Below are 57,313 nucleotides of genomic sequence, written 5' to 3' on the forward strand. Positions count from 1 at the left end.
GGTCGCCCGGCGCCGGGACCACGGCGGGGTGGCGTTCATCGATCTGCGCGACGCCTCCGGCACGGTCCAGGTCGTGGTCCGCGACCTGGAGTCGGTGCACGGCCTGCGCGCCGAGTACTGCGTGAAGGTCACCGGCGAGGTCCGGGTGCGCCCGGAGGGCAACGAGAACCCGGAGATCCCCACCGGCGCGGTCGAGGTCGTCGTCCAGGACCTGGAGGTCCTCTCCGAGGCGGCCCCGCTGCCCTTCCCGGTCGCCGAGTACGAGCCCGGCTCGGTCAACGAGGAGGTGCGGCTGAAGTACCGCTACCTCGACCTGCGCCGCGAGGGTCCGGCGAAGGCGCTGCGCCTGCGCTCGAAGGTGAACCACATCATCCGCCAGGTGATGGAGGAGAACGGCTTCCTCGACATCGAGACGCCCAACCTGACCCGCTCCACCCCCGAGGGCGCCCGCGACTTCCTGGTGCCGGTGCGCCTGCAGCCCGGCCACTGGTACGCCCTGCCGCAGTCCCCGCAGCTGTTCAAGCAGCTGCTGATGGTCGCCGGCATGGAGCGCTACTACCAGATCGCCCGCTGCTTCCGCGACGAGGACTTCCGCGCGGACCGCCAGCCGGAGTTCACCCAGCTCGACGTCGAGATGTCCTTCGCCGACCAGGAGGACGTCATCGCGCTCGGCGAGAAGGTCGTCTCCCGGATCTGGAAGGAGGTCCACGGCGTCGAGCTGCCCAGCCCGCTGCCGCGGATGACCTACGCCGACGCCATGGCCCGCTACGGCTCGGACAAGCCGGACCTGCGCTTCGGCCAGGAACTGGTCGACCTGACCTCCTACTTCGAGGGCACCTCCTTCCGGGTCTTCCAGGCCGAGCACGTCGGCGCGGTCGTCATGCCCGGCGGCGCCTCGCAGACCCGCCGCGAGCTGGACGCCTGGCAGGACTGGGCCAAGGCCCGCGGCGCGAAGGGCCTGGCCTACGTCCTGGTCGACGCCGAGACCGGCGAGCTGCGCGGCCCGGTCGCCAAGAACCTCTCCGCCGAGCACCTGGCCGGCCTGGCCGAGGCCACCGACGCGGCCAGGGGCGACGCGATCTTCTTCGCGGCCGGCCGGCGCACCGCCTCCCTGGAGCTGCTGGGCGCGGCCCGCCTGGAGATCGGCCGCCGCTGCTCGCTGATCGACGAGAGCGCCTGGAAGTTCCTGTGGGTCGTGGACTTCCCCATGTTCGAGCCGGTCGAGGACGAGAGCGGCGTGCAGACCGGGTGGACGGCCATCCACCACCCGTTCACCGCGCCCACCGCCGAGTGCCTGGACACCTTCGACAAGGACCCGGCCTCCGCCCTGTCCAACGCCTACGACCTGGTGCTCAACGGGTCCGAGATCGGCGGCGGCTCGATCCGTATCCACCGCCGGGACGTCCAGCAGCGGGCGTTCGAGGCGATCGGCCTGTCCGAGGACGAGGCGCAGTCGCAGTTCGGCTTCCTGCTGGAGGCCTTCAACTACGGCCCGCCGCCGCACGGCGGCATCGCCCTCGGCCTGGACCGCCTGGTGGCCCTGCTGGGCGGGCTGGAGTCCATCCGCGACGTCATCGCCTTCCCGAAGACCTCCACCGGCGGCGACCCGCTGACCGGCGCACCGACGCCGATCACCCCGGCGCAGCGCCGGGAGGCCGGCGTCGACGCCCGTCCCAAGGCCGAGGCGAAGGAAGCCGCCCGCAAGGCGGAGGGCGAGAAGGCCTGAGGCCCGACCCGCCCGCGGCAACCCCTCACACGGCCGCCCCGCACGAGACCGCCCCCGCCGCCCGGACACCCGGGCGGCGGGGGCGGCCGCGTTCGCCCCGGGGCCTGTTCAGGGCCGGAACAGCACCTTCACCGTGCCGCCCTCCTTCTTCTGGAACTTCTCGTAGGCCGTGGGCGCCTCGGACAGCGGGACCCGGTGGGTGGCGAAGTCGTCCACGCCCAGCGGGTCCTCGTCCACCAGCAGGGGCATGATCTCCGGCACCCACCGCTTGACGTTCGCCTGGCCCATGCGCAGCTGGACCTGCTTGTCGAACAGGGTCAGCATCGGCATCGGGTCCGCCATGCCGCCGTAGACGCCGCTCAGCGAGATCGTGCCGCCGCGCCGCACCGCGGCCACCGCCAGGTTCATCGCCGCCATCCGGTCCACCCCGGCCGTCGCCATGACCTTCTCCGCCACGGCCTTGGGCAGCAGCCCGGCCATCTGCTGGACGATCTTCACGGCCGTGCTGCCGTGCGCCTCCATGCCGACCGCGTCGACCACCGCGTCCGCCCCGCGTCCGCCGGTCGCCCCGCGCAGCGCCTCCGCCGGGTCGTCCACCGCCGACAGGTCGACCGTCTCGATCCCGCGGGCACGGGCACGGGCCAGCCGCTCCGGCACCAGGTCCACCCCGATCACCTTCTCCACGCCCCGGTGGCGGGCGATCCGGCAGGCCATGTCGCCGATCGGCCCCAGGCCGAGCACCACGAGGCTGCCGCCGGGCGGGACGGCCGCGTACTCCACGGCCTGCCAGGCGGTGGGCAGCACGTCGGAGAGGTAGACGAACCGGTCGTCCGGGGGCCCCTCGGGGACCTTGATCGGGCCGAACCGGGCCTGCGGCACCCGCAGGTACTCGGCCTGCGCGCCGGGCACCCGCCCGTACAGCTTGCTGTAGCCGAAGATCGCCGCGCCCGTGCCGTGGTCGCGCACCTGGGTGATCTCGCACTGGGTGTACAGGCCCTGGCCGCACATGAAGCAGTCGCCGCAGGAGATCTGGAACGGGATCACCACCCGGTCGCCGGGCTTGAGCCCCGTCACCTCCGGGCCCACCTCCTCCACGATCCCCATGGGCTCGTGGCCGAGCACGTCCCCCTCGGTCATGAACGGGGCCAGGACCTCGTACAGGTGGAGGTCGGAGCCGCACAGGCCGGAGGAGGTGATCCGCACCACCGCGTCCGTGGGCTCCTTGACCGCCGGGTCGGGGACCTCCTCCACGCGCACGTCGCGCCTGCCGTGCCACACCACTGCCTTCATGGGACTTGCACCTTTCGGGTACGGGGTCTGCCGACGACGGGTCGGCTACCCGGGGCGTTCCTCCCGAATCGCACGGTTGCGCCGCCGATGTCGCCGCGGCCCGTCCGCCGGACGTCCCGGGACCTTGGTCCCCTCCTGCGCCGGGAGAGTCCCGCGGTGTTCCGTGCGCCTCCCGGTGCGGCACGCGCCCGGTGCACAATGAAAAGCGCCCGGCACTCCTTGCACCGTGCGGTCGTTGGGCAGGGCGGCAATCCTCCGACGACGGAATGGCGACATGACGACTACGACACTCGAGCACGACGGAACCGGCGGGACGGCCGACGGGTCCGCGGACCGGCGGCCCTCCGGCCCCGACGGCACCGTCCGGGCCACGCGGCCGTTCGCCTGGCTGCTCGTGATCGCCGGCGCACTCGGCCTGCTGGCCTCGTGGGTGATCACCGAGGACAAGGTCAAGCTCCTCCAGGACCCGGACTTCAAGCCCGGGTGCAGCCTGAACCCGATCATCTCCTGCGGCAACATCATGCAGAGCGACCAGGCGTCGGTGTTCGGCTTCCCGAACCCGATGATCGGACTGGTCGCCTTCGGCGTGGTGGTGGCGATCGGCGTCGGGGCGCTCGCCGGGGCCGCCTACCGCCCCTGGTACTGGCTGGGCCTGCAGGCCGGCACGGTCTTCGGCGTCGCCTTCGTGACCTGGCTGCAGTACCAGTCGCTGTACGTCATCGGCTCCCTGTGCCTGTGGTGCTCCCTGGCCTGGGCCGCCACCATCCTGCTCTTCTGGTACACCCTGGTGCACAACCTCCGGCACGGCGTGATCCCCGCGCCCGAGGGCCTGCGGGGCGCCGTGCTGGAGTTCCACTGGGCGGTTCCGGTCGTGTGGTACGGGGTGATCGTCATGCTGATCCTCACCCGGTGGTGGAGCTACTGGAGCACGCTCGTCTGAGCTGTAGGCTTCCCCGGGTGGAGCCCGACCTGTTCACCGCCGCCGCAGAGGACCGCCGGGAGAGGGACCCCGGACGCAGCCCGCTGGCCGTCCGCATGCGTCCGCGCACCCTCGACGAGGTGGCCGGGCAGAAGCACCTGCTGGGGCCGGGGTCCCCGCTGCGGCGGCTGGTGGGCGAGGCCTCCGGCGGCCCGGCCGGCCCCTCCTCGGTCTTCCTGTGGGGCCCGCCGGGCACCGGCAAGACCACCCTGGCCCACGTGGTCAGCCGCGCCACCGACAGCCGCTTCGTGGAGCTGTCGGCGATCACCGCGGGCGTCAAGGAGGTCCGCGCGGTCATCGAGGGCGCCCGCCGCGAGTCGGGCGCCTACAACCGCGAGACGGTCCTGTTCCTCGACGAGATCCACCGCTTCTCCAAGGCGCAGCAGGACTCGCTGCTGCCGGCGGTGGAGAACCGCTGGGTCACCCTGATCGCCGCGACCACCGAGAACCCCTACTTCTCGGTGATCTCACCGCTGCTCTCGCGCTCCCTGCTGCTCACCCTCGAGCCGCTCACCGACGAGGACCTGCGGGGCCTGCTGCGGCGGGCGCTCACCGACGAGCGGGGCCTGGGCGGGGCGGTGACGCTGCCCGAGGACGCCGAGGCGCACCTGCTGCGGATGGCCGGGGGCGACGCCCGCCGGGCGCTGACCGCCCTGGAGGCCGGCGCGGGCGCCGCGACGGCCAAGGGCGAGACCGTGATCACCCTGGAGACCCTGGAGACCGCGGTCGACCGCGCCGCGGTGAAGTACGACCGCTCCGGCGACCAGCACTACGACGTGGCCAGCGCGCTGATCAAGTCGATCCGCGGCTCGGACGCCGACGCGGCCCTGCACTACCTGGCGCGGATGGTCGAGGCGGGGGAGGACCCCAGGTTCGTCGCCCGCCGGCTGATGATCTCGGCGAGCGAGGACATAGGCCTGGCCGACCCGACCGCGCTGCAGACGGCGGTCGCCGCCGCCCAGGCGGTGGCGCTGGTGGGCATGCCCGAGGCGCGCATCATCCTGTCCCAGGCGGTCATCGCCCTCGCCCTGGCACCCAAGTCCAACGCCGCCTACCTGGCGATCGACGCGGCCCTGGCCGACGTGCGCGCCGGCCGCGCCGGCCCCGTCCCGCCGCACCTGCGGGACGGCCACTACCCCGGGGCCGGGAAGCTCGGCCACGGCAAGGGCTATGTCTACCCGCACGACCTGCCCGGCGGCGTCGCGGCCCAGCAGTACGCGCCCGACGAGGTGCACGGCCGGCGCTACTACGAGCCCACCCGCCACGGCGCCGAGGCCCGCTACGCGGACGTGCTGGACCGGGTGCGCGAGCGCCTGTCCGGGACGTGACCGGCCCCGATTCACGCCGGGCGTCCCGGGCGCGGTAGGCTGTCCCCGAGTTCGTGTGCGCCCGGCTGCTGACGGCATCCGGGCGGGTTCGGCCCCGCTGGACGCGGCTGACCACGAGCTGATCGGACCTCCGTCGATCGCGACCGCCCGAGGCGGCCGCCGATTCGCTGTTGCCCGTGAAGCGACTGGTGTTCCCGGGGCGGGACGCGCGACCTCCGCAGTGAGAAAACCGCATCCAAACCCGTATGGAGGACCGGAACGTGCCTAACCAGTCGCGTCCCAAGGTCAAGAAGTCGCGTGCCCTCGGCATCGCTCTGACCCCCAAGGCCGTCAAGTACTTCGAGGCCCGCCCCTACCCGCCGGGCGAGCACGGCCGCGGCCGCAAGCAGAACAGCGACTACAAGACCCGTCTGCTCGAGAAGCAGCGCCTGCGCGCCCAGTACGACATCAGCGAGACGCAGATGCGCCGCGCCTACGACCGCGCCCGCAAGGCCGAGGGCAAGACCGGCGAGGCCCTGGTCGTCGAGCTCGAGCGCCGCCTGGACGCCCTGGTCCTGCGTGCCGGCTTCGCCCGCACCATCTACCAGGCCCGCCAGATGGTCGTGCACGGCCACATCGAGGTCAACGGCACCAAGGTCGACAAGCCGTCCTTCCGCGTCCGCCCGGACGACGTCGTGATGGTCCGCGAGCGCAGCCGCAACAAGACCCCGTTCCAGGTCGCCCGTGAGGGCGGCTGGGCCGGCGAGGGCGAGACCCCGCGCTACCTGCAGGTCAACCTGCAGGCGCTGGCGTTCCGCCTCGACCGCGACCCGAACCGCCGCGAGATCCCGGTGATCTGCGACGAGCAGCTCGTCGTCGAGTACTACGCCCGCTGACCCCGGGCGGCGTACCGCCGCATGCAGCAAGGCCACGGCCCCGGTCGCCCCGCGCGACCGGGGCCGTGCGCCGTTCCGCCGCCCGGCGCCCCGGCGCCCGGGAAACGCTGTACGGGCCGGGGCCCGCGGCGCGATAGGGTCGGGTACCTGTCCCGAAGACGCCAGTAGAGGAGCGCGCAACGTGTCCGGTGCAGAGGTGGCAGGCATCATCGTGGCCGTCTTCTGGGCCGTCCTGGTGTCCTTCCTGGCCGTGGTGCTGGCCAGACTCGCCCAGACCCTGAGGGCCACCACCCGCCTGGTGGCCGGGGTGACCGACCGGGCCGTCCCGCTGCTCACCGAGGCCACGGCGACCGTGCGCGCGGCCGGCGCCCAGCTGGACCGGGTCGACGCGATCACCTCCGACGTGCAGGAGGTCGCGGCCAACGCGTCCGCGCTGTCCTCCACCGTCGCCTCCACCTTCGGCGGCCCGCTGGTCAAGGTCGCCGCCTTCGGTTACGGAGTGCGCCGGGCGGTCAGTCTCCAGAGCAGGGAAGGCGGCAGCCGCACCGTCATCGCCGGCAAGTCGCTGCCCCGCTCCCGCCGCACCCCCCGCAGGTACACCCGGACGAAGGACTGATCGATCGATGTTCCGCCGCGCCTTCTGGTTCTCCGCAGGCATCGGCGTCGGCGTGTGGGGCACCAACAAGGCCCACCGCGCACTGCGCAGGCTCCAACCGGAAAGCCTCGCCGCGACCGCGGCCGACAAGGCGCTCGAAGCGGGCGTCCGGCTCCGGCGGTTCGCGGAAGACGTCCGCCTCGGCATGGCCGAGCGCGAGGACGAACTCAACAACGCCCTGGGCCTCGCGCCGGGCAAACCCGAACTCCCGGCGCCCGGCCGGGAACCGATGTACGACCGGAGGAACCACTGATGGAGTCGGCTGAGATCCGCCGCCGCTGGCTGCGCTTCTTCGAGGAGCGCGGGCACACCGTCGTGCCGTCGGCGTCGCTGGTCGCCGACGACCCGACGCTGCTCCTGGTGAACGCGGGCATGGTCCCGTTCAAGCCCTACTTCCTCGGTGAGGTCAAGCCGCCCTTCGCCCGCGCGACCAGCGTGCAGAAGTGCGTGCGCACCCCCGACATCGAAGAGGTCGGCAAGACCACCCGCCACGGCACCTTCTTCCAGATGTGCGGCAACTTCTCCTTCGGCGACTACTTCAAGGAAGGGGCCATCAAGTACGCCTGGGAGCTGCTCACCACACCGGTGGCCGACGGCGGTTACGGACTGGAGCCGGAGAAGCTGTGGATCACCGTCTACGAGGAGGACGACGAGGCCGAGCGCATCTGGCGCGACGTCGTCGGCGTCCCCGCCGAGCGGATCCAGCGCCTGGGCATGGGCCCGAACTTCTGGTCCATGGGCGTCCCCGGCCCATGCGGCCCCTGCTCCGAGATCAACTACGACCGGGGCCCGGAGTTCGGCGCCGAGGGCGGCCCGGCCGTCAACGACGAGCGCTACGTGGAGATCTGGAACCTGGTCTTCATGCAGTCGATCCGCGGCGAGGGCACCGGCAAGGACGACTTCCCCATCCTCGGCGACCTGCCCGCCAAGAACATCGACACCGGCCTCGGCCTCGAGCGCCTGGCGATGATCCTGCAGGGCGTGCACAACATGTACGAGACCGACACCCTGCGCGTGCTCATCGACCGCGCCGGCGAGCTCACCGGCGTGCGCTACGGGGCGGACGCGGACACCGACGTCTCCCTGCGCGTGGTCGCCGACCACATCCGCACCTCGCTGATGCTCATCGGCGACGGCGTCACCCCCGGCAACGAGGGCCGCGGCTACGTGCTGCGCCGCATCATGCGCCGCGCCGTCCGCAACATGCGCCTCCTCGGCGCCACCGGCCCGGTCGTCGGCGAGCTGTTCGACGTCGCGATCGCCACCATGGGGCAGCAGTACCCGGAGCTGATCGAGGACCGCAAGCGGATCGAGTCCGTCGCCCTGGGCGAGGAGGCGGCCTTCCTCAAGACCCTCAAGACCGGCACCGGGATCCTGGACACCGCGGTCGCCGACACCAAGGCCGCCGGCGGCGCGGTCCTCTCCGGCGACAAGGCGTTCCTGCTCCACGACACCTGGGGCTTCCCGATCGACCTCACCCTCGAGATGGCGGCCGAGCAGGGCCTGTCCGTCGACGAGGAGGGCTTCCGCCGCCTGATGAAGGAGCAGCGGGACCGCGCCAAGGCCGACGCCCGCGCCAAGAAGACCGGCCACGCCGACCTGTCGGCCTACCGCGAGGTCGCCGACACAGCCGGCGCCACCGTCTTCACCGGCTACACCGACAACTCCGGCGAGGCCACCGTCGTCGGCCTGCTGGTCGACGGCGTCCCGGCGCCGGCCGCCCACGAGGGCGACGACGTCGAGGTCGTCCTGGACCGCACCCCGTTCTACGCCGAGGGCGGCGGCCAGCTCGCCGACCACGGCCGCATCCGGCTGGAGTCCGGCGCCGTGGTGCGCGTCGACGACGTGCAGCAGCCGGTGCCCGGCGTCAACGTGCACAAGGGGAAGGTCGTCGTCGGCGAGGTCGTCGTCGGCGCCGGGGCCTTCGCCGAGATCGACCTCGAGCGCCGCCGCTCGGTCTCGCGCGCCCACTCCGCCACCCACCTGACCCACCAGGCGCTGCGCGACGCGCTCGGCCCGACCGCCGCCCAGGCCGGTTCGGAGAACGCCCCCGGCCGCTTCCGCTTCGACTTCGGCTCCCCGGCGGCCGTGCCGGGCTCGGTCCTCACCGACGTCGAGCAGAAGATCAACGAGATCCTCGCCCGCGAGCTCGACGTCACCGCCGAGGTCATGACGATGGACCAGGCCCGCAAGCAGGGCGCCATCGCCATGTTCGGCGAGAAGTACGGCGACAGCGTCCGCGTGGTCACCATCGGCGACTACTCCAAGGAGCTGTGCGGCGGCACCCACGTGCACAACACAGCCCAGCTCGGCCTGGTCAAGCTGCTGGGCGAGTCCTCCATCGGCGCCGGCGTGCGCCGCGTGGAGGCGCTGGTGGGCGTCGACGCCTACAAGTTCCTCGCCCGCGAGCACACGGTCGTCTCCCAGCTGACCGAGCTGGTCAAGGGCCGCCCCGAGGAGCTGCCGGAGAAGATCTCCGGGATGCTCGGCAAGCTCAAGGAGGCGGAGAAGGAGATCGAGCGCTTCCGCGCCGAGAAGGTCCTCGCCGCCGCCGCCGGGCTCGCCGCCGGCGCCGAGGACGTCAAGGGCGTGGCCCTGGCGGTCGGGCAGGTGCCGGACGGCACCGGCGCCGACGACCTGCGCAGGCTCGTCCTGGACGTCCGCAACCGCATCGGCGGCGGGCGCCCCTCGGTGGTCGCCCTGTTCACCGTGGCGGGCGACCGACCGCTGACCGTCATCGCCACCAACGACGCCGCCCGGGAGCGCGGCCTGAAGGCCGGCGACCTGGTCCGCGCGGCCGCCAAGGCCCTCGGCGGCGGTGGCGGCGGCAAGCCGGACGTCGCCCAGGGCGGCGGCAGCAACCCGGCCGCGGTCGGCGAGGCCGTCGAGACGGTGCGCCGCCTGGTCGCCGAGACGGCCTGAGGCCCGGGGAGAGCAGCGATCATGCGACGAGGACGGCGGATCGCCGTCGATGTCGGGGACGCCCGCATCGGGGTCGCCACGTGCGACCCCGACGGGCTCCTGGCCACGCCCGTGGAGACCGTTCCTGCGGGGAAGAAGGCGAGGGGGCGGATCGCCGCCGTCGTCGCCGAGTACGAGGCGGTCGAGGTTGTCGTGGGCCTGCCCCGCTCCCTGAACGGGCGCGAGGGGCCGGCCGCGGCCAAGGCCCGCGAGTTCGCGGGCCGGCTGGCCGCGCTGATCGACCCGGTCCCGGTGCGCCTGGTCGACGAGCGGATGACCACGGTCACCGCCACCCAGGGCCTGCGCGCCTCCGGCGTGTCGGCCCGGAAGGGCCGCGCGGTCGTCGACCAGGCGGCGGCCGTGGTCATCCTGGAGAGTGCCCTGGAGACCGAGAAGAGGACCGGCAATCCCCCCGGTGAGCTGGTCGATCCCGCCGTGTGAGGGTTTTGTGGGAGGTGTGTGTCCGACCCTCCCACCCCGCCCGCCCGGCCTGCCCGCGCTGCCGGGTCGCGGTACGGTAACGTCTGCGACCACGGCGGCGCGACAGCACGCCGGTTCGAACGCCCCGATCGGGGCGCGGAGCCCGGAGCGGGCGATTCGAACAAGTAAAGGGGCGAGGTGCCCCGGACGGCCGACCCCCCCGAGCGTTGGTCGTGCCCTTCGCCGAACAGGGGACCGATGACCGACCTTGGCCGGGGATCCGGTTCACAGCCGTGGCACCCCGAAGACCCCCTCTACGGAGACGGGGGCGGCTGGGGCCAGCAGGCGCACTCCGGAACGTACGACCCCTACGCCGGCGGGGCGCAGCAGCAGTACCCGGACCAGTACTCCCAGCAGCAGTACGGCGGGCAGCAGCCGCAGCACTCGCAGGAGCAGTACCAGCAGCACTCGCAGGGCCAGTACCAGCAGGGCCAGTACCCGCAGGACCCCTACGGCGGGCAGCAGTACCAGGACCCGCAGCAGCACCCGGACCCGTACTCCCAACAGCCGCAGCAGCCGCAGCCCCCCCAGCAGCCGCAGCAGTGGGACACCTCCGCCGGGCAGTACGGCCACCAGCAGCCGCAGGACCCCTACGGGCAGCAGCCCGAGCCGTACCACGGCCAGGGCAGCTACGAGGACCCGGCGGCCCGCGGCGCGCAGGGCGGGCACCACGGCGACGCCCCCCACCCGGGCCACGGGCAGGGCGGGCAGTACCAGGACCACCCGCAGCAGGGCTCCCCGCAGTACCGGCAGGACGACGGGCAGGAGCCCGCCCCCGCCCCCGCCTCCCAGGAACCCGGCGGCCTGCCGGCGGAGGACGAGCCGGAGGAGGAGACCCACGCCTTCTTCGCCGACGACCCCGACGAGGACCGCCCGCGCGGCCGCGGCGAGGACCGCAGGGGGAGGAGCAGGAGCAGGAGCAGGGGCAGGGGCAAGGACACCGAGCGCCGCGGCGGCGCCAAGCGCCGCAGCGGCATGGCCTGCCTGGTCGTGGTCGCCGTCCTCGGCGGCGGCATCGGCGTGGTGGGCTACGTCGCCAAGCAGTACTGGGACAGCAACTACGCCGCCGCGCCCGACTACGAGGGCGAGGGCAAGGGCGAGATCCAGATCGAGATCCCGTCCGGCGCCGGCAGCGACAGGATCGCGCAGATCCTCAAGGACGCCGGGGTGGTCAAGAGCACCGGCGCCTACATCAACGTGGCCTACGCCAACTCGAAGAAGGCCGAGGGGATCCAGGCGGGCTTCTTCGTCCTCCGCAAGCAGATGTCCGCGAAGGCGGCGTTCGACATGCTCACCGACCCGGCCAGCCAGAACGTCCTGATCGTCCCCGAGGGCTGGCGCAACGCCCAGGTCTACGAGGCCGTCGACAAGAAGCTCGAGGTCAAGGCGGGCACCACGGCCGAGGTCGCCGAGGAGAAGGTCGACAAACTGGGCCTGCCGGACTGGGCGAGCGACGACCCGGGCCTGAAGGACCCGCTGGAGGGCTTCCTCTTCCCCTCCCGCTACAGCATCGGCGACAAGAGCACCCCGGAGAGCGTGCTCAAGCAGATGGTCGCCGAGGCCAACAAGCAGTACGAGCGCCTCGACCTGGCCGACAGCGCGGAGAAGGTCGGCCTGGACTCGCCGTACGAACTGCTGACGGTCGCCAGCCTGGTCCAGGCGGAGGGCATGACGCACGACGACTTCCGCAAGATGGCCCGGGTCGTCTACAACCGGCTGGAGCCGGGGCAGACACAGACCAACGGCAAGCTGGAGTTCGACTCCACCTACAACTACCTCAAGGGTCAGAGCGAACTGCACCTGCCGCTGAGCGAGATGCGCCGGCTCGACCACCCGTACAACACGTACTTCGTCACCGGGCTCCCGCCGGGGCCGATCGACAACCCCGGTGCCGAGGCCGTCGAGGCGGCCATCTCTCCTGCCGAGGGGGACTGGTACTACTTCATCTCGCTGGACGGCAAGGAGACGATCTTCAGCGAGACCTACGAGGAGCACCAGAGGCTCGCCGACGAGTTCAAGCGGCAGCAGGACGAGAAGAGCGCACAGCAGTGAACACGCACCACTCCCGGGGCCGCCGGCGCGCGGCGGTCCTGGGGTCGCCCGTCGAGCACTCCCTGTCCCCGGTGCTGCACCGGGCCGCCTACGCCGAACTCGGCCTGGACGGCTGGGAGTACGGCCGCCGCGAGACCGACGAGGCCGCGCTGCCGGGCCGGTTGGAGGAGTGCGAGGCGCAGGGCGACTGGGCCGGGCTGTCGTTGACCATGCCGCTCAAGCGGGCGGTCATCCCCCTGCTGGACGAGGTCGGCGAGGTCGCCGCCTCCGTCGAGGCGGTCAACACCGTGGTCTTCACCGAGGACGGCCGCAGGGTCGGCGACAACACCGACGTCCCCGGGATGGTCGCCGCGCTGCGCGAACGCGGCGTGGAACGGGTGGACTCCGCGGCGGTCCTGGGAGCCGGGGCCACCGCCTCCTCCGCGCTGGCCGCGCTGGCCCGCGTCTGCGACGGCGAGGTCACCGCCTACGTGCGCGGCGCGGCGCGGGCCGGGGAGATGCGCGAGTGGGGCCGCCGGCTCGGCGTCGCCGTGCGCACCGCCGACTGGGCGGACGCGGCGCGGGCGTTCGCCGCCCCGCTGGTGATCGCCACCACCCCGGCGGGCAGCACCGACGCCCTGGCCGGCGCCGTCCCCGAGGCCCCCGGCGTGCTCTTCGACGTCCTGTACGACCCGTGGCCCACCGCCCTGGCCGCCGCCTGGGCCGCCCGCGGCGGCCGGGTGGTCGGCGGGCTGGACCTGCTGGTCCACCAGGCGGTCCTGCAGGTCGAGCTGATGACCGGCTGCGAGAAGGCCCCGCTGGCCGCGATGCGCGCCGCCGGCGAGGCCGCCCTGGCCGCCCGGCGCCCCTGAGACGGCGCCCCGTCCCGGGGCGGTCCGCTTCCCGTGCCCGCCGCTCCCCGGAGCGTGCGGCCCGGGGGAGTGACGGGCGGCGTCCGCAGCGTGGACCGTGCCCGTGCGGTCCCGCGGTTCGTGGGAGGATCGAGGGGCGGCCGGTCCTGCCCTGTGGTCCGCGCCGCGGGAGAACTTCGCACGGGCGCCGGACTTGAGGAGCATCGTTGAGCAGGTTGCGCTGGCTGACCGCGGGGGAGTCGCACGGCCCCGCACTCGTGGCGACGCTGGAGGGCCTCCCGGCCGGCGTTCCGATCACCACGGACATGGTGGCGGACGAGCTGGCGCGGCGGCGGCTGGGCTACGGCCGCGGGGCGCGGATGAAGTTCGAGCGCGACGAGGTGACCTTCCTCGGCGGCGTGCGCCACGGCCTGACCCTCGGCTCCCCGGTGGCCGTGATGGTGGGCAACACCGAGTGGCCCAAGTGGGAGCAGGTCATGGCGGCCGACCCGGTCGACCCCGAGGTCCTGGCCGGCCTGGCCCGCAACGCGCCCCTGACCCGTCCCCGCCCGGGCCACGCGGACCTGGCGGGAATGCAGAAGTACGGCTTCGACGAGGCCCGTCCGATCCTGGAGCGCGCCTCGGCCCGGGAGACCGCGGCCCGGGTGGCGCTGGGCGCCGTGGCCCGCTCCTACCTGAAGGAGACCGCCGGGATCGAGATCGTCAGCCACGTCGTGGAGCTGGGCGCGGCGAAGGCCCCGGCCGGGGTGCTGCCGCGGCCGGGCGACGTGGAGCGGCTGGACGCCGACCCGGTGCGGTGCCTGGACGAGGACGCGAGCCGGGCGATGGTCGCCGAGATCGACCAGGCCCACAAGGACGGCGACACCCTCGGCGGCGTCGTGGAGGTGCTCGCCTACGGGGTGCCGGTCGGGCTGGGCAGCCACGTGCACTGGGACCGCCGCCTGGACGCGCGCCTGGCCGCGGCCCTGATGGGCATCCAGGCCATCAAGGGCGTGGAGCTGGGCGACGGCTTCGACCTGGCCCGGGTGCCCGGATCGCAGGCGCACGACGAGATCGAGACCGCCGACGGGGGCATCCGGCGCCGCTCGGGCCGCTCAGGCGGCACCGAGGGCGGGCTGTCCACCGGCGAGCTGCTGCGGGTGCGCGCCGCCATGAAGCCGATCGCGACCGTGCCGAGGGCCCTGGCCACGGTTGACGTGGCCACGGGCGAGGCCGCGCAGGCCCACCACCAGCGCTCGGACGTGTGCGCGGTGCCCGCCGCGGGCATCGTGGCCGAGGCCATGGTGGCCCTGGTGCTCGCCGACGCGGTGGCGGAGAAGTTCGGCGGCGACTCGGTGGCCGAGACCCGCCGCAACGTGACCGGCTACCTCGACAACCTGGCGATCCGGTGACCGGCACCGGCGGCGCCCCGCAGGCCGCCCCGCCCGGCGGCCCGGTGGCCGTCCTGGTCGGGCCCCCGGGGGCGGGCAAGTCCACGGTCGGCCGCATCCTGGCCGCCCGCCTGGGCGCGGACTACCGGGACACCGACGCCGACATCGAGGCGGGCGCCGGGCGGACGGTCCCGGAGATCTTCGTCGACGAGGGTGAGCCGTACTTCCGCGAGCTGGAGCGGCGGGCGGTGCGCGCCGCGCTCGCCGAGCACACCGGCGTGCTGTCGCTGGGCGGCGGCGCGGTGATGGACGACGGCACCCGGGCCCTGCTGGCCGGGCGGCCCGTGGTCTTCCTGGACGTCGCCCTGGCCGACGCGGTGCGCCGGGTCGGCCTGGACGCGCCGCGTCCCCTGCTGGCGGTCAACCCCCGGCAGCGGTGGCGCGAGCTGATGGAGGCCCGCCGCCCCCTGTACACCGAGGTCGCCCGGGCCGTCGTGTCCACCGACGGCCTGGACCCCGAACAGGTCGCTGACGCGGTCCTGGACGCACTGGAACTGAGGAAGGCATGACGGACACCCCCACCCCGCCCACCCGCATCACGATCGCCGGATCGGCGGGCACCGACGCCTACGACGTGCTCGTCGGCCACCGGCTGCTCGGCGAACTGGCCGGGCTCGTCTGGACGAAGGCGAAGCGGGTCGCGGTCCTGCACCCCGAGGCGCTGTCCGCCACCGGCGAGGCCGTGCGCGAGGACCTGGCCGAGCAGGGCTACGAGGCGATCGCCGTCCAACTGCCCAACGCCGAGGAGGCCAAGACCGCCGAGGTCGCCGCCTACTGCTGGAAGGTGCTGGGGCAGACCAACTTCACCCGCTCCGACGTGATCGTCGGCATCGGCGGGGGCGCCACCACCGACGTGGCCGGCTTCGTCGCGGCGACCTGGCTGCGCGGGGTGCGCTGGGTCGCGGTGCCCACCACCCTGCTGGGCATGGTGGACGCCGCGGTCGGCGGCAAGACCGGCATCAACACCGCCGAGGGCAAGAACCTCGTCGGCGCCTTCCACCCCCCGGCCGGCGTGCTGTGCGACCTGGCCGTCCTGGAGTCGCTGCCGGTCAACGACTACGTCAGCGGGCTCGCCGAGGTGATCAAGGCCGGGTTCATCGCCGACCCGGCGATCCTCGACCTGATCGAGGCCGACCCGGCGGCCGCCCGCACCCCGTCCGGGCCGCACACCGCCGAGCTGATCGAGCGCGCGGTCCGGGTCAAGGCGGAGGTCGTCTCCTCCGACCTGAAGGAGTCCGGCCTGCGCGAGGTGCTCAACTACGGGCACACCCTCGGCCACGCCATCGAGAAGAACGAGCGCTACAAGTGGCGGCACGGCGCCGCGGTCTCCGTCGGCATGGTCTTCGCCGCCGAACTGGGCCGCATTGCCGGCCGCCTGGACGACGCCACCGCCGACCGCCACCGCACCGTCCTGGAGTCGGTCGGCCTGCCGCTGACCTACCGCGGCGACCAGTGGCCCAAGCTGCTGGAGACGATGAAGGTCGACAAGAAGTCGCGGGCCGACCGGCTGCGCTTCATCGTCCTGGACGGCCTGGCCAAGCCGGTGGTCATGGAGGCCCCCGACCCGGCGATGCTGCTGGCCGCCTACGCGGAGGTCTCCAAGTGACGCGCCGCGTCCTGGTCCTCAACGGGCCCAACCTGGGGCGCCTGGGCAGCCGGGAGCCGGACGTGTACGGCGCGACCTCCTACGCCGGGCTGGTGGCCGAGTGCACCGCGCTCGGCAAGGAGCTCGGGTTCGACGTCGAGGTGCGCGAGACCAACGACGAGGGCGAGATGGTCCGCTGGCTGCACGAGGCCGCCGACGGGTCGCTCCCGGTCGTCCTCAACCCCGGCGCGTTCACCCACTACTCGTACGCGATGCGGGACGCGGCGGCCCAGCGCACCGCTCCGCTGGTCGAGGTGCACATCTCCAACCCGTACGCGCGCGAGGAGTTCCGGCACACCTCGGTGGTCGCCGCCGTCGCCACGGGCACGGTCGCCGGCTTCGGCATCGGCTCGTACCGGCTGGCGCTGCGCGCGCTCGCGGAGGAACTCGCCTGACGGGCGGGCGGGGCGCGGCCGTCCGGCATCGGGCCGCCGCCCCGCCCCCGCTCCTGCCGCCGACCGGTGCTGACCGGCGGGTTCGGCCGCGTCCGGTTCACACAACTGTCGCTGGGAACGGTACCGTTCGGTGTCGCCCGGCCAGTTCGGCCGGGCGCTCGGCGACATCGCCCGGACAGGACGGAGTGGGGCAGATGCAGCACGCTGCGGGGATGCCGTTGCCACATCCTCCAGGCGCCCCCCGGGGCGGCGCGGGCGGCTGGGGCCCTCCCGCCGCCGGAGGCGGTGCGCCGCCGTCCGGGCCGTCCGGCTTCCCCGGCCCCGCCGTCCCCCCGGTCCCGCCCGCGCCGCCGTCCGCGGCCCCGCCCGCGCCGCCCCGGGCGGCCGCCGGGGTCACGGGGCCTTCCCGCTGCAGCAGCCCGCACCGGTGCCCCCGCCCGCCCCCGCCGGCCCTCCCGGGCCCGGCGGGCCGGCGCACGGCGCCCCCGCCCCGGTGGCGGTGCTGCTGATAGGGGCGGCCGGAGCGGGCAAGACCACCATCGCCCGCCACTGGGCCGACCACCGGCCGGCCCCCACCGCGCACATCAGCCTCGACGACGTCCGCGAGTGGGTGCGGTCCGGCTTCGCCGACCCGCAGTCCGGCTGGAACGAGCACAGCGAGGCCCAGTACCGGCTGGCCCGCCGCACCTGCGGCTTCGCCGCCCGCAACTTCCTGGCCAACGGCATCTCCTGCATCATCGACGACGCGGTCTTCCCCGACCGCCCGGCGGTGGGCCTGGGCGGCTGGAAGCGGCACGTGGGGCCGGGACTGCTGCCCGTGGTGCTGCTGCCGGGCCTGGAGGTCGTCCTGGCCCGCAACGCCGAGCGCACCGGCAACCGCAGGCTCTCCGACGAGGAGGTGGCCCGCATCCACGGCCGGATGGCCGGCTGGTACAGCTCAGGGCTGCCGATCATCGACAACTCGCAGCTGGACGTGGTGGCCGCGGCCGAGGCGCTGGACCGGGTCGTGGCCCGGGCCCTCGCGGGCCCGCCCGCGGCCGGCTGACCGGTCCCCGGCCCGTCCCGGACGACCGGGCGGGTGCGCTCGGGGCGCCGATGTGCCGCCGCGCGCCTAGCCTCGATACATGTCCGATGCCCACGCGGCCCGCCGGGCGCGGCTGCGCGACCGTTTCCTCGCGACCGGAAGCGGGGCGGCCCTCGTCTCCCGGCCCGCGAACATCCGCTACCTGACCGGCTGCACACCGCCCGGCGCGGTGCTGCTGGTGGGCCGCGAGCCCGACCAGGACCACCTGGTGGCGGCCCGCAGGCCCGGCCGGGACCCCGCCGAGGGCCAGCCGCCGGACGGCGTGCGGATCACCGTGCTGCCCTCACCCGAGACCGACGCGGTGGTGACCGCCGCCGCGCTGGCCGCGGGCATGTGCGACGCCCCGGTGGCGGTCGAGGAGCACCACCTGACCGTCGCCCGCCACCGCGCCGCGGCCTCGGCCGCGCCCGGGCTGCGCCTCGCCGACCTCGGCTGCGCCGTCGAGCAGCTGCGGCTGGTCAAGGACGAGGAGGAGATCAACTTCCTGCGGATCGCTGCCGAGATCACCGACCAGGCGCTCGGGGAACTGCTGGAGTCCATCCTGGTCGGCCGCACCGAGCGGCATCTGGCACTGGAGCTGGAGCGGCGGCTGATCGACCACGGCGCGGACGGGCCCGCCTTCCCCACCCGCGTGGGGACCGGCCCGCACTCCGGGCTCGCCGCCCACCCGCCCACCGACCGCAGGGTGGAGGAGGGCGACCTGCTCACCGTCGCCCTGGGCGCGGCCTACCGCGGCTACCGCTGCGAGATCGCCCGCACGTTCGTCATCGGCACCGCCCCGGCGGACTGGCAGATCGAGCTCTACGAGCAGGTCTTCGCCGCCCAGCGGGCCGGACGGGAGGCCCTGGCGCCGGGCGTGCCCTGCCGCGAGGTGCACCGGGCGGCCCGCGAGGTCCTGGAACGAGCGGGGCACCAGGGGGCCCCCGGCCCCCTGCTCGGCCACGGCGTGGGCCTGGAAATCGGCGAGGACCCGCAGTTGTCCTCCGGCGCCATGGGTAAACTGGACGCTTGTGTGCCGGTCACCGTCGAGCCGGGGGTCCACCTCCCGGGCCGGGGCGGGGTCCGGATCGATGACACACTCGTCGTCCGCCCCCCGGCGGAGGGCGGGCCGGAGCTACTCACCATCACGACCAAGGAGCTGCTCGCCCTCTAGCGGGTGTTCCTACAGTCCCTACGCAGCGTCCAGGAGATTCCCCGACCGTGGCGACCACGAACGACCTCAAGAACGGCATGGTGCTCAAGCTCGAAGGTGGCCAGCTCTGGTCCGTCGTCGAGTTCCAGCACGTCAAGCCCGGCAAGGGCGGTGCCTTCGTGCGCACCAAGCTCAAGAACGTGCTCTCCGGCAAGGTGGTCGACAAGACCTTCAACGCAGGCACCAAGGTCGAGACGGCCACCGTGGACAAGCGCGGTATGCAGTTCTCGTACAAGGACGGTTCGGACTTCGTGTTCATGGACACGCAGACCTACGACCAGATGCCCATCAGCCCCGAGGTCGTCGGCGACGCCGCCAACTACCTCCTCGAGGGCCAGGACGCCACCGTGGCGATCTACGAGGGCGCCCCGCTGTTCATCGAGCTCCCCGCCTCCGTCGAGCTGGTGATCGAGTACACCGAGCCGGGCGTGCAGGGCGACCGCTCCACCGGCGGCTCCAAGCCGGCCCGCCTGGAGACCGGCTACGAGATCGGTGTCCCCCTCTTCATCACCACCGGTGAGAAGATCAAGGTCGACACCCGCTCGGGTGAGTACCTCGGCCGGGTGAACAGCTAACCGTGGCAGCCCGCAACAAGGCTCGTAAGCGCGCCTTCCAGATCCTGTTCGAGGCGGACCAGCGCGGCAGCGAGCCGAAGACGGTCCTCGCCGACTGGATCCGGCTCGCCCGGACCGACACCCGCCAGCCGCCGGTCACCGAGTACACGATGCAGCTGGTCGAGGGCTACGCCGACCACGCGGCCCGCATCGACGAGCTGCTCGCCACCTACGCGGTGGGCTGGACGCTGGACCGCATGCCGGTCGTCGACCGCAACGTCCTGCGGCTGTCCGCCTACGAGCTGATCTGGGAGGACGGTGTCCCGGACGCGGTCGTCCTGGACGAGGCCGTCGAGCTGGCCAAGGAGTTCTCCACCGACGACTCCCCGGCCTTCGTCAACGGCCTGCTCGGCCGTCTGAAGGAGCTCAAGCCGACGCTGCGCCGCTAGGCGCGCACCGCACCGACCGGCAGGGCCGCCACGAGGACCGCACGTCGTCCTCGCGGCGGCCCTGGTGCGTTTCCGTCCCGTCGCCTAGATTCGCGCGCAGGCCCGGCGCCGAAGGGGACGGCGGCACGAGGAGCGACCCGGGAGGGACCGTGAGCGACGACGAGATCCTGCGCAGCCTCCACGCCCTGCGCGAGGGCGACCTGCCCGTGCACGGCGGCCGCACCATGGCCTACGTCTACGACGCGGGCCTGGACGGGGTCGACGAGCTCGCCGCGCGCGCCCACGCCGCGTACGCCGGCGTCAACGGCCTGGACATGACCGCCTTCCCCAGCGTCGTGAAACTGGAGAACGAGGTGGTCGGCCGCGCCGCCGCCCTCCTGGGCGGGAACGCGGCCACCGCGGGCACGTTCACCAGCGGCGGCACCGAGAGCTGCCTGCTGGCCGTGCTGACCGCCCGCAACCACGCCCGCCGCACGCGGGGCGTGCACCGCCCCGAGCTGGTCCTGCCCGTGACCGCGCACGCCGCCTTCCACAAGGCCGCCGACCTGTTCGGCCTCGAGGCGGTCACCGTCGGCGTCGACCCGGACACCTTCCGGGTGCGCCCCGAGGACGTGGCCGCCGCGATCACCGACCGCACCGTCCTGGTCGTGTGCTCCGCCCCCTCGTACGCCCACGGCGTGGTCGACCCGGTCGCCGGGGTCGCCGCGGCCGCGGCCGCCCGCGGCGTGCTGTGCCACGTCGACGCCTGCATCGGCGGCTGGTACCTCGGCCACCTGCGCCTCGCCCGGAACGCGCCGCCCGTGCCGGAGTTCGACCTGTCCGTGCCCGGCGTCACCTCCTTGTCGGTCGACCTCCACAAGTACGGCTACACCCCCAAGGGCGCCTCCGTCCTGCTGCTGCGCGACGCCGAACTGCGCCGCCACGGCTGGTTCGCCCACCGCTCCTGGCCCGGCTACCCGGTCGTCAACCCCACCCTCCAGGGCACCCGGTCCGCAGGGCCCATGGCCGCCGCGTGGGCGGTGCTGCGCCGCATCGGCACCGACGGCTACACCGAGCTGTCGGCCCGGGTGCACGCCGCCACCCGGCGGCTGGCCGACGGCGCCGGCGCGGTCGACGGCCTGCGCGTGCTCGCCGACCCGGACGCCTCCCTGGTCGCGGTCGCCTCCGACGACCCGGCCGTGGACCCGTTCGTCGTCGCCGACGAGATGCGCCTGCGCGGCTGGTACCTGCAGCCGCAGCCCGCCTTCGCCGGCTCCCCGGCCAGCCTGCACATGACGGTCACCGCGGCGGTCACCGGCCGCATCGACCGGCTGCTGGCCGAACTGGCGGACGCGGTGCGCCGCGCCCGCGCCGCGGGACCGCCCGCCGTCGACCCCGCCCTGATCGAGGCCGCGGCCGGGCTCGACCCCGACGCACTCGGCCCCGAGGAGGCCGCCCTCGCCCTGCGGCTGGCCGGGGTGGGCGAGGACGGCGGGCTGCCGGAGCGCTCCGCGCCCGTCCTCGCCGTCCTGCAGGCCCTCCCGCCGCGCCTGGCCGAACGCCTCCTCCCCGAGGTCGTCGGCCGCATGTACCGCCCCGGCGTCCCCGGCCGCCCCTGACCGGCCCCGACCGGCCCCTGACCGGCCCCGACCGGCCCCTGACCGGCCCCGACCGGCCCCTGACCGGCCCCTGACCGGCCCCTGACCGGCCCCTGACCGGCCCCGACAGGCCCTGGCAGTCCCGACCCGCCCCGGCCGCCGGAGGAGTCAGGTGTTGGCGCCGCGGGCGGCGACCGGCCAGCGGTCGACCACCTCGCCGCCGCGCACCGCCACCAGCTCGTCGACGAGGTTGACGGTCGAGCAGACGTGGACGGGGACGACGGCGACCCTGCTGCCGGGCCGCGGCGCCCGCGCCCCCGCGGGGATCCGGACGGTGGCGTGGTGCTCCGACAGCGCGGAGACCACCGCCCCGGGGAATCCCGGGAGGTGCCCGTGCCCGTCCACCCAGGGAGAGGTGTCCGCGCCGAGCACCTTGCTGCCCGCGTCCAGCACGAAGCGGTCCGGCCCGGGGACGCTGACGACGGTCGCCGCGACGGCCAGCGCCACGTCCTCGGACCGGCAGGAGCCGAGCGCCAGCTGGGCGGCGTCGTTGAACACGTAGACGCCCGGCCGCAGCTCGTCCACCGTCCCCGGCCGCCACGCCCCGGCCGTGGGGGTCGACCCGCCGCTGACCACGAGGGGGCCGAAGCCGGCCGCGCGCAGCGCCCCGGCGGCCTCGCCCAGCGCCCGCTCCTCGTCCCTGGCGGCCCGCTCACGGGCCTGCGGGGCGTGCCCGTAGCCGTGCCCGGGGAAGGTGAACACCCCCTCCACCGCCAGCCCCGCCTGCGCCGCGGCCCGCGCCACCGCCACGGCGCCGTCGGGGCGCACCCCGGTGCGGTGGTGCCCGCTGTCGATCTCGACCGAGACGCCCACCGGCCGCGTACTGCCGCGGACGGCGGCGCCCAGCTGCGCGGCGCCCTCCGCCGAGTCGACGCCGACCCGCAGCGCGACGCTCCCGGCCAGCCGCCGCAGCCGCCGCCCCTTGTCCCCGTCGACCCACAGCGGGTAGGCGACGAACAGGTCGTCCACGCCCGCGGCGGCGAATACCTCCGCCTCCCCGACCGTGGCCACGGTCAGGCCCCGCGCCCCCGCCCGCAGCTGGAGCTCGGCGATCCGCGGGCACTTGTGGGTCTTGGCGTGCGGGCGCAGGGCGAACCCGCCGTCGCGGGCGGCCCGCGCCGCCCGCTCCACGTTGCGCTCCAGGACGTCGACGTCCACCACGACCGACGGCGTGGCCACCGTATCCGGCATCTGCACGGCTGCTCCTCAACTAACGTCCCGGAAAAGAACCGACCCCGCCATCGTCCCAGCCCCCACCGCCCGCGGGCCCGGAGGCGGGGGGAGCGGGGGTCCGGGAGGGCGGGCCCCGGGCCCGGGACGCCGCCAGGACCGCACACAACCGTCACCGACCGCACAACTCGTCGGGGCGGAGGGTGGATTAGGGTGGGCAGCCGCAGTTCCGGCGCTCCGCGGCCCTGCGCCCGGCGGAGGGCGCGGCGCGGCTGCTGAGACGGTCCGGACGGAACAGGGGTGTGGGCACGTGCTGCTGGCGGGGCGGTACCGGCTGGAAAGGCTGCTGGGCCGCGGGGGCATGGGCGAGGTCTGGCGTGCCGTGGACGTCATCCTCGACCGCCCGGTGGCGGTCAAGCTCCTGCTGGACCCGGGGCACGGCAGCGGTGCGGCCGAGCGGTTCCGCACGGAGGCCCGCACGGCCGCCCGCCTGAACCACCCGCAGGTGGTGAGCGTGTACGACTTCGGCTGCGACGGGGACCGCTTCTACCTGGTCATGGAACTGGTCACCGGGCGCAGCCTGGCCGAGGAGCTCGCCGTGGGCGGGCCGCTGAGCCCGCGCCGCGCCGCCGCCGTCGGGGCCCAGGCGGCGGAGGGCCTGGCCGTCGCGCACGAACGGGGAGTCGTCCACCAGGACGTCAAACCGGAGAACCTGCTGCTGACCACCGACGGCACGGTCAAGATCAGCGACTTCGGCATCGCCCGCCTCACCGACGGCGCCGCCGCCGCGCGCACCGGCGACGAGGCCCTCGTCGGGACGACGCCCTACCTGGCACCCGAACGCGTCCTGGGGGAGCAGGCGGGCCCCGCGAGCGACGTCTACGCCCTCGGGTGCGTCCTGTACACCCTGCTGACGGGCCGCATCCCCTTCCGGGCGGACAACCCGGCGGGGATGCTCTACCAGCACGTCAACACCGAACCGGTCCACCCCCGGACGCTGCGGCCCGCCCTGCCGGAGCCGTTCGGCACCTACGTGCTCGACCTGATGGCCAAGGACCCCGCCCGGCGCCCCACCGCGCGCCGGGCCGCGACGTGGCTCGGCAGCCCGGCCTGGTACGGGGCGGCCGTGCCGGAACCGGCCCCCGGGGGAGCCGCGCCGCTCCCCGCCCTGCCGCGCGGCCCCGGGCGCAGGAGGAAGCGGGACGCGCTGAAGGAGCTCCTGCTGCGCGGCCCCGGGGCCCTGACGGACGCGGCGGCGGCAGCGGCCGGCGCGGCCGCGGACGCCCTCGTCCATGCCCCGCCCGCCGGGCCCGCCGCCGACGGCAGGACGACGGGAGGCGGGCGCGGCGGACGCGCCGCGCCCGGGGGCGGGGGAGCGGGCGGCTGACGCCGCCGGGCCCGTCAGGGCCCGCGCCGGCCGCTACCGCGCCGTCCGGCACCGCGCCGTCCGGCACCGCGTCGGCCGCCACCGCGTCGCCCGGCCCCCGTCCAGCCTCCGGGACCGCCACGGCTGTGTCCGAAAACCGCCGGTACACGGCCGGGGCCGGGCGGACCATGGAGGGGTGACCGACACCTTCCAGGCCCGCTACCAGGCGATCAGCAGCCGCGACGCACGCTTCGACGGCCGTTTCTACACGGCGGTCGCCACCACCGGGATCTACTGCCGGCCCAGCTGCCCGGCGCGCACGCCCAAACCGGAGAACGTCTCGTTCTTCACCTCCGCCGCCGCCGCGCAGGCTGCCGGGTACCGGGCCTGCAAGCGCTGCCGTCCGGAGGCGAGCCCGGGGTCGCCCGACTGGGACGTGCGGGCGGACCTGGTCGGCCGCGCCCTGCGGCTGATCGCCGAGGGCGCCGTCGACGAGGGGGGAGTGGGCGGCCTCGCCCGCCGCCTGGCGGTCAGCGAGCGGCACATCCACCGGCTGATGACGGCCGAGGTGGGGGCCGGCCCCCTCGCCCTGGCGCGGATGCGCCGCGCGCAGACCGCGCGCATGCTCCTGGAGGAGACCGCCCTGCCGGTCACGGACGTGGCGTTCGCCGCGGGCTACGCCAGCGTGCGGCAGTTCAACGACAGCATGCGCGAGGCGTTCGGCTGCACCCCCAGCGGGATGCGCCGCCGGGGCGGCCCGCCCGGCGGTGCCGGCGGGGGCGGGGAGATCGTGCTGCGGCTGACCCACCGCCGCCCGTACGCGGCCGGGCCCGTGCTGGACTTCCTCGCGCTGCGCACCGTGCCCGGCGTGGAGGAGTCGGACGCCGGCACCTACCGGCGCACGCTGCGGCTGCCGCGCGGCACCGCCCTGGTGGAGCTGGTCCCGCGCCCGGAGGACGGGTGGGTCACCGCCCGGATGCGCCTGGACGACCTGCGGGACCTGGCCGTCGCCGTGCAGCGCTGCCGCCGCCTGCTCGACCTCGACGCCGACCCGCAGGGAGTGGACGAGGCGCTGGGTGCCGACCCGCTCCTGGCGCCGCTGGTCGCCGCCCGGCCCGGCCTGCGCGTCCCCGGCCACGTCGACGGCTTCGAGCTCGCCGTCCGCGCCGTCCTGGGCCAGCAGGTCACGGTCAAGGGGGCGCGGACCTTGGCGGGGCGGCTGGTGGAGCGGCTGGGCAAACCCCTGGACGCCCCGGCCGGCACGCTCACCCGTCTCTTCCCCGCGGCGGAGGCGGTGGCCGCCGACGACCTCGAGGGCATCGGCCTCACCGGCGCCCGCGCCAGGGCGCTGCGCGCCCTGGCCGGGGCGGTCGCCGACGGCCGGCTGGTCCTGGACCCGGGCGCGGACCGGGAGGAGGCCGCCCGCGGGCTGCTCGCCCTGCCGGGCGTCGGCCCGTGGACCGCCTCCTACGTGGCGATGCGGGCCCTGGGGGACCCGGACGCGATGCCGCTCGGCGACCTCGTCCTGCGGAAGTCCCTGGGCGCCCTCGGGGCCCCGGACACCGCCGCGGCCCTGGCCGCCGCCGCCGAGCGGTGGCGTCCCTGGCGGGCCTACGCCGCCGGGCACCTGTGGGCCCTCGCGGCGGACGACGGCGCCCCGGCCGGACCGCGGACCGGCCCGGCGGGCGGCTGAGAGCCCGTCCGGGGCCGGGGCGCGGTCCGGCCGGGGCAGCCGCCGCCCCGCACAAAAACCGGCGGGCCGGGACGCGTCGCGTCCCGGCCCGCCGACGTGACGTTTCTGCTGTACGTCTGTGGGGTTCGTTGCTGCTGTTGTCCCCCCGCCGTCGGGCGGGGAGGGTTTCAGCCCTCCTCGTGCTGCACCGCGCGGCGTGCGTCCGCGTCCAGTACGCCCCAGCTGATCAGCTGCTCGGTCAGCACCGAGGGGGACTGGTCGTAGATCACGGCCAGGGTGCGCAGGTCGTCCTGGCGGATCGACAGCACCTTGCCGTTGTAGTCGCCGCGCTGGCTCTGGATGGTTGCTGCGTAACGCTGCAGCGGGCCGGCCTTCTCGTTCGGCACCTGGGACAGGCGCTCCAGGTCGAGGACCAGCTTGGGCGGCGGCTCGGCGGCACCGCCGGGGGTGGTGCCCGGAAGCAGTTCCTGCACCGGGACGCCGTAGAAGTCAGCCAGCTCGGCGAGCCGCTGGACGGTCACCGCGCGGTCCCCGCGCTCGTAGCTGCCGACCACGACCGCCTTCCAGCGCCCCTGGGACTTCTCCTCGACGCCGTGGAGGGAAAGGCCCTGCTGGGTGCGGATGGCGCGGAGTTTGGCCCCGAGCTGCTTGGCGTAGTCGCTGGACATAAGGCTCCCTGGACGGAAACGTGGTAACTCACTGTAAGGTTACGCAGCGTAATCCTGCTCGTCAAGCCGAATGGTCCTGACCGGCCCCGATGTGTGTTCGGACCGGTGGAGTGTCCCTGGTACGGTGAACAGCGTAATTTCCGACGTCCTTTAAGGCCCGTCCAGTGAGGCGGGGAAGGGGGTCCCTTTTCCATGGCCGACACACGACCTGTCCCGGCCCGCCCGGTGCTCGAGGCACCGGACATCGCCCGGGTCCTCACCCGCATCGCCCACGAGATCGTCGAGCGCGCCAAGGGCGCCGACGACGTGGTGCTCCTGGGCATCCCGACCCGCGGGGTCTTCCTCGCCCGCCGCCTCGCCGACAGGCTCGCCGACATCACCGGCCGCACGGTCCCGGTGGGCTCGCTCGACATCACCATGTACCGCGACGACCTGCGGCTCGGCCCGGCCCGCGCACTGGCCCGCACCGACATCCCCGGCGACGGCGTCGACGGCCGCCTCGTCGTCCTCGTCGACGACGTCCTCTTCTCCGGCCGCACCATCCGCGCCGCCCTCGACGCACTCGGCGACATCGGCCGCCCCCGCGCGGTCCAGCTCGCGGTGCTCGTCGACCGCGGCCACCGCGAGCTGCCCATCCGCGCCGACTACGTCGGCAAGAACCTGCCCACGTCGCTGCGGGAGACCGTCAAGGTCCTGGTCGCCGAGAACGACGGCCGCGACGCCGTCCTGCTCGGCACCCGCGACGGCGCGCCCGCCGACGGGCCCGCCGGCGGGTAGCGCGGACGCACCGCCCCACCGCACCACCGCGGCGGCCCGTGTCCGCCGGCCCCGCCACGCCTCCCGGCAGGGAGGCGACAGGCGTGCCCGGAACCGCCGCCGGACCCGAGCCCCCTCCCTTCCGCTCCGGAGTGATCAGTGAAGCGCCACCTCATCTCGGCCGCCGACCTCACCCGCGACGACGCCGTCCTCGTGCTCGACACCGCCGAGGAGATGGCCCGCGTCGCGGACCGGCCGATCAAGAAGCTCCCCACCCTGCGCGGCCGCACCGTGGTCAACCTCTTCTACGAGGACTCCACCCGCACCCGCATCTCCTTCGAGGCCGCCGCCAAGCGGCTGTCCGCCGACGTCATCAACTTCTCCGCCAAGGGCTCGTCGGTCTCCAAGGGCGAGTCCCTCAAGGACACCGCGCTGACCCTGGAGGCGATGGGCGCCGACGCCGTCGTCATCCGCCACCCCTCCTCCGGGGCCCCGCACCGCCTGGCCACCTCCGGGTGGATCAAGGGCTCGGTGGTCAACGCCGGCGACGGCACCCACGAGCACCCCACCCAGGCCCTGCTCGACGCCTTCACCGTGCGCCGCCACCTGGCCGGCGCCGCCGACGGCGGCCCCGTCCCGCACGGCGCCCCGGCGGGCGACGGCACCGGCCGCGACCTGGCCGGGCGCCGCATCACGATCGTCGGCGACGTCCTGCACAGCCGGGTGGCCCGCTCCAACGTCCTGCTGCTGAACACCCTGGGCGCCCACGTCACCCTGGTCGCCCCGCCCACCCTGGTGCCGATCGGGGTGGAGAGCTGGCCCTGCGAGGTCTCCTACGACCTGGACGCGGTGCTGCCCGGGAGCGACGCGGTGATGATGCTGCGCGTGCAGCGCGAGCGGATGAACGCCGCGTTCTTCCCCACCGAGCGCGAGTACGCCCGCCGCTACGGCCTGGACGCGGCCCGGATGGCGGCGCTCCCGGAGCACGCGATCGTCATGCACCCCGGGCCGATGAACCGGGGCATGGAGATCACCGCCGAGGTCGCCGACTCCGAGCGCTGCACCGCGGTCGAGCAGGTCGCCAACGGCGTCAGCATCCGCATGGCCGTGCTGTACCTGCAGCTCGGCGGCGCCCTGCCGGCCGACTCCCCGGCCGCCGCGGCCGGCGCCCCCACCCCCGCCCGTACCGAGGAGAGCGAGTGACCATGAGCAAGACCCTGATCCGCGGGGCGAGGATCCTCGGCGGGCAGCCGCAGGACGTCCTGATCGACGGCACCGCGATCGCCGCGGTCGGCACCGGCCTGCCGGCCGACGGCGCCACCGTCGTCGAGGCCGACGGCCTGATCGCCCTGCCCGGGCTGGTCGACCTGCACACCCACCTGCGAGAGCCCGGCCGCGAGGACGCCGAGACCGTCCTGACCGGCACCCGGGCCGCCGCCCGCGGCGGCTTCACCGCCGTGCACGCCATGGCCAACACCTTCCCCGTCGCCGACACCGCCGGCGTGGTCGAGCAGGTCTGGCGCCTGGGCCGCGAGTCCGGCTACTGCGACGTGCAGCCGGTCGGCGCCGTCACCGTCGGCCTGGAGGGCCGGCAGCTGGCCGAGATCGGCGCCATGGCCGAGTCCGCCGCCGCGGTGCGGGTCTTCTCCGACGACGGCAAGTGCGTCGACGACGCGGTGATCATGCGCCGCGCCCTGGAGTACGTGAAGGCGTTCGACGGCGTCGTCGCCCAGCACGCCCAGGAGCCCCGCCTGACCGAGGGCGCCCAGATGAACGAGGGCACCGTCTCCGGCGAGCTGGGCCTGACCGGCTGGCCCGCCGTCGCGGAGGAGTCGATCATCGCCCGCGACGTGCTGCTGGCGGCCCACGTCGGCTCCCGCGTCCACATCTGCCACCTGTCCACCGCCGGGTCGGTGGAGATCGTGCGCTGGGCCAAGTCCAAGGGCTGGAACGTCACCGCCGAGGTCACCCCGCACCACCTGCTGCTCACCGACGAACTGGTGCGCTCCTACGACCCGGTCTACAAGGTCAACCCGCCGCTGCGCACCGAGGCCGACGTGACGGCCCTGCGCGAGGCCCTGGCCGACGGCACCATCGACATCGTCGCCACCGACCACGCCCCCCACCCGCACGAGGACAAGGACTGCGAGTGGGCCCGGGCCGCCATGGGCATGGTCGGCCTGGAGACCGCCCTGTCCGTCGTCCAGCACACCATGGTCGACACCGGACTGCTGGACTGGGCGGGCGTGGCCGACCGGATGTCGCACCGCCCGGCCGCCATCGGGCGGCTCGCCGGACACGGCCGGCCGGTCTCGGCAGGTGAACCTGCCAACCTGGTCCTGGTCGATCCCGACTACCGTGGGACGGTGGACCCCGCGGGCTTCGCCTCCCGCAGCCGCAACAGCCCCTACGCGGGCCGCGAGCTGCCCGGGCGAGTGGTCGCGACCTTCCTGCGGGGCAAGGCAACGGTCCTGGACGGGAAGCTCACGTGACGATTCCGACACTTCTGGCGACGACCCTGGCGGCCGAACCGCAGTCCCGGCCGGTCACCGACTGGGCCGCGAGGATCGGCTGGGTCGTCGGCCTGCTGCTGCTCGTCGCCCTCGTCTACTGGCTGATGCGCGAGGGCTGGAAGTGGCGCGGGCTGCTCCAGTCCGACCTGCCCGCCCTGCCGGAGATTCCCGAGAAGCAGGGCGAGCCCGTGCTGCGGCTGACCGGCCGCTACCACGGCAGCACCACCGCCGGGCAGTGGCTGGACCGCATCGTCGCCCACGGCCTGGGCGTCCGCAGCCGCGTCGAGCTCACCCTCACCGAGGACGGCCTCGAGGTCGTCCGGCCCGGCGCGACCGACTTCTTCGTCCCCGCCGCCGCCCTGCGCGGCGCCCGGCTCGACAAGGGCATCGCGGGCAAGGTCCTCACCGAGGGCGGCCTGCTGGTGATCACCTGGAGCCACGGGGACCGGCTGGTCGACTCCGGCTTCCGGGCCGACCGCTCGGGCGAGCACGCCGCCTGGGTGAAGGCCCTGGGGCAGGACACGAGCAGCACCGGCAACACCAGCACGTTCGATCAGGAAGGCGCACGATGACGACCTCCGCCAGGGGGGCCAGGACCCCCGCCGTACTCGTCCTGGAGGACGGACGCACCTTCCGCGGCCGCGCCTACGGCGCCGTGGGGGAGACCTTCGGCGAGGCCGTGTTCTCCACCGGCATGACCGGCTACCAGGAGACCCTGACCGACCCCTCCTACCACCGCCAGGTCGTCGTCATGACGGCCCCGCACGTGGGCAACACCGGCGTCAACGACGAGGACGGCGAGTCCCGGCGCATCTGGGTCTCCGGGTACGTCGTCCGCGACCCCGCCCGCATCCCCTCCAACTGGCGCTCGCGCCGCAGCCTGGACGAGGAGCTGGCCGCCCAGGGCGTCGTCGGCATCAGCGGCATCGACACCCGCGCCCTCACCCGCCACCTGCGCGAGCGCGGCGCCATGCGGGTGGGCATCTTCTCCGGCGAGGGCGTCGCCGACGAGGCGTCCCTGGTCGAGCGGGTCCGGCAGGCCCCGCAGATGACCGGCGCCGACCTGTCCGAGGAGGTCTCCGTCACCGAGGCGTACACGGTGCCCGCGCAGGGCGCCAGGCGCTTCACCGTGGCCGCGGTCGACCTGGGCATCAAGTCCATGACCCCGCAGCGGCTGGCCGAGCGCGGCGCCGAGGTCCACGTCCTCCCCGCCACCACCACCCTGGAGGAGATCTACGCCCTCTCCCCGGACGGCGTCTTCTTCTCCAACGGACCCGGCGACCCGGCCACCGCCGACCACCCGGTCGAGCTGGTGCGCGGGGTGCTGGAGCGCTCCACCCCGCTGTTCGGCATCTGCTTCGGCAACCAGATCCTCGGGCGCGCGCTCGGCTTCGGCACCTACAAGCTCAAGTACGGCCACCGCGGCATCAACCAGCCGGTGCAGGACCGCACCACCGGCAAGGTCGAGGTCACCGCGCACAACCACGGCTTCGCCGTCGACGCGCCCCTGGACGAGGTCTCGCAGACCCCCTACGGCCGGGTCCGGGTCTCCCACGTCTGCCTCAACGACGACGTGGTCGAGGGCCTGGAGCTCCTCGACCGCCCGGCCTTCAGCGTCCAGTACCACCCCGAAGCGGCAGCCGGCCCGCACGACGCCGCCTACCTGTTCGACCGCTTCGTGTCCCTGATGGAGGGCCAGCGTGCCTAAGCGCACCGACATCCAGTCCGTCCTGGTCATCGGCTCCGGCCCGATCGTCATCGGCCAGGCCGCCGAGTTCGACTACTCCGGCACCCAGGCCTGCCGCGTCCTCAAGGCCGAGGGCCTGCGGGTGATCCTGGTCAACTCCAACCCGGCCACGATCATGACCGACCCGGAGATCGCCGACGCCACCTACGTCGAGCCGATCACCCCCGAGTTCGTCGAGAAGATCATCGCCAAGGAGCGCCCCGACGCCCTCCTGCCCACCCTCGGCGGCCAGACCGCGCTCAACACCGCGATCTCCCTCCACGAGGCCGGCACCCTGGACAAGTACGGCGTCGAGCTGATCGGCGCCAACGTCGAGGCCATCCACAAGGGCGAGGACCGCGACCTGTTCAAGGAGGTCGTCAAAGCGGTCAACGCCAAGATCGGCCACGGCGAGTCCGCCCGCTCGGTGATCTGCCACTCCATGGACGAGGTCCTCGCCGGCGTCGGGACCCTCGGCGGCTACCCGGTCGTGGTGCGCCCCTCCTTCACCATGGGCGGCGCCGGCTCCGGCTTCGCCCACGACGAGGACGAGCTGCGCCGCATCGCCGGCCAGGGCCTGGCGCTCTCCCCGACCACCGAGGTGCTCCTGGAGGAGTCCATCCTCGGCTGGAAGGAGTACGAGCTTGAGCTGATGCGCGACCGCAACGACAACGTCGTGGTCGTCTGCTCCATCGAGAACTTCGACCCGATGGGCGTGCACACCGGCGACTCGATCACCGTCGCCCCGGCGATGACGCTCACCGACCGCGAGTACCAGGTCCTGCGCGACATCGGCATCGCCGTCATCCGCGAGGTGGGCGTCGACACCGGCGGCTGCAACATCCAGTTCGCCGTCAACCCCGAGGACGGCCGGGTCATCGTCATCGAGATGAACCCGCGCGTCTCCCGCTCCTCGGCCCTGGCGTCGAAGGCCACCGGCTTCCCGATCGCCAAGATCGCCGCCCGCCTGGCCGTCGGCTACACCCTCGACGAGATCCCCAACGACATCACGGAGAAGACGCCGGCCTCCTTCGAGCCGACGCTCGACTACGTCGTCGTCAAGGTGCCGCGCTTCGCCTTCGAGAAGTTCCCGGCCGCCGACGCCCGCCTGACCACCACCATGAAGTCGGTCGGCGAGGCCATGGCCATCGGCCGCAACTTCACCGAGGCGCTGAACAAGGCCCTGCGCTCCCTGGAGAAGAAGGGCTCGCAGTTCGACTTCGTCTCCGAGCCCGGGGACAAGGCCGCCCTGCTGGAGAAGGCCGGGATCCCCACCGACGGCCGGATCAACACCGTCATGCAGGCGATCCGCGCCGGGGCCACCCCCGAGGAGGTCTTCGGGGCCACCCGCATCGACCCGTGGTTCGTCGACCAGCTCTTCCTGGTCAAGGAGATCGCCGACGAGCTGGCCGCCGCCGGCGAACTCGGCCCGGAGCTGCTCGCCGAGGCCAAGCGCCACGGCTTCTCCGACGCCCAGATCGCCGGGATCCGCGGCCTGAGCGAGGAGGTCGTGCGCGAGGTCCGCCACGCGCTGGGCGTGCGCCCGGTCTACAAGACCGTGGACACCTGCGCCGCCGAGTTCGCCGCCCGCACCCCGTACTTCTACTCCTCCTACGACGAGGAGACCGAGGTCGCCCCCCGCGAGAAGCCCGCGGTGATCATCCTCGGCTCCGGCCCCAACCGCATCGGCCAGGGCATCGAGTTCGACTACTCCTGCGTCCACGCCTCGTTCGCCCTCTCCGACGCGGGCTACGAGACCGTGATGGTCAACTGCAACCCCGAGACCGTCTCCACCGACTACGACACCTCCGACCGGCTGTACTTCGAGCCGCTCACCCTCGAGGACGTCCTGGAGATCGTCCACGCCGAGACCGCGGCCGGACCGGTCGCCGGCGTGATCGTGCAGCTCGGCGGCCAGACCCCGCTGGGCCTGGCCCAGGCGCTCAAGGACGCCGGCGTGCCGGTGGTGGGCACCCCGCCCGAGGCCATCCACCTGGCCGAGGACCGCGGCGCCTTCGGCCGGGTCCTCGCCGAGGCCGGCCTGCCCGCGCCCAAGCACGGCACCGCCACCACCTTCGCCGGCGCCAAGGCCATCGCCGACGAGATCGGCTACCCGGTCCTGGTGCGCCCGTCCTACGTGCTCGGCGGCCGCGGCATGGAGATCGTCTACGACGAGGCGAGGCTGTCCGCCTACATCGCCGAGTCCACCGAGATCAGCGCCGACCGCCCCGTGCTGGTCGACCGCTTCCTCGACGACGCGATCGAGATCGACGTCGACGCCCTCTACGACGGCACCGAGCTCTACCTCGGCGGCGTCATGGAGCACATCGAGGAGGCCGGCATCCACTCCGGCGACTCCGCCTGCGCCCTGCCCCCGATGACGCTGGGCGGGTACGACATCAAGCGGCTGCGCGCCTCCACCGAGGCCATCGCCCGCGGCGTGGGCGTGCGCGGACTGATCAACATCCAGTTCGCCCTGTCCGGCGACATCCTCTACGTCCTCGAGGCCAACCCGCGCGCCTCGCGCACGGTGCCGTTCACGTCCAAGGCCACCGCCGTGCCGCTGGCCAAGGCCGCCGCCCGCATCAGCCTCGGCGCCACCGTCGCGGAGCTGCGGGCGGAGGGGCTGCTGCCGAAGTCCGGCGACGGCGGCACCCTGCCGCTGGACGCCCCGATCTCGGTCAAGGAGGCGGTGCTCCCCTGGAGCCGCTTCCGCGACTCCTCCGGACGCGGCGTGGACACCGTCCTGGGCCCGGAGATGCGCTCCACCGGCGAGGTCATGGGCATCGACGCGGTCTTCGGCACCGCCTACGCCAAGTCCCAGGCCGCCGCCTACGGCGCCCTGCCGACCAAGGGCCGCGCCTTCGTCTCGGTCGCCAACCGCGACAAGCGGGCGATGATCTTCCCCGCCCGCGCCCTGGCCGACCACGGCTTCGAGCTGCTGGCCACCTCCGGCACCGCCGAGGTGCTGCGGCGCAACGGCATCGAGGCCACCGCCGTGCGCAAGCAGAGCGAGGGCGAGGGGCCGAACGGCGAGAAGACCGTCGTCCAGCTGATCCACGACGGCGAGGTCGACCTCATCGTCAACACGCCCTACGGCACCGGCGGCCGCCTGGACGGCTACGACATCCGCACCGCCGCGGTCTCCCGGGGCGTGCCCTGCCTGACCACGGTCCAGGCGCTGTCCGCCGCGGTCCAGGGCATCGACGCGCTGAACCGGGGCGAGGTCTCGGTGCGGTCGCTGCAGGAGCACGCGGCGCAGCTGGCCGCCTCCCGGGAGGACTGACCCGGGGCAGGGGGGCCGGGCCCGCCGCCGGCACGTCCGCCGGCCGGCCCGGCCCCCTGCCCCTGCCCGGCCCCCGTTCCCGCCCGGCCCCCGTCCGCGCCCGCTCCGCCCGCCGGTCCGCACCGGCCGCCCGCCCCCCCCCGCCCCGTCCGCAGAAGGCACCGCACCCGTGTACCCCCTCTTCTTCCGCCTGGTCTTCAGGCACATGGACCCGGAGAAGGCCCACCACCTGGCCTTCGGCTGGATCCGCGCCCTCGCCTCCGTGCCCGGGGCCCGCGCCCTGGCCGGCGCCGTCCTGGCCCCCAGGCGCCCCGGCCTGGCCACCACCGCGTTCGGCCTGACCATGCCCGGCCCCTTCGGCCTGGCCGCCGGCTTCGACAAGAACGCCCGCGCGATCGACGGACTGTCCCTGCTGGGCTTCGACCACATCGAGGTCGGCACCGTCACCGGGCAGGCCCAGCCCGGCAACCCGCCCAAGCGCCTCTTCCGGCTGCTCGCCGACCGCGCCCTGGTCAACCGCATGGGCTTCAACAACGACGGCTCGGCGGCGGTCGCCGCCGGCCTGCACGACCGCACCCGCAGGCGGTGGCGCCGCGACGTCGTGGTCGGCGTCAACATCGGCAAGACCAAGGCCGTGCCCGAGGCGGAGGCCGCCGCCGACTACGTGCTCTCCACGCAGCGGCTGGCCGGCCTCGCCGACTACCTGGTGGTCAACGTCTCCTCGCCCAACACCCCCGGCCTGCGGAACCTGCAGGCCGTGGAGCACCTGCGCCCGCTGCTCGCGGCGGTGCGCGAGGCCGCCGACCGCACCGTGACCGACCGCCGCGTCCCGCTGCTGGTCAAGATCGCCCCCGACCTGGCCGACGCCGACGTCGACGCGGTCGCCGACCTGGCGGTCGAGCTCGGCCTCGACGGCATCATCGCCACCAACACCACGATCTCCCGCGAGGGCCTGGCCACCGACGACGCCACCGTGGAGGCGGCCGGGGCCGGCGGCCTGTCCGGCGAGCCGCTGAAGGCCCGCTCCCTGGAGGTCCTGCGCCGCCTGTACGCGCGGGTCGGGGACCGGATCACCCTCGTGGGCGTCGGCGGCGTCACCACCGCCGAGGACGCCTGGGAGCGCATCCTGGCCGGCGCCACGCTGGTGCAGGGGTACAGCGCGTTCATCTACCAGGGGCCGTTCTGGATGCGCCGGGTGCACAGGGGCCTGGCCCGGCTGCTCGCCGACAGCCCGTACGCCACCGTCGCCGACGCCGTCGGCGCCGAGAACAGGAAGGCCACCGCATGAACGCGCAGACGCCCGGAGCCGGCACCGCGCCCGCCGCCCCCGCCGCACCCGCGCCGGTCGCCGTCGCGCTGGACGCCCCGGACCTGGGGACGGCCGTGGCCCTGGCCGAGGCCGTCGGCCCGCACGTGTCCACCCTCAAGGTCGGCCTGGAGTTGTACCTGCGCGAGGGCGCCGAGGCCGTGCGCGCGGTGCGCGAGGCCGGCGGCCGGGAGGTCTTCCTCGACCTGAAGCTGCACGACATCCCCAACACCGTGGCCGGCGGGGCCCGTTCGGTCGCCTCCTTGGAGCCCGCCTACCTGACCGTGCACGCCCTGGGCGGAACGGCCATGATCCGCGCCGCGGCCGAGGCCGCGCCGCGCACGAAGATCGTGGCGGTGACCGTGCTCACCTCCATGGCGGAGGAGGACCTGGGGGCGATCGGCCTGGCCGGCCCCTCCATCGACGCGGTGCGCCGGCTGGCCGCGCTGTCGGTGGCCGCGGGGGCCCGGGCGATCGTCTGCTCCCCGCGCGAGGTCGCCGCGGTGCGCGCCGAGGTCGGCGCGGGCATCGACCTGATCACGCCCGGGGTGCGCCCGGCGGGCGCGGCGCTGGGCGACCAGACCCGGGTGGCCACTCCGGAGCAGGCCCTGGCCGACGGCGCCGACCTGCTCGTCGTGGGCCGTCCGATCACCGCCGCGGCCGACCCCGGACGCGCGGCGGCGGAGATCGCCGCCGCGCTCCGCCGCTGAAAAGCACCGGAAGCACCGGGAGCCGTTGGAATCTTCAGGTCGTTTGTCCGAAAAAGTCCTGGCCGGTCCATGCTGACCAGGACTTTTCGGCTGTTCTCCCTGACTAATCGAGGTGTTGAACGCTAGTCTCCGGTCAGAAGCGCGTGAAAGTGCGTTTCTCGTTGCCCCTGCAGGTCGGGGGCGGCTAGTTTCCTCACCGGTCCGTATCCAACAAGCTCTAAACCGAGGTGACGTAGGCGTGGCTCTTCCGCCCCTTACCCCTGAACAGCGCGCAGCCGCGCTCGAGAAGGCCGCCGCGGCTCGCCGGGAGCGCGCCGAGGTCAAGAACCGGCTCAAGCACTCCGGTGCCTCGCTGCACGAGGTCATCAAGCAGGGCCAGGAGAACGACGTCATCGGCAAGATGAAGGTCTCCGCCCTGCTGGAGTCGCTGCCCGGCGTCGGCAAGGTCCGCGCCAAGCAGATCATGGAGCGTCTCGGGATCTCCGAGAGCCGCCGGGTCCGCGGCCTGGGTTCCAACCAGATCGCTTCCCTGGAGCGTGAGTTCGGCGGCTCCGCCGCCTGACGACCCCGGCGTTTCCGGTCGCGGCCGGAAACCGGGATAATCGCTCCATGGCTGCAACATCCCGGGGGACGTCCCCCGAACCCCCGGACGCACGTCCGCGGCTGACCGTGCTCTCCGGCCCCTCCGGCGTCGGCAAGAGCACGGTCGTCGCCCATATGCGCACCGTCCACCCCGAGGTGTGGCTCTCGGTGTCGGCGACGACCCGCAGGCCCCGGCCCGGCGAACAGCACGGCGTCCAGTACTACTTCGTCGACGACGACGAGTTCGACAAGCTCGTCGCCAACGGTGAGCTGCTGGAGTGGGCCGAGTTCGCCGGCAACCGCTACGGCACGCCGCGCGCGGCCGTCCAGGAGCGCCTGGACGCCGGGGAGCCGGTCCTGCTGGAGATCGACCTGCAGGGTGCGCGCCTGGTGCGGCAGTCGATGCCCGAGGCGCAGCTGGTCTTCCTCGCCCCGCCGAGCTGGGAGGAGCTGGTCCGCCGGCTCACCGGCCGGGGCACGGAGTCGCCCGAGGTCATCGAGCGGCGCCTGGACGCGGCGAGGGTGGAACTGGCCGCGGAACCGGAGTTCGACGTCACCCTTGTCAACACCTCCGTCGAGGATGTAGCGCACGAACTGCTAGCCTTGATGCTGGATGTCTCCGGGAGCGATCCCCAGACCCCCGAGAATGTCTGACAAACCCCCTTTCGGAAGGCAGAGCGTGTCCTCTTCCATCACCGCGCCCGAGGGCATCATCAACCCGCCGATCGACGAGCTGCTCGAGGCCACGGACTCGAAGTACAGCCTGGTGATCTACGCGGCCAAGCGTGCGCGGCAGATCAACGCCTACTACTCGCAGCTCGGCGAGGGCCTGCTGGAGTACGTCGGCCCGCTGGTCGACACGCACGTCCACGAGAAGCCGCTGTCCATCGCCCTGCGCGAGATCAACGCGGGCATGCTGACCGCGGAGGCCTCCGAGGCGGCCCAGTAGGACACCGCCCACCGGCATTGCGGAAGGGCCCGGCGGCACTCTGCCGCCGGGCCCTTCCGTACGCCCGGCTCCGAAGTCCCGGCAGGACTCTGGCAGGCTGTACCCGCTCGGACAGGTTTCCGGCGCGGACGCTCCCGCCGCGACCGGCTGCGGAGAGGATGGCACAAGGCGATGGGCACCCCACGGATCGTTCTGGGCGTCAGCGGCGGCATCGCCGCCTACAAGGCGTGCGAGCTGCTGCGCCGCTTCACCGAGTCCGGGCACGGGGTGCGCGTCGTGCCGACGGCCTCCGCGCTGAACTTCGTCGGCGAGGCCACCTGGTCCGCGCTCTCGGGCAACCCGGTGGCCACCGGGGTGTGGGAGTCCGTCCACGAGGTCCCGCACGTGCGGATCGGCCAGAACGCCGACCTCGTCGTCGTCGCCCCGGCCACCGCCGACGTCCTCGCGAAGGCCGCCCACGGCCTGGCCGACGACCTGCTGACCAACACCCTGCTCACCGCGCGGTGCCCGGTCGTCTTCGCCCCCGCGATGCACACCGAGATGTGGGAGCACCCGGCCACGCAGGAGAACGTCGCGGTGCTGCGCCGCCGCGGCGCGGTCGTGGTCGAGCCCGCCGTCGGCCGCCTCACCGGCGCCGACACCGGCAAGGGCCGCTTCCCCGACCCCGCCGAGATCTTCGAGGTCTGCCGCAGGGTCCTCGAACGCGGCGCCGGCCTGCCGGCCGACCTGGCGGGCCGGCACGTGGTGGTCAGCGCCGGCGGCACCCGCGAGCCGCTGGACCCCGTCCGCTACCTGGGCAACCGCTCCTCCGGGCGGCAGGGGTACGCGCTCGCCCGCACCGCCGTGGCCCGCGGCGCCAGGGTGACGCTGGTCGCGGCCAACACCGGCCCGGACGCCCCGGCGGGCGTCGACCTCGTCGAGGTGGGCACGGCCCTCCAGCTGCGCGAGGCCGTGCTCGCCGCCGCGGCCGACGCCGACGCGGTGGTCATGGCCGCCGCCGTCGCCGACTTCCGCCCCGCCCGGTACGCGGCGGGGAAGATCAAGAAGAAGGACGGCGAGGAGCCGGCCCCGGTGGAGCTGGTCCGCAACCCCGACGTCCTCGCCGAGCTGTCCCGCGACCGGGCGCGCCCCGGCCAGGTGGTCGTGGGCTTCGCCGCCGAGACCGACGACGTGCTGGCCAACGGGCGCAGCAAGCTGGCCCGCAAGGGCTGCGACCTCCTCGTGGTCAACGAGGTGGGGGAGTCCAAGGCGTTCGGGACGGCCGTGAACGAGGCGGTCGTGCTCGGCGCCGACGGCAGCGAGACCCCCGTGCCGCTGGGCCCCAAGGAGGCTCTCGCCGACGTCGTCTGGGACCTGGTGGCCCCCCGCCTGCCGTGAGGCGGGGGCGGCGGAAGATTGCGGGAGGGGGCGCCAAAACTCCCCCCGGCATGGCAGTGTGTACCTGCCGAAGGCGCGTGCCGTCCTGCCCCGGACTGCCTGTGCCGCAGGTCACGCCCGGTCCACGGACCGGGACGCCGTGTCCCCGGAACCGTCACGACCGATAAACTGATCCGAGAACCACGCGCCGGTGCAGCTCCGGCGCGGGTTCGGAAACCGTCAGCCAGCAGCCGCTGCAAACCCAGGGAGCGATGTGTCCCGCCGCCTGTTCACCTCGGAATCGGTGACCGAGGGTCATCCCGACAAGATCGCCGACCAGATCAGCGACACGATCCTCGACGCCCTCCTCAAGGAGGACCCCACCTCGCGTGTCGCCGTGGAGACGTTGATCACCACGGGTCTGGTCCACGTGGCCGGGGAGGTCACGACCTCCGCGTACGCGGACATCCCGACGCTGGTGCGCAACAAGATCCTGGAGATCGGGTACGACTCGTCGAAGAAGGGCTTCGACGGGGCCTCGTGCGGGGTGTCGGTGTCGATCGGCGCGCAGTCGCCGGACATCGCCCAGGGTGTGGACACCGCCTACGAGTCCCGGGTGGAGGGCGACGAGGACGAGCTGGACCGGCAGGGCGCCGGCGACCAGGGCCTGATGTTCGGCTACGCCTGCGACGAGACCCGCGAGCTGATGCCGCTGCCGGTCACCCTGGCGCACCGGCTGGCCCGCCGGCTGTCCGCGGTCCGCAAGAACGGCACCATCCCCTACCTGCGCCCGGACGGCAAGACCCAGGTCACCATCGAGTACGACGGGGACAAGGCGGTGCGTCTGGACACTGTGGTGGTCTCCTCGCAGCACGCCTCCGACATCGACCTGGACTCGCTGCTGGCCCCCGACATCCGCGAGTTCGTCGTGGAGCCGGAGCTGAAGGCGCTGGCCGAGGACGGCATCAAGCTGGAGACCGAGGGGTACCGGCTGCTGGTCAACCCGACCGGGCGGTTCGAGATCGGCGGCCCGATGGGCGACGCCGGCCTGACCGGCCGGAAGATCATCATCGACACCTACGGCGGCATGGCCCGCCACGGCGGCGGTGCGTTCTCCGGCAAGGACCCGTCCAAGGTGGACCGCTCCGCCGCGTACGCGATGCGCTGGGTGGCCAAGAACGTCGTCGCCGCCGGGCTGGCCGCCCGCTGCGAGGTCCAGGTCGCCTACGCCATCGGCAAGGCCGAGCCGGTGGGCCTGTTCGTGGAGACCTTCGGCACCCACACCGTCGACCCCGAGCTGATCGCCAAGGCCGTCACCTCGGTGTTCGACCTGCGCCCGGCCGCGATCATCCGCGACCTGGACCTGCTGCGCCCGATCTACGCCCAGACGGCGGCCTACGGCCACTTCGGCCGCGAGCTGCCCGACTTCACCTGGGAGCGCACCGACCGCGTCGACGCCCTGCGCGCCGCCGCCGGACTCTAGCCCCGCCGGCGCGCCGCACCACGGCCCCGCCCGCCCCCGGCCACCACGCCGGGCGGCCGGCGGGGCCGTGTCGTACGCCTCTGCTAGAACTGACACCTGTGAGCAGCGGGACCAGCGACAACGATCCGGCCGCCGGCGAGCAGCTCGCGCTGATCCGCGAGACGGTGCGCCGGGCCTCCGCCGCGCCGCGGGCGAAACCGCGCACCTGGCGGGGAGCCCCCCTGGCCGAGGAGCTGCCGGTGGCCCGCGTCGTCGTCGACAAGGGCCTGGTCCACCTCGACCAGTTCTTCGACTACGCGGTGCCCGCCGCGATGGACGCGGACGCGCAGCCCGGCGTCCGCGTCCGGGTCCGGTTCGGCGCCCGGGTCGTCAAGGGGCGCAGGGAGGGCGGCAAGCTCCTCGACGGCTTCGTCGTCGACCGGCTGCCGTCCAGCGACTACTCCGGTCCGCTCGCCCCCATTGCCCAGGTCCTCTCGCCCGAGGTCGTGCTGGCCCCCGGCCTGCTCGCCCTGGCCCGCGCGGTCGCCGACCGCTACGCGGGCACCCTCGCGGACGTCCTGCAGCTCGCCGTCCCGCCCCGGCACGCCCGCGCCGAGGCCGAGCCGTCCCCGCCGCCGCTGCCCCCGCCGGCCGCGCCCGCACCGGGCCCGTGGACCCGCTACCCCGCCGGCCCGTCGTTCCTGACCGCCCTGGCCGCCGGCGAGAACCCCCGCGCGGTGTGGACCGCCCTGCCCGGCCCGCACTGGCCCGACGAGCTGGCCCGGGCCGTCGCCGCCGCCCTGGCCTCCGGCCGCGGCGCGCTGGCCGTCGTGCCCGACGGCCGCACCGCCGCCCGCCTGGACCGGGCCCTGACCGCGCTCCTCGGCGAGGGCCGGCACACCCTCCTGACGGCCGAGGCCGGACCGGAGGAGCGGTACCGCCGCTGGCTGGCCGTCAGCCGCGGCTCGGTGCGGGCCGTCGTCGGCACCCGGGCGGCGATGTTCGCCCCCGTCCACCGTCTCGGCCTGGTCGCCCTGTGGGACGACGGCGACTCCAGCCACAGCGAGCCGCACGCCCCCCAGCCGCACGCCCGCGAGGTGCTGACGCTGCGAGCCGCGCAGGAGGGGACGGGGTTCCTGCTGGGCGGCCACGCCTGCACCGTCGAGGGCGCCCGGCTCGCCGACACGAGGTGGGCCCTGCCGCTGGCCGCGGCCCGCGAGCAGGTGCGGGCCGCGGCCCCCCTGGTACGCACGGTCGGGGACGACGACCAGGCCCGCGACGAGGCGGCCCGCACGGCCCGCCTGCCCAGCGTGGCCTGGAGGACGGCCCGGGACGCCCTGCGCAGCGGGCCGGTCCTGGTCCAGGTGCCCCGGCGAGGCTACGTGCCCCGGCTGGCCTGCGGCCGTTGCCGCGAACCGGCCCGCTGCACCGCCTGCGCCGGCCCGCTGGAGGCGCGCGACTCGGACGGGGCGCTGCACTGCGGCTGGTGCGGCCGTCCGGAGGCCGCCTGGCGCTGCCCGGGCTGCGGGGGGACCAGGATGCGGGCGCAGGTCGTCGGCGCCCGGCGCACCGCGGAGGAGCTGGGGCGGGCCCTGCCCGGGGTGCCGGTCCGCACGTCCGGGCGGGACGCCGTCCTGGAGACCGTCCCCGACGTGCCGTCGCTGGTCGTGTCCACCCCGGGCGCGGAGCCGGTCGCCGAGGGCGCCGGCTACGCGGCCGCGCTGCTCCTGGACGCCTGGGCCCTGCTCAACCGGCCCGACCTGCGGGCGGGGGAGGAGGCGCTGCGGCGCTGGCTGACCGCCGCCGCGCTGGTGCGTCCGGCCGCCGAGGGCGGCACGGTCGTCGTGGTCGCCGAGCCCGCCCTGCGCCCGGTGCAGGCCCTGGTCCGCTGGGACCCGGCCGGGCACGCGGTGCGGGAGCTGGCCGAGCGGGCCGAGCTGGGCTTCCCCCCGGTCTCCCGGATGGCCTCCGTCACGGGGGTGCCGGCGGCGGTCGCCGAGCTGGTGGCCCTCGCGGACCTGCCGGAGGGCACCGACGTCCTCGGCCCCGTCCCGGTCACGGCCCACGACCCGGGCCGCGCCCGCCGGGACCGGGGCACGGCCGGCGCCGGCGGCCGGGGCGCCGCGGCGGAGGAGGACGACCGGCAGGAGAGGCTCCTGCTGCGCGTCCCGCCGGGCCGCGGCGCCGCCCTGGCCGCCGCGCTCCGGGCGGCGCAGGCCGTGCGCCTGACCCAGGGCCGCACCGAACCGCTCCGCATCCGCGTCGACCCGCCGGACATCGGCTGAACCCGCCGCCCGCGCCCCGGGCCCCGCCCGGGGACCGCGGGGTCAGCCCCTGCGCGGGGCGGGGAGGGGACCCGCGACGGTCCCCGGGCCGGCCTCCGGCCCGCGCACGGGGGAGGAGCCGCCCGCCGCCCGGTCCGTCCGGGCCGCACGGTCCGCACGGTCGACCCGGGCCGCACGGTCGACCCGGGCCGCACGGGCCGACGCCGGGACCCGTGCCCCGGCAGGCGTGCTCGGGACGCCCGGGGCGTCCGGGGCGGTGCGGGCGGCGGGAACGGTGCGGGCCACGCCGACGGGCCCGGCGCCCCCGTCCGCCCCCGGTTCCGCGGCCCGGCCGCCGGCCGCCGGGCCGCGCCGGGCCCCGTAGCGGCGGTGCACGGCCTGCTTGGTCACCCCGAGCGCCGAACCGACCGCGTCCCAGCTGAAACCGAGCGAACGGTCGAACTCCACGGCGGCCGTGACCAGGGTCTCCACGCTCTCCCGCAACTCCTGCGCGAGCCGCACCGTCGGCGCGGGCGCCCGCCCGTACACCACGAAACCGGCGGACGGCCCGGGCCGCCGCGGACGGTAGACGTTGCCCAGTTGGGCGGTGAGGGTGCGCAGTGCGTCCACCTGTCGGCGTACCCGCTCGATGTCCCGCACGAGCAGTTGCAGGCTCGCCCGGGCCTGGGCGTCATGGGTGGCGTGGTCGGCCATGGGAAAGCCTCTCCGAACCGGCGTTGCTCGGGGCGGCCCGCGATTCGGCCCGCCATCCGTCGATCTTTCATGCCCAACGCGCCAGACCCGGCCCGGGTCACGCACCCGGGGCACGACGAACGCCCCCGCGCCGGGGCCGGGCCCGCCCGGTCCCGGCGGAGCGGGGGACGGCCGCCCGCTTGTATGCTGTCGGCCTGCCCCCGGCGGCAGGCCGGGCCGCCCGGGTCCGCGACCGCCGCGGCGGCCGGGCGAGGAGCACCCCGCCCGGCGGGGCGGGGAGTCACCGACCGGGGTTCCGTGCCCGGCCCGATCCCCAGACGGGAGCCTGCCACGTGTCCGTGAAGCCCATCCGGATCTTCGGCGACCCGGTGCTGCGCATGAAGGCGCGGCCGGTCACCGACTTCGACAAGGAGCTGCGGGTCCTGGTCAAGGACCTCACCGACACCATGACCGCCGCGCCCGGCGCCGGCCTGGCCGCGCCCCAGCTCGGCGTCAGCCTGCGGGTGTTCACCTACCGCGTGGACGGCGAGACCGGCCACCTGGTCAACCCCGACCTCTCGCTCAGCGAGGAGGAGCAGGACGGCCCCGAGGGCTGCCTGTCGCTGCCCGGGCTGACCTACGACTGCCGGCGGGCGCACGGCGTGGTCGCCCGGGGGTTCAACATGTACGGCGACCCGGTGGTGATCGAGGGCACGCAGCTGCTGGCCCGCTGCATCCAGCACGAGACCGACCACCTCGACGGCGTCCTGTTCGTCGACCGCCTCGACCCCGAGCAGCGCAGGGCCGCGATGAGGGCGATCCGCGAGGCCGAGTGGGCGGGCCAGGCCCCGCCGCAGGTCAAGGTCTCCCCGCACAGCACCTTCGGGCGCGCGATCTGACCGCTGCGGGAGCCGCCCGCACAGCCCCGCCCCGCACAGCCCCGCGGCATCCGGCCCGGCCGCGCCGCCGCACGTCCTTCCAGCGAGAGGTACTCCACCGACAATGAGGCTCGTCTTCGCCGGCACCCCCGAGGTCGCCGTACCCGCCCTGGACGCGCTGATCGAGTCCGACCGGCACGAGGTCGCGGCCGTGGTCACCCGGCCCGACGCCCCCGCGGGCCGCGGCCGCAGGCTGGTGGCGAGCCCGGTGGCGCAGCGCGCCGAGGAGGCGGGCATCGAGGTGCTCAAGCCCTCCCGGCCGGGCGAGGCGGACTTCCTCGCCCGGCTGCGCGAGATCGCCCCCGACTGCTGCCCGGTCGTCGCCTACGGGGCCCTGCTGCCCCGCGTCGCCCTGGACGTCCCCGCTCGCGGCTGGGTCAACCTGCACTTCTCGCTGCTGCCGGCCTGGCGCGGTGCCGCGCCGGTGCAGCACGCGCTGATGTCCGGCGAGGACGTCACCGGCGCCTCCACCTTCCTCATCGAGGAGGGCCTGGACTCGGGGCCGGTCTACGGCTTCCTCACCGAGCAGATCCTCCCCGAGGACACCAGCGGCGACCTGCTCGCCCGCCTCTCCCGCTCCGGCGCCCGGCTGCTGGCGGCCACCATGGACGGGATCGAGGACGGCACCATCCACGCCAAGCCGCAGCCCGCCGAGGGTATCTCCCTGGCCCCGAAGATCACGGTCGAGGACGCGCGGGTGAACTGGGCGGAGCCGGCGCTGAGGGTGGACCGCGTGGTGCGCGGCTGCACCCCCGCGCCGGGGGCGTGGACCCTCTTCCGGGGCGAGCGGCTGAAGCTCCCGGCGCCGGTGGCCCTCGCCGCCGACCGCCCCGACCTGGCGGACCTGGCGCCCGGGGAGCTGGCCGTGGCGAAGAACTCCGTGCACGTGGGCACCGGGTCCCACCCCGTGGAGCTGACCGAGGTCCAGCCGCAGGGCAAGAAGCGGATGCGCGCCGCGGACTGGGCGCGCGGCGCCCGCGCCGCCTCCGGCGACCGCCTGGGCGACTGACCCTCCGGTGCCCGCCGGACCCGGCGGGCGGGGGAGGGCGCGTGCGGCCGTAGGCTGGGGAGCGGCGCCCCGCGGGCGCCCTCCCAGCGACGATCCCTTCCTCCGGAGCACCTTTGTCCAACGACCAGCCGCGCCGCCGTACCGACAGCAACCCGGCCGGAAAGCAGAACCGCAGCAGGGGAGGGGGCCGGCCCGGAGGCCCGGCGCAACGCCCCGGAGGCCCGGCGCGCCGGGCCGGCGGCGGCCCCGGGCGGCGGCCGCAGCGCGACCCCGTGCGGATGCTCGCCTTCGAGGTGCTGCGAGCCGTCGACGAGCGCGACGCCTACGCCAACCTCGTGCTCCCCGCCCTGCTGCGCCAGGCGCAGGAGAAGGACGGCCTCGACCGGCGCGACGCGGCGCTCGCCACCGAGCTGGTCTACGGGAGCCTGCGCCGCCGGGGCACCTACGACGCGGTCATCGCCGCCTGTGTGGACCGCCCGCTGCGCGAGGTGGACCCGCCGGTCCTGGACGTGCTCTCCCTGGGCGCGCACCAGCTGCTGGGCACCCGCATCCCGCCGCACGCCGCCGTCTCGGCCACCGTGGACCTCGCCCGCTGCGTCCTGGGCGAGGGCCGCGCGAAGTTCGTCAACGCGGTGATGCGCCGGATCACCGCCCGGGACGAGCAGGAGTGGCTGGAGCGGGTCGCCCCGCCCTACGAGGAGGACCCCGAGGAGCACCTGGCGGTCGTGCACTCGCACCCGCGCTGGATCGTCTCCGCCCTGTGGGACGCGCTCGGGGGCGGCCGCTCCGGCATCGAGGAGCTGCTGGAGGCCGACAACGCCCGCCCCGAGGTGACCCTGGTCGCCCGGCCCGGGCGCATCACCGCGGAGGAGCTGCTGGACGGGACCGGCGGGGACGCGGCCGAGCCCGGCCGCTGGTCGCCGTACGCGGTCCGGCTAGCCGAGGGCGGCGACCCGGGGGCGCTGGAGGCGGTCCGGGACAACCGGGCGGGCGTGCAGGACGAGGGCAGCCAGCTGGTGGCGGCCGCCCTCGCCGCGGCCCCGCTGGACGGCCCCGACCGGCTGTGGCTGGACGGCTGCGCGGGCCCCGGCGGCAAGGCCGCGCTGCTGGCTGCGCTCGCCGCGGGCCGGGGGGCGGCCCTGGTGGCCTCGGAGAAGCAGCCGCACCGTGCCCGGCTGGTGGCCCGCGCGCTGCAGGGCAACCCCGGCCCCTACCAGGTGATCACCGCCGACGGGACGCGTCCGGCCTGGCGGCCCGGGGCGTTCGACCGGGTGCTGGTGGACGTCCCCTGCACCGGGCTGGGCGCGCTGCGCCGCCGTCCCGAGGCGCGCTGGCGCCGGCGCGCGGAGGACGTGGCGGCCTTCGCCCCGCTCCAGCGGGGCCTGCTGCGCTCGGCGCTGCGGGCGGTGCGGGTGGGCGGGGTCGTCGGCTACGCCACCTGCTCCCCGCACCCGGCCGAGACCCGGGCGGTCGTCGACGACGTGCTGCGGGGCCGGGGCGGCGACCCGGGCGTGAAGGCCGAGTGGGTCGACGCCCGTCCGCTGATGCCCGGCGTGCCGGAGCTCGGGGCCGGGCCCGACGTCCAGCTGTGGCCGCACCTGCACGGCACCGACGCCATGTACCTGGCCCTGCTGCGCCGCACGGCCTGACGGGCCGGGCACCCGGCCCGGCGGACCCGCCGCCCGGCCCGCCGCCCGGCCCGGCGGGTCCACGGCGGTGCACGGCCGGTCGCAGGGTCACGTCATACTGTCCGCATGGCCGTGCAGATCAATCCCAGCATCCTGTCCGCCGACTTCGCCCGTCTCGCCGAGGAGGCCGAGGCGGTCAAGGGTGCGGACTGGCTCCACGTCGACGTGATGGACAACCACTTCGTGCCCAACCTCACCCTCGGCGTGCCGGTGGTGGAGTCGCTGCGCAGGGCGACCGACACCCCGCTGGACCTGCACCTGATGATCGAGGACCCCGACCGCTGGGCCCCGCAGTACGTGGAGGCCGGGGCCGGGTCGGTGACCTTCCACGCCGAGGCCGCCGCCGCGCCGGTCCGGCTGGCCCGCGAGATCCGTGCCAAGGGCGCCCGGGCCTCGATGGCGCTGAGGCCGGCCACGCCGATAGAGGCGTACGAGGACCTGCTGCCCGAGCTCGACATGGTGCTGATCATGACGGTCGAGCCCGGTTTCGGCGGCCAGGCGTTCCTCGACGTCATGCTGCCGAAGATCCGCCGCACCCGGGAGCTGATCTCCCGGTACGGCCTGCAGATGTGGCTCCAGGTCGACGGCGGGGTCTCGTCGTCGACGATCGAGCGCTGCGCGGAGGCGGGGGCCGACGTCTTCGTGGCCGGCTCCGCGGTCTACGGCGCGGACGACCCGGCGGAGGCGGTGCGCGGGCTGCGCGAGCAGGCCACCGCGGCGACCGCCGCCGCGCCCTGGGCCTGCGGGCACTGAGGCCGGGCCCCGAAGGCCCGGATCCCCGGGCCCCGGCGGCGCCCGGACCCCGCTCCCGGCGGTGCGTCTGACAGGATGAGCAGTGCATCGATCAGATGTGCGCCGAGGGAGGTTGGTTGCGATGGGGGCCGGACGGTCACGCGAACGCATGGGGCCCGCGGAACTGGTACAGGCGGCGGCGATGGCCCGCCGCTTCTACCTCGAGGGCAAGTCCAAGATCCAGATCGCCGAGGAGTTCGGCGTCAGCCGCTTCAAGGTGGCCCGGGTGCTGGAGACGGCGCTCGAGCGTGACCTGGTGCGCATCGAGATCAGGGTTCCCGCGGAGCTGGACGCGGAGCGCTCCGACGCGCTGCGGTCCCGTTTCGGCCTGCGGCACGCGGTGGTCGTGGAGTCCCCCCTGTCCGAGCCCGACCACTCCGACCCGGAGAACCTCGGCGCCTTCGCCGCCGACCTGCTGGGCGAGCTGGTCCAGGACGGCGACGTGCTGGGCCTGGCCTGGGGCCGGTCCACGATCACCCTCGCCACGGAGCTGCGCCACCTGCCGCCGTGCACGGTGGTGCAGCTCACCGGCGTCTACGACGGCGGCACCGGCGAGCGCGGGTCGGTCGAGGCGGTGCGCCGGGCGGCGCAGGTCTCCGGGGGCGACGCCTTCCCGATCTACGCCCCGCTGATGCTCCCGGACCCGGGGACCGCGGCCGCGCTGCGGGCCCACTCCGGCATCGCCCGGGCCATCGAGCACTTCGACAAGGTGACGGTCGCCGTCGTGCCGGTCGGAGCCTGGGCCCCGGGCGTCTCCCGCGTCTACGACGCGCTGTCCAACGCCGAACGCGCCCGCTACGCCGAGCTCGGGGTGGCTGCGGAGATGTCGGCGCACCTGTTCGACTCCGAGGGGCGGCTGGTGGGCCGCGACCTGGAGGAGCGCTGCATCACCGTCGACGCCGACCGGCTGCGCAGCGTCCCGGAGGTGGTGGCGGTGGCCGGCGGTGCGCGCAAGGCCGCCGCGGTGGCCGCGGTGCTGCGCTCCGGGCTGATCACCAGTCTCGTCACCGACACCGCGGTCGCCGACCACCTGCTGCACGTGGCGGAGCCGGGCCGCCGCCCGGCCGTGGACCGGGCCGACCCGGCGGAACAGGGCTGACCCGGCGGAACAGGACCGACCCGGCGGAACAGGACCGACCCGGGGCGGCGGGGACGCCGCCGGGAGCGCGCGTCCCCCCGCGCGCGGTGCCGGGCCTGCCCCCCCGGCGCCCGGACCGCGGACGGGACGGACGGCGGCCGCAGGGGCCGGAAGGCCGCTCAGTGGCTGATCGGGGCCGTGAGCATCCCGGCGATGGCGTCGGAGAGGAAGTTTCCCGCCACTCGCCACTGCGGGTCCTGCCCGTCCTTCTCGGCGCGCGCCTCGATGTCCGCGCACGCCGTCGAGACGATCCGCATCATCAGACGGGCCCGGCCCGACACGATCTTCGGGTCGAGGTGGTCGAGCCGTGACATCACCGAGCGGGTGATGAGCGCCGCGGTCGGGGCGAACTCCTCGGCCTCGCGGATCAGCGGCACCGCGAAGGGGTCGTGCAGGGCCTGGCTGAGGAACCTGGCCCGCCAGCTGGGGTTCGGCAGTTCGGCGAGGGCGTCCGTGACCGGCACGACCAGGCTCCGCACGTCGCCGAGGAGCGAGTCGGAGCGTTCGAACATGGCCCGGCGGGGCTCCTCCAGCCCCACCAGGTGTCTCTCGACCATGGCCCGCAGCAGGCCCCCGCGCCCGCCGAAGTAGTACCCCACGGCCGAGTGGTTGGTGTTGCCGGCGGCCTCGGCCACCTTGCGGTCGGAGACCTGCGCTATGCCCGACTGGGCGAACAGGCGTTCCGCCGCGTCGAGCAGCGCGGTGCGTGCCGCGTCCGACCTCGCCATCGGCGGCCACCTCCTCCTGGACGAGACGTCGGTTGTGACAAACATCAACGTAGTCCATGTGGCATTGCGTAAGCCATGTGACTTAGATTGGGTCCTCCGAGCGTGCCGCCCGCGGCCCGCCGCCCCGTGCTTCCCGCACCGCGCCGCGAGCCCGGCCGGCCGCCCGGCCCGGCGTGCCCCCCAACCCCCAGCCAGGAGCGATCCATGGAATCTTCCACCGTCCCCCTGAAGACCGACGAGCCCGGGGGAGGGCCGCCGCAGGAGGACCGGAAGACCCGGATCGCCCGGTACGTCTTCCTCTTTCTCATGCCCTTCATGATGGTCACGATGATGTACGCGACCTACGTGGGCACCATGCACGCCCCCGAACCGCACCGGATGCCGGTCGCCGTCGTGGGCTCGGGGCCGGCCGCGGAGGCGGTGGCCGACGCGCTGGACTCCGCGCCGGGCGACGCGCTGGACGCACGCCTGGTCCCGTCGGCCGCCGACGCGGTCGGGCTCCTGGAGGACCGCGAGGTCGCGGGTGCCCTGGAACTCCCCGCCGGCGGCTCGGACACCGCGGTGATCCGCACAGCGACGGCGGCCGGGGCCTCCCAGGCCACGACGGTCCAGAAGCTCCTCGCGCCCGTCGCCGTCGAGAACGGCTGGGCGGCCGAGGTCGAGGACGTCGCCCCGCTCCCCGAGGGCGACACGGCCGGCATCGCGGTCCTGTTCGCCGCCATGGGCATGATGCTGGCCGGGTACGTGCCGCTGAGCGTGGCCCTGATGGCGGTGCCGCACCTGCTGCCGGTCCGGCGGTTCCTGCCCGTCCTGATCGGCTGGTCGGCCCTGACCAGCACGGTCGTCTGGTGCATCCTCGGGCCGCTGGTCGGCGCGGTCGACGGCCACTACCTGCAGTTCCTGGGCGTCGGCATGCTGGCCACCGGGGCCGTCGGCCTCACGCAGCTGCTGTTCACCAAGTTCATGGGGCCGCTCGCGGTCCTGCTGGGCATGCTGCTGTGGGTCGTGCTGGGCATGCCGGCCTCCAACCTGGCCGTGCCGGTCCACACGATGCCCGGGTTCTACTCCTTCCTGCACGGCGTGCTCCCGCTGCCGGCAGCGGGCGAGGCGCTCCGGTCGCTGCTGTACTTCGACGGCCGCGGCGTCGGCGTCCACCTGCTGACGCTCGCGGCGTGGGCCGTCGCCGCCCTGCTCCTGGGCCTGCTCAAGGAACGCGCGAGCGGGGACGCGATCCCCGGCGCCCCGAAGACCGACGGCCCCGACACCCCGCTCCCCGCGCTCGCCGGCGGCCCGCCGCGCTCCAAGGGGTTCCGCTACGCCGCGGTGGCGGCCTTCCCGCTGTCCATCGTGGTGATGGTGGTGGGCCTGATGGGGGCCTCGATGCACAGGCCCGAGGTCCACGACATGCCGGTCGTCGTGGTCGGCGCCACCGCCGGGCAGGCCGAGCAGGTGGCCGCCGGGCTGGAGGAGAACCTGGGCGGCGTGCTCGACGTCGGGACGGCCGCGTCGGTGGAGGAGGCCACCGGCCTGATCGCCGACCGGGAGGCCGTCGGCGCGTACGTCCTGCCGCGGGAGAGGGGCGGCGCGGCCGTCCTGCACACCTCCTCGGCCGCCGGGGCGAGCCAGCAGAGCGCGGTGCAGGCGATCTTCCAGCAGGTCGCCGCCGGGCAGAAGGTCCGGCTGGAGACGGTCGACGTGGCGCCGCTGGCCGACACCGACACCACGGGCAGCAACAGCATGTACGTCGGCATGTCGTGGATCATGGCCGGCTTCCTGATGCTGGCCGTGCTGCGCGGCGGTGCGCCCGAGCTGAGGAGGCTGCGCCAGTTCCTGCCGCTGCTGGCCGGCTGGGCCGTCGGCATGGCCGTCTGGCTGTGGCTGCTGTTCGACGTGATCATCGGGGCGGTGGACGCCCCCGCCTGGCAGATGATCGGGTTCGGCGCCGTCACCGTCTTCTGCGTCTCCCTGGTCACCGGGGCGTTCACCCGCACCCTCGGGCTCGCCGCCGTCGTCCCGGCGATGGTGGTGCTGCTGCTGGTGGGCGTGCCCGCGTCGGGCGGAGGGATGTCGGTGTACATGGTGCCCGAGCTGTTCCGGGCACTCCGGGACGTCCTGCCGCTGCCGGCCGCGGTCGACACCGTGCGGTCGCTGGTGTACTTCGACGGCAGCGGCGTCGGCAGGAACCTCCTGACCGTCCTGGCCTGGGGGGCGGCCGGGCTGGTGCTCAACCTCCTCGTCGACCTGTGGCAGCGCCGCCGGGACGCCCGGTCCGGCACCGGGGAAGGGGAAGGGGGAGGCCGTACGGAGCCCGGAGGGGCCGGCGTCTCCGCGGGGGCCGGCGGCCCCGGCCGCGTCGAGGAGGCCCTGGCGCACTGAGCGGACCGGCCGGACGACGGGGGCCGGCGCCCCGACCCGTTCCCGGGTCGGGGCGCCGGCCCCCGCGGCGTGCTCCGGTCAGCCGCGCAGCTCGGCGGCGACCAGCTCGGCGATCTGGACGGCGTTCAGCGCGGCGCCCTTGCGCAGGTTGTCGCCGGAGGCGAACAGCGACAGGCCGTTCTCGGCGGTCTCGTCGGCGCGCAGCCGGCCGACGAAGGTCGGGTTGCGGCCGGCGGCCTGCAGCGGGGTCGGGATCTCCGACAGCTCCACGCCGGGGGCGCCGTCGAGCAGCTCGCGGGCGCGCTCGGGGGTCAGCGGGCGGGCGAAGCGGGCGTTGACCTGGAGCGAGTGGCCGGTGAAGACCGGCACGCGCACGCAGGTGCCCGACACCTTCAGCTCGGGGATGCCCAGGATCTTGCGGCTCTCGTGCCGCAGCTTCTGCTCCTCGTCCGTCTCGTTCGAGCCGTCGTCGACTACCGAGCCGGCCATCGGCAGCGCGTTGAACGCGATCGGGCGGACGTAGGTGCTCGGCTCGGGGAACTCCACGGCCTCGCCGTCGTAGGCCAGCTTCTCCGCGTCGGCGGCGACCTTGCGGACCTGCTCGGCCAGCTCGCGCACGCCGGCCAGGCCGCTGCCGGAGACCGCCTGGTAGGTGGAGACGACCAGGCCGACCAGGCCAGCCTCCTCGTGCAGCGGGCGCAGCACGGGCATGACGGCCATGGTGGTGCAGTTCGGGTTGGCGATGATGCCCTTGGGGCGGTCCGCGATCGCCTGCGGGTTGACCTCGGAGACGACCAGCGGCACCTCGGGGTCGCGGCGCCAGGCCGAGGAGTTGTCGATGACGACGGCGCCGGCGGCGGCGACCTCGGGGGCCAGCTCCTTGGAGGTGGCGCCGCCCGCGGAGAACAGCACGATGTCCAGGCCGCTGTAGTCGGCGGTCGCGGCGTCCTCGACGGTGACGTCCCCGCCCCGCCAGGGCAGGGTCCGTCCGGCGGAACGGGCGGAGGCGAACAGCCGCAGCTGCTCGACGGGGAAGTCCCGCTCCTCCAGCACCCGGAGCATCATTGCGCCCACCTGGCCGGTGGCTCCGACGATGCCGATCCTCATGCGACTCCTCATTTCGTGCGGGGGTGTCCCTGCGAGCCTCCCCGACGGGATTGCGCAGGTCCACTGAATTCTCGTGGGGGAACCGTTCAGCCCGGCTTCATCGACAGGCGGGGGCGTGCGTGCGGACCGGGGACGGCGCTGTCCTCGGTCGCCGGGAGGGCGCGCGCGCCCGACGGCGCCACTGCTACCCCGGTACACCGTACCCACACCCTGCGGAAACGCGAGGGCCGCCCGCGGCTCGCGGGGGAGGGGGCCTCTCGCCCGGGGAGGGGCCGGCCGGGTGTGGTGTACTGCACCGGCGGCCGTGGCCGCGGGGCGCCGGGAGCCCGGAAGCCGTAGGCCCGGAAGCCGGACTCCCGGAAAGGGGCGGGCCCGGCCCCACGGCCGGGGGATCGCCGTGGGACCGGACCCTGTCGGGGGGCGCGGCCGTGCCGGCCGCGCGGGCGGTTCAGCCGCGCAGCGCCGCCAGGGTCCGCTCCAGCTCCGCCGCCGCGTCGGCGGGGCGGTTGTGGGGGAGTCTGGACAGGAGGGCGGCCATGCCGCAGGTGTTGGAGACGGCGGAGAAGACCAGGCCCGCGCCGACGCCCGCCGACAGCCAGCGGGCGGCCGGCCGGCGGCGTCCGGCGACGAGGCCGGCCAGGACCAGGCTGCCCGCGGCCAGGCGCACCTGGCGCTCCATCGGCCACACGGCGCGGGCGCCTGCCGGCCGTTCGAGCTCGAAGCCCGCGCGGGCCCACGCGTCGGTGCCGCCGGTGACGGAGCGGGCGTCCAGGCCGGCCTCGTCCAGGGCCTTGCACGCGCTCTCGGAGCGGGCGCCGGAGGCGCAGACGACCGCCAGGCCGCCGCGGCCGGCCGCGGCCCGCAGGGCGGGCAGGGCGCGCTGGAGGTGCTCCAGCGGCACGTTGAGGGCTCCGGGCACGTGACCGGCCGCGTACTCGCCGGGGGTGCGCACGTCGATGACGGTGAGCCGTCCGCGCCGGGCGTGCAGCTCCTGGGCGGTCAGGGACTCGGTCATGGCGAAGCGGTGTCCTTTCGCGACGTGCGTGGCGTTGCGGTACCAGGAGGTAGAATACCCCAAGGGGTATGGAGAGGCAGGAGTGGGGCATGGAGTTGGAACTCGCCGCCGAGGAGCTCAAGGCCGTGGTGAACCGGCTGAAGCGCGCCCAGGGGCAGATCAACGGTGTGATCAACATGATCGAGGAGGGGCGTTCCTGCGACGAGGTCGTCACCCAGCTCGCGGCCGCCTCCCGGGCGCTCGACCGGGCCGGGTTCGCCATCATCGCCACCGGCCTGCAGCACTGCATGGCCGACGGCAGCGGTGAGCAGAGCGACCTGACCCAGATGCGGGCCCGCCTGGAGAAGCTCTTCCTCTCCCTGGCCTGAGCGCCGCGGCCCGGCCGCAGTGCGGCCGGGCCGACAGGAGTACGACCGCAACGCCTCGGGCCCGGCCCCCCTCGAAGGGGGGGCCGGGCCCGAGGCGTTGATTCCCGCCGTCACCGGCCGGAGGGCGGGGTCACCGGACGACCGGCAGCCCGTCCTGGGCCCACGCCTGCATCCCGCCCTCGACGTCGACGACGTCCACGCCGCGGGCGGCCAGGAGCTGCGCGGCGGTGACGGACCTGCGGCCCGAGCGGCACACGGCCACGACGGGCCGTCCCTCGCTCCCGGCCGGGAGGGGAGCCCCCTCCGACAGGCGGGAGAGCGGCAGCAGGACGGCGTCGGGCGCGTGCCCGTCGGCGAACTCCTTCTCCTCGCGCACGTCCAGCAGGACGGCCTCGCCGGCCCGGGCGCGCCGGTGCGCCTCGGCGGGGGAGACGCGGCCGACCGGGGTCTGGGCGGTGGTGCCGGGAACGGACATGGTGGTTCCTCCTCGGGTGGTGCTCCGCCGCTCCGGGAGGGACGCGGCGGGTGTGCTGCCGGTCACTGCCGACCGGTGGCTGCTGGTGCTGGTGGCGCTGGTGCTGCTGGTGGTCCTCGCGCGTTCGCGGACCGGGTTCAGCCGGTGACGGTCAGTCCCGCGGCCTGCGCCGAGTCGAAGCCGTCGTCGATCGCGACGACCGAGCGGCCCGCGGCGTCCAGGAGGGAGGCGGCGATGGCCGCGCGCATCCCGCCGGCGCAGTGCACCCACACCGTGCCTTCGGGGACCTCGGCCATCCGGCGGTGCAGCTGGTGGATCGGGATGTGCACCGACCCGGCCACGTGTCCCGAGGCGCGTTCGGCCGCGCGGCGCACGTCCAGGACGACCGGCTTCCCGCCGCGCTCGAGGGAGGCGGCCAGGGCGGCGAAGTCCGCGCGGGGGAAGGAGCGCGGCTCCCGGCCGTCGGGCGTCCAGTCGGCGGGGCCGCCGGTGGCCGCGGCGGCGGGGCGCTCGATGCCCACCCGCGCCAGCTCGCGCTGGGCCTCGGCGATCTGTCCGGGGGTCTCCGCCAGCAGGGTCACCGGCTTGCCCCACGGGATCAGCCAGGCCAGGTAGGTGGCGAGCTGCCCCTCGAGCTCGAAGTTGAACGCCCCGGCGACGTGGCCCTCGGAGAAGGCGACCCTGTTGCGCAGGTCGACGACCCATTCGCCGGCGTCCAGGCGGCGGGCGATCTCGTGCGCGTCGGCGGTCCGGGGCGGGGTCAGGTCGAGGGGGGCGGGGCCGGCGGCGTTGGCCGGGCCCATGTGGGTGTAGTAGGCGGGGATGTCGTCCAGGCCGGAGAGCAGGTCGGCCACGAAGTCGTCCACGCCCTTGAGGAGGGCCTCGTTGCTCTTCTTCTCCCGGCCGACGGTGCTGGACGCCCCGCCCTCGGCCTGCGAGGAGGAGCAGAAGCTGCCGAAGCCGTGGGTGGGCAGGACCTGCACCTCGTCCGGCAGTTCCGCCAGCCGGTGCGCGGAGGCGTGCTGGGCGCGCGCGAGCTGCTCGGTCAGCCGGGGCTCGACCAGGTCGGGCCGGCCGACGGTGCCGATCAGCAGCGATCCGCCGGTGAACGCGGCCACCGGCGCCCCGTCCTCCTGCAGCACGTAGGAGGTGTGGTGGGGGGTGTGGCCGGGGGTGGCGACCGCCCGCAGCGTGATGCCCGGTTCGACCTCGTGCACGTCGCCGTCGGCGACCGGGACGCGGTCGTAGGAGACGTCGGCCGCGGCGGGCACCAGGTAGCGGGCGCCGGTGACGCGCGCCAGCTCCAGGCCGCCGGTGACGTAGTCGTTGTGGACGTGGGTCTCCACGACCAGGGCTATGCGCACCCCGCGGCGGGCCGCGGCCGCCATCACCCGGTCGAAGTCGCGGGGCGGGTCGACGGCCACCGCCGCCGTGCGCCCGCCGGCCAGGTAGCTGTGGTTCCCCAGGCCCTCGGTGGCCAGGGTCTCGACGAAGAACATCCGATCCTCCTCAGGAAAATACCCAGGGGGGTATCTGCGTCCTGGAACACCATATACCCCTGCCCGTATTTCTCCGTCGGGACCCGCAGGACCTCGC

General features: G+C 74.7%; 52 protein-coding genes (1 of these 52 cut by a window edge). 43 read left to right on the forward strand and 9 right to left on the reverse strand.

What is annotated here, in order from left to right; all coding sequences use genetic code 11:
* Positions 1–1,726, forward strand: the 3' portion of a protein-coding gene (gene aspS / locus GQS52_RS23460) for an aspartate--tRNA ligase (protein ID WP_182315310.1). Its footprint begins 71 nt before the window's first position; the window shows 1,726 of its 1,797 coding nt (coding positions 72–1,797); the start codon falls outside the window, past its left edge; the stop codon is at positions 1,724–1,726.
* Between the two features lie 108 nt (positions 1,727–1,834).
* Here aspS and GQS52_RS23465 read toward each other — a convergent pair whose 3' ends face one another.
* Positions 1,835–3,016 carry a zinc-dependent alcohol dehydrogenase gene (locus GQS52_RS23465; RefSeq protein ID WP_182315311.1) on the reverse strand — a complete coding sequence of 394 codons (1,182 nt, stop codon included), beginning with the start codon at positions 3,014–3,016 and terminating at the stop codon, positions 1,835–1,837.
* 274 nt (positions 3,017–3,290) lie between these two features.
* Here GQS52_RS23465 and GQS52_RS23470 point away from each other — a divergent pair, with 274 nt between their 5' ends.
* From GQS52_RS23470 to GQS52_RS23555, 18 genes are all read left to right on the forward strand, one after another.
* Positions 3,291–3,956 carry a vitamin K epoxide reductase family protein gene (locus tag GQS52_RS23470; RefSeq protein ID WP_182315312.1) on the forward strand — a complete coding sequence of 222 codons (666 nt, stop codon included), beginning with the start codon at positions 3,291–3,293 and terminating at the stop codon, positions 3,954–3,956.
* Between the two features lie 17 nt (positions 3,957–3,973).
* Positions 3,974–5,323: a replication-associated recombination protein A gene (locus GQS52_RS23475; RefSeq protein WP_182315313.1), complete on the forward strand. Its 1,350-nt coding sequence runs from the start codon at positions 3,974–3,976 to the stop codon at positions 5,321–5,323.
* A 260-nt stretch (positions 5,324–5,583) separates the two neighbouring features.
* The gene (gene rpsD, locus GQS52_RS23480; protein WP_182315314.1) at positions 5,584–6,198 is read left to right on the forward strand and encodes a 30S ribosomal protein S4; all 615 of its coding nucleotides are present in this window, start codon (positions 5,584–5,586) and stop codon (positions 6,196–6,198) included.
* A 181-nt stretch (positions 6,199–6,379) separates the two neighbouring features.
* The gene (locus GQS52_RS23485) at positions 6,380–6,814 is read left to right on the forward strand and encodes a DUF948 domain-containing protein (protein WP_182315315.1); all 435 of its coding nucleotides are present in this window, start codon (positions 6,380–6,382) and stop codon (positions 6,812–6,814) included.
* A 7-nt stretch (positions 6,815–6,821) separates the two neighbouring features.
* The gene (locus GQS52_RS23490; RefSeq protein ID WP_182315316.1) at positions 6,822–7,106 is read left to right on the forward strand and encodes a DUF6167 family protein; all 285 of its coding nucleotides are present in this window, start codon (positions 6,822–6,824) and stop codon (positions 7,104–7,106) included.
* Positions 7,106–9,775 (forward strand): alanine--tRNA ligase, encoded by a 2,670-nt coding sequence (gene alaS, locus GQS52_RS23495; RefSeq protein ID WP_182315317.1) that lies wholly within the window; start codon positions 7,106–7,108, stop codon positions 9,773–9,775. Before GQS52_RS23490 ends, alaS begins: the two co-directional genes overlap by 1 nt.
* A 21-nt stretch (positions 9,776–9,796) precedes the next feature.
* The gene (gene ruvX / locus GQS52_RS23500; protein ID WP_182315318.1) at positions 9,797–10,255 is read left to right on the forward strand and encodes a Holliday junction resolvase RuvX; all 459 of its coding nucleotides are present in this window, start codon (positions 9,797–9,799) and stop codon (positions 10,253–10,255) included.
* 237 nt (positions 10,256–10,492) lie between these two features.
* Positions 10,493–12,346: an endolytic transglycosylase MltG gene (gene mltG / locus GQS52_RS23505; protein ID WP_182315319.1), complete on the forward strand. Its 1,854-nt coding sequence runs from the start codon at positions 10,493–10,495 to the stop codon at positions 12,344–12,346.
* Complete coding sequence (locus GQS52_RS23510) at positions 12,343–13,197, forward strand: shikimate dehydrogenase (RefSeq protein ID WP_182315320.1); 855 nt, start codon at positions 12,343–12,345, stop codon at positions 13,195–13,197. Before mltG ends, GQS52_RS23510 begins: the two co-directional genes overlap by 4 nt.
* Before the next feature lie 206 nt (positions 13,198–13,403).
* Complete coding sequence (gene aroC, locus GQS52_RS23515; protein WP_182315321.1) at positions 13,404–14,588, forward strand: chorismate synthase; 1,185 nt, start codon at positions 13,404–13,406, stop codon at positions 14,586–14,588.
* Positions 14,585–15,136 carry a shikimate kinase gene (locus tag GQS52_RS23520; RefSeq protein ID WP_182315322.1) on the forward strand — a complete coding sequence of 184 codons (552 nt, stop codon included), beginning with the start codon at positions 14,585–14,587 and terminating at the stop codon, positions 15,134–15,136. The genes aroC and GQS52_RS23520 overlap by 4 nt, the downstream gene beginning before the upstream one ends.
* Entirely contained in the window at positions 15,133–16,233 is a 1,101-nt protein-coding gene (gene aroB / locus GQS52_RS23525) for a 3-dehydroquinate synthase (RefSeq protein ID WP_182315323.1), read from the forward strand. Before GQS52_RS23520 ends, aroB begins: the two co-directional genes overlap by 4 nt.
* Positions 16,230–16,667 carry a type II 3-dehydroquinate dehydratase gene (aroQ, locus tag GQS52_RS23530; RefSeq protein WP_182315324.1) on the forward strand — a complete coding sequence of 146 codons (438 nt, stop codon included), beginning with the start codon at positions 16,230–16,232 and terminating at the stop codon, positions 16,665–16,667. The genes aroB and aroQ overlap by 4 nt, the downstream gene beginning before the upstream one ends.
* 427 nt (positions 16,668–17,094) lie before the next feature.
* Positions 17,095–17,712: an ATP-binding protein gene (locus GQS52_RS23535; protein ID WP_259370932.1), complete on the forward strand. Its 618-nt coding sequence runs from the start codon at positions 17,095–17,097 to the stop codon at positions 17,710–17,712.
* A 79-nt stretch (positions 17,713–17,791) separates the two neighbouring features.
* The gene (locus GQS52_RS23540) at positions 17,792–18,904 is read left to right on the forward strand and encodes a M24 family metallopeptidase (protein WP_182315325.1); all 1,113 of its coding nucleotides are present in this window, start codon (positions 17,792–17,794) and stop codon (positions 18,902–18,904) included.
* A gap of 47 nt (positions 18,905–18,951) precedes the next feature.
* Complete coding sequence (gene efp / locus GQS52_RS23545; RefSeq protein ID WP_182315326.1) at positions 18,952–19,518, forward strand: elongation factor P; 567 nt, start codon at positions 18,952–18,954, stop codon at positions 19,516–19,518.
* A 2-nt stretch (positions 19,519–19,520) separates the two neighbouring features.
* Complete coding sequence (gene nusB, locus GQS52_RS23550; protein ID WP_182315327.1) at positions 19,521–19,946, forward strand: transcription antitermination factor NusB; 426 nt, start codon at positions 19,521–19,523, stop codon at positions 19,944–19,946.
* 149 nt (positions 19,947–20,095) lie between these two features.
* The gene (locus tag GQS52_RS23555; RefSeq protein WP_259370933.1) at positions 20,096–21,544 is read left to right on the forward strand and encodes an aminotransferase class V-fold PLP-dependent enzyme; all 1,449 of its coding nucleotides are present in this window, start codon (positions 20,096–20,098) and stop codon (positions 21,542–21,544) included.
* Positions 21,545–21,691: 147 nt separating this feature from the next.
* Here the strand turns inward: GQS52_RS23555 and GQS52_RS23560 are convergent, their stop codons facing one another.
* Positions 21,692–22,774, reverse strand: a complete 1,083-nt coding sequence (locus GQS52_RS23560; protein WP_182316676.1) for an alanine racemase — start codon at positions 22,772–22,774, stop codon at positions 21,692–21,694.
* A 289-nt stretch (positions 22,775–23,063) separates the two neighbouring features.
* On the opposite strand from GQS52_RS23560, the gene GQS52_RS23565 reads away from it, so the two are divergent.
* Positions 23,064–24,140: a serine/threonine-protein kinase gene (locus GQS52_RS23565; RefSeq protein WP_220472788.1), complete on the forward strand. Its 1,077-nt coding sequence runs from the start codon at positions 23,064–23,066 to the stop codon at positions 24,138–24,140.
* 175 nt (positions 24,141–24,315) lie between these two features.
* Positions 24,316–25,812 (forward strand): DNA-3-methyladenine glycosylase 2, encoded by a 1,497-nt coding sequence (locus tag GQS52_RS23570; RefSeq protein WP_182315328.1) that lies wholly within the window; start codon positions 24,316–24,318, stop codon positions 25,810–25,812.
* A gap of 167 nt (positions 25,813–25,979) precedes the next feature.
* Here the strand turns inward: GQS52_RS23570 and bldD are convergent, their stop codons facing one another.
* Positions 25,980–26,480: a transcriptional regulator BldD gene (gene bldD, locus GQS52_RS23575; protein WP_182315329.1), complete on the reverse strand. Its 501-nt coding sequence runs from the start codon at positions 26,478–26,480 to the stop codon at positions 25,980–25,982.
* A gap of 192 nt (positions 26,481–26,672) precedes the next feature.
* On the opposite strand from bldD, the gene pyrR reads away from it, so the two are divergent.
* The 14 genes from pyrR (at position 26,673) to GQS52_RS23645 (ending at position 43,411) form a co-directional block, all read left to right on the forward strand.
* Positions 26,673–27,257, forward strand: a complete 585-nt coding sequence (pyrR, locus tag GQS52_RS23580) for a bifunctional pyr operon transcriptional regulator/uracil phosphoribosyltransferase PyrR (protein ID WP_182315330.1) — start codon at positions 26,673–26,675, stop codon at positions 27,255–27,257.
* A gap of 138 nt (positions 27,258–27,395) precedes the next feature.
* The gene (locus GQS52_RS23585) at positions 27,396–28,439 is read left to right on the forward strand and encodes an aspartate carbamoyltransferase catalytic subunit (RefSeq protein ID WP_182315331.1); all 1,044 of its coding nucleotides are present in this window, start codon (positions 27,396–27,398) and stop codon (positions 28,437–28,439) included.
* Positions 28,440–28,441: 2 nt separating this feature from the next.
* The gene (locus tag GQS52_RS23590) at positions 28,442–29,728 is read left to right on the forward strand and encodes a dihydroorotase (protein ID WP_182315332.1); all 1,287 of its coding nucleotides are present in this window, start codon (positions 28,442–28,444) and stop codon (positions 29,726–29,728) included.
* Positions 29,729–29,730: 2 nt separating this feature from the next.
* A complete protein-coding gene (locus GQS52_RS23595; RefSeq protein ID WP_182316677.1) occupies positions 29,731–30,321 on the forward strand; it encodes a hypothetical protein in 591 nt (196 codons plus the stop codon).
* On the forward strand, positions 30,318–31,457 hold the full coding sequence (gene carA / locus GQS52_RS23600; RefSeq protein WP_182315333.1) for a glutamine-hydrolyzing carbamoyl-phosphate synthase small subunit: 1,140 nt from the start codon (positions 30,318–30,320) through the stop codon (positions 31,455–31,457). The genes GQS52_RS23595 and carA overlap by 4 nt, the downstream gene beginning before the upstream one ends.
* Positions 31,450–34,761: a carbamoyl-phosphate synthase large subunit gene (gene carB, locus GQS52_RS23605; RefSeq protein WP_182315334.1), complete on the forward strand. Its 3,312-nt coding sequence runs from the start codon at positions 31,450–31,452 to the stop codon at positions 34,759–34,761. Before carA ends, carB begins: the two co-directional genes overlap by 8 nt.
* A gap of 169 nt (positions 34,762–34,930) precedes the next feature.
* Positions 34,931–36,049, forward strand: a complete 1,119-nt coding sequence (locus GQS52_RS23610; RefSeq protein WP_182315335.1) for a quinone-dependent dihydroorotate dehydrogenase — start codon at positions 34,931–34,933, stop codon at positions 36,047–36,049.
* Entirely contained in the window at positions 36,046–36,777 is a 732-nt protein-coding gene (pyrF, locus tag GQS52_RS23615; protein ID WP_182315336.1) for an orotidine-5'-phosphate decarboxylase, read from the forward strand. Before GQS52_RS23610 ends, pyrF begins: the two co-directional genes overlap by 4 nt.
* A gap of 238 nt (positions 36,778–37,015) precedes the next feature.
* Positions 37,016–37,339 (forward strand): integration host factor, encoded by a 324-nt coding sequence (locus GQS52_RS23620; RefSeq protein ID WP_014157387.1) that lies wholly within the window; start codon positions 37,016–37,018, stop codon positions 37,337–37,339.
* A 47-nt stretch (positions 37,340–37,386) separates the two neighbouring features.
* Positions 37,387–38,013, forward strand: a complete 627-nt coding sequence (gmk, locus tag GQS52_RS23625) for a guanylate kinase (protein WP_182315337.1) — start codon at positions 37,387–37,389, stop codon at positions 38,011–38,013.
* Positions 38,014–38,038: 25 nt separating this feature from the next.
* Entirely contained in the window at positions 38,039–38,308 is a 270-nt protein-coding gene (gene rpoZ, locus GQS52_RS23630; protein WP_182315338.1) for a DNA-directed RNA polymerase subunit omega, read from the forward strand.
* A gap of 171 nt (positions 38,309–38,479) precedes the next feature.
* The gene (coaBC, locus tag GQS52_RS23635; RefSeq protein WP_182315339.1) at positions 38,480–39,685 is read left to right on the forward strand and encodes a bifunctional phosphopantothenoylcysteine decarboxylase/phosphopantothenate--cysteine ligase CoaBC; all 1,206 of its coding nucleotides are present in this window, start codon (positions 38,480–38,482) and stop codon (positions 39,683–39,685) included.
* Positions 39,686–39,938: 253 nt separating this feature from the next.
* Positions 39,939–41,147: a methionine adenosyltransferase gene (gene metK / locus GQS52_RS23640; protein WP_182315340.1), complete on the forward strand. Its 1,209-nt coding sequence runs from the start codon at positions 39,939–39,941 to the stop codon at positions 41,145–41,147.
* Between the two features lie 98 nt (positions 41,148–41,245).
* Positions 41,246–43,411, forward strand: a complete 2,166-nt coding sequence (locus GQS52_RS23645) for a primosomal protein N' (protein WP_259370934.1) — start codon at positions 41,246–41,248, stop codon at positions 43,409–43,411.
* Between the two features lie 42 nt (positions 43,412–43,453).
* On the opposite strand, the gene GQS52_RS23650 is transcribed toward GQS52_RS23645, so the two are convergent.
* The gene (locus GQS52_RS23650) at positions 43,454–44,104 is read right to left on the reverse strand and encodes a hypothetical protein (RefSeq protein WP_182315341.1); all 651 of its coding nucleotides are present in this window, start codon (positions 44,102–44,104) and stop codon (positions 43,454–43,456) included.
* 332 nt (positions 44,105–44,436) lie between these two features.
* Between GQS52_RS23650 and def the strand changes: the two genes are divergently transcribed.
* From def to GQS52_RS23675, 5 genes are all read left to right on the forward strand, one after another.
* Complete coding sequence (gene def / locus GQS52_RS23655; protein WP_182315342.1) at positions 44,437–44,982, forward strand: peptide deformylase; 546 nt, start codon at positions 44,437–44,439, stop codon at positions 44,980–44,982.
* 103 nt (positions 44,983–45,085) lie between these two features.
* Positions 45,086–46,030 (forward strand): methionyl-tRNA formyltransferase, encoded by a 945-nt coding sequence (gene fmt / locus GQS52_RS23660; protein WP_182315343.1) that lies wholly within the window; start codon positions 45,086–45,088, stop codon positions 46,028–46,030.
* A gap of 278 nt (positions 46,031–46,308) precedes the next feature.
* Complete coding sequence (locus GQS52_RS23665; RefSeq protein ID WP_182316679.1) at positions 46,309–47,679, forward strand: transcription antitermination factor NusB; 1,371 nt, start codon at positions 46,309–46,311, stop codon at positions 47,677–47,679.
* A gap of 105 nt (positions 47,680–47,784) precedes the next feature.
* Positions 47,785–48,471 carry a ribulose-phosphate 3-epimerase gene (gene rpe, locus GQS52_RS23670; protein WP_182315344.1) on the forward strand — a complete coding sequence of 229 codons (687 nt, stop codon included), beginning with the start codon at positions 47,785–47,787 and terminating at the stop codon, positions 48,469–48,471.
* A gap of 121 nt (positions 48,472–48,592) precedes the next feature.
* Positions 48,593–49,609 (forward strand): sugar-binding domain-containing protein, encoded by a 1,017-nt coding sequence (locus GQS52_RS23675; RefSeq protein ID WP_182315345.1) that lies wholly within the window; start codon positions 48,593–48,595, stop codon positions 49,607–49,609.
* Between the two features lie 158 nt (positions 49,610–49,767).
* On the opposite strand, the gene GQS52_RS23680 is transcribed toward GQS52_RS23675, so the two are convergent.
* The gene (locus tag GQS52_RS23680) at positions 49,768–50,376 is read right to left on the reverse strand and encodes a TetR/AcrR family transcriptional regulator (protein WP_182315346.1); all 609 of its coding nucleotides are present in this window, start codon (positions 50,374–50,376) and stop codon (positions 49,768–49,770) included.
* Between the two features lie 204 nt (positions 50,377–50,580).
* Here GQS52_RS23680 and GQS52_RS23685 point away from each other — a divergent pair, with 204 nt between their 5' ends.
* The gene (locus GQS52_RS23685) at positions 50,581–52,752 is read left to right on the forward strand and encodes a DUF3533 domain-containing protein (RefSeq protein ID WP_182315347.1); all 2,172 of its coding nucleotides are present in this window, start codon (positions 50,581–50,583) and stop codon (positions 52,750–52,752) included.
* 78 nt (positions 52,753–52,830) lie between these two features.
* Here the strand turns inward: GQS52_RS23685 and GQS52_RS23690 are convergent, their stop codons facing one another.
* Positions 52,831–53,859 (reverse strand): aspartate-semialdehyde dehydrogenase, encoded by a 1,029-nt coding sequence (locus GQS52_RS23690; protein WP_182315348.1) that lies wholly within the window; start codon positions 53,857–53,859, stop codon positions 52,831–52,833.
* Positions 53,860–54,307: 448 nt separating this feature from the next.
* A complete protein-coding gene (locus tag GQS52_RS23695) occupies positions 54,308–54,874 on the reverse strand; it encodes a rhodanese-like domain-containing protein (RefSeq protein ID WP_182315349.1) in 567 nt (188 codons plus the stop codon).
* An 89-nt stretch (positions 54,875–54,963) separates the two neighbouring features.
* Here GQS52_RS23695 and GQS52_RS23700 point away from each other — a divergent pair, with 89 nt between their 5' ends.
* A complete protein-coding gene (locus GQS52_RS23700) occupies positions 54,964–55,242 on the forward strand; it encodes a metal-sensitive transcriptional regulator (protein WP_182316680.1) in 279 nt (92 codons plus the stop codon).
* A 130-nt stretch (positions 55,243–55,372) separates the two neighbouring features.
* Here GQS52_RS23700 and GQS52_RS23705 read toward each other — a convergent pair whose 3' ends face one another.
* Complete coding sequence (locus GQS52_RS23705) at positions 55,373–55,717, reverse strand: rhodanese-like domain-containing protein (RefSeq protein WP_182315350.1); 345 nt, start codon at positions 55,715–55,717, stop codon at positions 55,373–55,375.
* On the opposite strand from GQS52_RS23705, the gene GQS52_RS23710 reads away from it, so the two are divergent.
* Entirely contained in the window at positions 55,716–55,865 is a 150-nt protein-coding gene (locus GQS52_RS23710) for a hypothetical protein (RefSeq protein ID WP_182315351.1), read from the forward strand. The genes GQS52_RS23705 and GQS52_RS23710 overlap by 2 nt on opposite strands.
* Here GQS52_RS23710 and GQS52_RS23715 read toward each other — a convergent pair.
* On the reverse strand, positions 55,855–57,216 hold the full coding sequence (locus GQS52_RS23715) for an MBL fold metallo-hydrolase (protein WP_182315353.1): 1,362 nt from the start codon (positions 57,214–57,216) through the stop codon (positions 55,855–55,857). The genes GQS52_RS23710 and GQS52_RS23715 overlap by 11 nt on opposite strands.
* Positions 57,217–57,313: the final 97 nt, after the last annotated feature.

The sequence above is a fragment of the Streptomyces sp. SCUT-3 genome (assembly GCF_014083985.1).
GTDB lineage: Bacteria > Actinomycetota > Actinomycetes > Streptomycetales > Streptomycetaceae > Streptomyces_H > Streptomyces_H thermolineatus.

Coding starts and splice junctions, on each gene's coding strand:
- GQS52_RS23465 (WP_182315311.1), bottom strand. CDS start 3,016: ATGAAGGCAGTGGTGTGGCACGGCAGGCGCGACGTGCGCGTGGAGGAG.
- GQS52_RS23675 (WP_182315345.1), top strand. CDS start 48,593: ATGGGGGCCGGACGGTCACGCGAACGCATGGGGCCCGCGGAACTGGTA.
- ruvX (WP_182315318.1), top strand. CDS start 9,797: ATGCGACGAGGACGGCGGATCGCCGTCGATGTCGGGGACGCCCGCATC.
- bldD (WP_182315329.1), bottom strand. CDS start 26,480: ATGTCCAGCGACTACGCCAAGCAGCTCGGGGCCAAACTCCGCGCCATC.
- aroB (WP_182315323.1), top strand. CDS start 15,133: ATGACGGACACCCCCACCCCGCCCACCCGCATCACGATCGCCGGATCG.
- GQS52_RS23690 (WP_182315348.1), bottom strand. CDS start 53,859: ATGAGGATCGGCATCGTCGGAGCCACCGGCCAGGTGGGCGCAATGATG.
- coaBC (WP_182315339.1), top strand. CDS start 38,480: ATGGGCACCCCACGGATCGTTCTGGGCGTCAGCGGCGGCATCGCCGCC.
- GQS52_RS23695 (WP_182315349.1), bottom strand. CDS start 54,874: ATGACCGAGTCCCTGACCGCCCAGGAGCTGCACGCCCGGCGCGGACGG.
- GQS52_RS23715 (WP_182315353.1), bottom strand. CDS start 57,216: ATGTTCTTCGTCGAGACCCTGGCCACCGAGGGCCTGGGGAACCACAGC.
- GQS52_RS23560 (WP_182316676.1), bottom strand. CDS start 22,774: ATGCCGGATACGGTGGCCACGCCGTCGGTCGTGGTGGACGTCGACGTC.
- GQS52_RS23590 (WP_182315332.1), top strand. CDS start 28,442: ATGAGCAAGACCCTGATCCGCGGGGCGAGGATCCTCGGCGGGCAGCCG.
- rpe (WP_182315344.1), top strand. CDS start 47,785: ATGGCCGTGCAGATCAATCCCAGCATCCTGTCCGCCGACTTCGCCCGT.
- mltG (WP_182315319.1), top strand. CDS start 10,493: ATGACCGACCTTGGCCGGGGATCCGGTTCACAGCCGTGGCACCCCGAA.
- alaS (WP_182315317.1), top strand. CDS start 7,106: ATGGAGTCGGCTGAGATCCGCCGCCGCTGGCTGCGCTTCTTCGAGGAG.
- GQS52_RS23680 (WP_182315346.1), bottom strand. CDS start 50,376: ATGGCGAGGTCGGACGCGGCACGCACCGCGCTGCTCGACGCGGCGGAA.
- GQS52_RS23490 (WP_182315316.1), top strand. CDS start 6,822: ATGTTCCGCCGCGCCTTCTGGTTCTCCGCAGGCATCGGCGTCGGCGTG.
- pyrR (WP_182315330.1), top strand. CDS start 26,673: ATGGCCGACACACGACCTGTCCCGGCCCGCCCGGTGCTCGAGGCACCG.
- fmt (WP_182315343.1), top strand. CDS start 45,086: ATGAGGCTCGTCTTCGCCGGCACCCCCGAGGTCGCCGTACCCGCCCTG.
- GQS52_RS23650 (WP_182315341.1), bottom strand. CDS start 44,104: ATGGCCGACCACGCCACCCATGACGCCCAGGCCCGGGCGAGCCTGCAA.
- GQS52_RS23700 (WP_182316680.1), top strand. CDS start 54,964: ATGGAGTTGGAACTCGCCGCCGAGGAGCTCAAGGCCGTGGTGAACCGG.
- GQS52_RS23540 (WP_182315325.1), top strand. CDS start 17,792: ATGTCCGATGCCCACGCGGCCCGCCGGGCGCGGCTGCGCGACCGTTTC.
- carA (WP_182315333.1), top strand. CDS start 30,318: ATGACGACCTCCGCCAGGGGGGCCAGGACCCCCGCCGTACTCGTCCTG.
- GQS52_RS23685 (WP_182315347.1), top strand. CDS start 50,581: ATGGAATCTTCCACCGTCCCCCTGAAGACCGACGAGCCCGGGGGAGGG.
- GQS52_RS23710 (WP_182315351.1), top strand. CDS start 55,716: ATGGTGGTTCCTCCTCGGGTGGTGCTCCGCCGCTCCGGGAGGGACGCG.
- GQS52_RS23665 (WP_182316679.1), top strand. CDS start 46,309: ATGCTCGCCTTCGAGGTGCTGCGAGCCGTCGACGAGCGCGACGCCTAC.
- pyrF (WP_182315336.1), top strand. CDS start 36,046: ATGAACGCGCAGACGCCCGGAGCCGGCACCGCGCCCGCCGCCCCCGCC.
- gmk (WP_182315337.1), top strand. CDS start 37,387: ATGGCTGCAACATCCCGGGGGACGTCCCCCGAACCCCCGGACGCACGT.
- GQS52_RS23705 (WP_182315350.1), bottom strand. CDS start 55,717: ATGTCCGTTCCCGGCACCACCGCCCAGACCCCGGTCGGCCGCGTCTCC.
- GQS52_RS23470 (WP_182315312.1), top strand. CDS start 3,291: ATGACGACTACGACACTCGAGCACGACGGAACCGGCGGGACGGCCGAC.